Origin of the sequence: Weissella sp. LMG 11983, from assembly GCF_025908495.1 — a bacterium.
GTDB lineage: Bacteria > Bacillota > Bacilli > Lactobacillales > Lactobacillaceae > Weissella > Weissella fermenti.
This window is the reverse complement of sequence record NZ_JAOZFD010000001.1, coordinates 1,285,344-1,343,014: the sequence shown is the minus strand read 5'-3', so window position 1 is coordinate 1,343,014 and position 57,671 is coordinate 1,285,344. Positions and strand designations below refer to the sequence as shown.

Below are 57,671 nucleotides of genomic sequence, written 5' to 3'. Positions count from 1 at the left end.
TCGCCGAGAGCCATCGTCTCAGATTGATCAATACCCAACTTATCTGCCAACGTCAACAAGCCACTCCCCTTCGTCGCGTCTTTATGCATGAACTCCAAGTGTTGTGGCGTTGACTTCACAATATAGTATGCTTCCTTAACGTCGTTTGGCAAAGCATCTCGCCAAGCATCAATGTCAGCTTCATCCCCAATGAACATAAACTTGACGTAGTGATCATTTGGGTCCATTTCATCGACCGGCTTGATGAATAATGGCATCTTAATCAAAAAGTTCTCACGACTAGCCCAGTAGTTAATTTCCTTGGCTGACGTATAAGCGGCATCAATCGTTTCAACCTGCAGGTAAGCGCCCAACTCATCGGCAACCTCGCGCAAACGTAGGTAGTCTGAGTAAGCTAGTTCCTTACCACCAATTTCTTCCCCATTAGTCGTCTGCACAACACCACCATTGTACGTAATCGCATATTGATCATCTTGGTGATTTAAGCCCAACTCATCCAAATATTCTTGAACTCCTGGCAAAGGACGACCTGTCGTCAAAACAACCTTCACACCTTGCGCGGTTGCTTCTTGTAGCGCCGCCTTCACACGTGGTGTCACTTGCTTCGCTGTATTAACTAGCGTGTCATCAATATCAATCGTAATCAACTTAATTGCCATATTTTATTCCCCTTATTTTTCACTCGGCGTTACCAACGTCTCGTTGTGCACGTAACGTTGGAATTCAGCATACAACGGTGCCATTACATCATCAACCGCTTGCGTATTCATCATCTCACGCGGGAAGAAGAAGCGGGCGTTTCCGAAAATGCGACCAGTCATCGCTGCCACCAATGCACTTTGCGTTGATAGTTCAAACAGCTCCCCCGCCGGCTGCATCATTTCAATCTGTGTACGTGGTTTCTTATCACTTGGATTATACGCATCATATGGCAAGTCATAACTGTCGTTTTCAGCAGTGTAATAACGTTCGTCAAAACCAGCCGATGCAATTAATTTTGTAATCGCTGGTAGCAAGCCACGCGCTGAATCCTCAATCAAAATTGACTTCAACGGCTTACGGTCCAAGAAACGGGTTGCCAAATCTGCCAAAATCGCATCATCTGCTAAACGCCACTCACTAATGTTAGCCAACATGACTGAATCATCCAGCATCAAGTATTGGGCGAGTGTAAAGTCGCCAGCAAACAACGGCATCAGCGCTGGTGAGATGAAACTCGTTGAAATTCGTGAATCCGTCTTGCTCTCATCGTATAAAAACTTTGCGCGTTCTAGCAAGTGCTGCAACAGCACTTCAAACGAACGTGACACTGGGTGGAAATAAACCTGCACGTACATTTGATAACGTGACACCACGTAATCTTCCACGGCATACATTCCCTTTTGATCAAAAGCAATCCCACCCTTGTATGGACGCATCACGTGAATGATACGAGCCAAGTCAAACTCACCATACGTCGCACCAGAGTAATAGGCATCGCGCAACAAGTAATCCATACGGTCAGCGTCAATTTGACTAGAAATCAATTGCACCACTTGTGGATTTTCATAAGTCTTACCAATAACACTCGCTACCTTAGCCGGAAAATCAGGTGCCACTTGTCGCAAAACTTGATTAATCTCAGTCTCCGGCGACAAAATAATCTGTTGTGTGTACGACTCATGATCCGTATTGAAAATGTGTTCAAACGTGTGTGAGTATGGGCCGTGACCTAAATCGTGAAGCAAAGCTGACGTTAACAGCAACAAACGCTCACTTGGATCCCACAACCCATCACCCGGTTCCTGAGTTGGATAAAACTTTTCTAAATGGTCAGCAAACTGACGTGCAATTTCATACACACCTAGCGAGTGTGAAAAACGCGAGTGCTCAGCGCCGTGAAAAACGGCACTAGCTACGCCCAATTGCTTAATTCGTCGTAGTCGTTGAAATTCAGACGTTCCAATTAAATCAAGAATAACTTGATCTTGGACACGAATAAAATTATGTACCGGGTCACGAAAGACCTTTTCCTTTACTTCTGTCGTCATAAGTCGAACCTTGATTCCTTCCCTATTTCCGAACTACTGATTCGTTACTTACATTATAACCTAGAAATACCTGTATAATAGAAGCAATAGGCTTATTGAAGGAGGAAATTTGTATGGCAGATTCAGCCAATGGATATCCAGTAACATTGAAATTAACTACCGTCATCCGTCAAGAAGGTGACGAAGAGACATTTACGTTCGAAGAAGCTGGCACCATCACCCCCATGGGCGAAACGTTGTACCTACGTTACATCGAACACCAAGCAGGTTTAGAAACGCCGGTTACATTCAAGTTGACCCCAGCTGGTGAAGTATCATTAAAGCGTTCTGGTCAAAGCGACGTGCGCTTGCAGTTCGCAACGGACGCTACAATTCCAACGCGTTATGTCACGCCACAAGGCTCAATGTCAATTGATGTCCGCACAAATGATTTGAAAACCGTCCTTACTGATGATTTCGGTCACATTAACGTCGCCTACTCACTACTCGCTGGTGAAACGTTGCTAGGTGATTATTCACTTGAGCTTCACTTTGAAAAGTAGCACGAAAAAGCCTCGCCAATGCAATAACTCATTAGCGAGGCTTAATTTTTGGCATAAAAAAAGACCATCGTGCAAGAGGGGGAACGCAACGATGGTCCGCCGCCGGCTACTATCGCAACCAGCGAGGGGGGTGTTACATACTTTGGGGAAATATGTAACGCTTCATGTACTTTGGGGAGTAATGAAATCCACTAGGAACAGCGGATATGTATAATATATCTAATCCGTGTGAACAACGTGTAAAAAAAGTGTTTCAATTAGTTAACAGAACTAACAAATCATAAGCTAAGTGTTGCAAAAAAGGGACTACCTAGGTAGTCCCTTCCATTTTTCCCGACTAATTTGACTCAGATGATGATGTTAATGAGCTCGTTGTCTTCGTTAACTTAGCATCAACCGTCTTTGCCTTACCATCGCGGTAGTATGTAATCTTGATAGTATCGCCAACCTTGTGCTTATACAAGGCATCACGCAAATCACCAGACCCCGTAATGTCGGTATCATCAATCTTCGTAATGACATCATACTTCTTCAATCCAGCTTCAGCAGCTGCTGAACCATCAGTCGTGCCCATCACCACAACACCGCCAGAAACGCTAGTTGGCAAGTTCAAAACACTCGATTGATCAGACGTTGAGACATTGCTCAAGTCAACCATCGTCACACCAAGTGCAGGGCGCTCCACCTTACCATTCTTTTCCAATTCGTTAATGATGCTTACAACCGTATCTGATGGAATTGCAAATCCCATTCCTTCGACAGATGTTCCGTCAGATGATGATGCCAGCTTCATCGAGTTGATTCCTACTACTTGACCAGCTAGGTTAACCAACGGTCCACCCGAGTTACCTGGGTTAATGGCTGCGTCAGTTTGAATAACCGTCGCCTTACCAAGTGAGTTACCACTCTCATCCGTGGCATCAACTTCACGCTTGGTTGCTGAAATAATGCCTTCAGTTACTGACGTTGCATATTCAGACCCTAATGGTGACCCAATTGCCAACACTGATTGTCCTGGCTCAATCTTTGATGAGTCAGCAAAGTCCGCCACTTCAGACACCTTAGCTGAATCCACCTTCAAGACCGCCAAGTCGGTTTGCTCATCAGTTCCAACCAATGTCGCCGTCAGCTTTGTACCGTCACTCAACAAAACTTGCAATGCGTTTGAACCAGCTACCACGTGATTATTCGTCACGATGTAAGCCACACCACCTTGTTTCTTGTAAATGACACCAGATCCTTCAGACGCTGTTTGCAAATCCGAAGAGTCGCTATCCTTACTTGAGCTATTACCGTAATCGCTCGTCAAGCCGCCAAACATTGAATCCCCCAATGATTGTTGCTTCTGCAAGTTAATCACTGATACAACCGCACCTGAAACCGTGTTAAAGGCCTTTGTTGCGTCAGATGTTCCCTTCACATTTGAATTGCTAACTTTAACCGGCGTCGTCTTGCCGGTCGTCACCGTTGATGGTGCCAGCATGCCTGAGTTGTTCAAGTAGGCAACTCCCCCTGCTGCCGCACCACCACCAATCAAACCAGCTACCAAACCAACAATTGCGATTTTCATCGTTGATGACTTGCCACCACTACGTTTTTCATTTTCAATCATGGGTAACCCCCTCCATATTATCTCTGATTATTTACTCATATTGTAACGGCTATCCCTTTAAGACGTCTTAAGAAAGCTTTCTTAAATATCCAATAATTTCGTTGCCTGCGCCGGATCGGTATCAAACAGATTGAAATCATGTCCAACCCCAAAGTCATGTTCTTCCAGCACTGATTGAACCGTCAAATGAGCTAATGGCTTTTGATTATTCTCTTGACTCAAGTGCCCCAAGAAAACATTCTTCGTCCGGTTTCCCAAAATTTCGGTCAACGCCAATGCACCGTCTTCATTGGACAGGTGCCCTTGATCACTCAAAATGCGTTGCTTTAAATTCCAAGCATAACCACCCATACGCAGCATTTCATAATCGTGGTTCGCTTCCATCAACACAGCATCGGCATTCCGAATTGTGCCAACAATGCGGTCATTAACGTAACCTGTATCCGTCAACATCGCAAACGTCTTATTGTCGTGATGGAATGCATAAAACTGCGGGTCAGCCGCGTCGTGAGAAACACTAAAGCTCTCGACATCCAAGTCACCAAACAGCTTTGTCTGACCTGCTTCCAGAATATTCATCTGCTCTGGCTTAATTTTACCAATCTTACCCGCCATCGCATCCCACGTCTTCGCATTTGCATAGACGTCAAAGCCATACTTGCGTGCCAACACACCAACACCTGCAATGTGGTCACTGTGTTCGTGTGTCACAAACAAAGCATCAACATCCGTCAACGACCGACCGATTTGATTCATCAACCCATCAATCTTTTTACCCGATAAACCAGCATCAACCAGCACCTTATGTGTCGGCGTTTCAATGTACGTAACATTTCCCTTACTGCCAGAGGCCAACATTGACACATGAAAATCACTTGCCATTTCTGCCATCCCCATTCTTTTTTATTATCTACAAAGAAAAAACGCCACATGACAAAAGAGTCACGTGGCGTTTCGTCGTTATCTATTCTAACACGTCATTATTTCATTAAGGCGCCATTCAGCGCATTGATTCGTAATAACGTCGTGTTGCCAGTACCATCCGTCACCGAAAAAATCCACGCTGGTACAAAAATCGTATCATCACCAACTGTCGTCAGTGGTGCATATCCCATGTGACTCCAATTCAACTTACCATTATTTGGAATTTCATTATATTGATAAGCGCCAATTAACGCTTTTTCTTCCGAAATCAACGTGGTTGAATCACGCAACACTTGGGCATTCGAAACGTATGTTTGGGTATATCCCTTTAAATCGTGATTCTTATCCAACAAGAATCTGATTTGCGCACGTGACGTCATAAATTGGCGTCGGTTCGTCATTTTCTGCGTATAGACCACCATTGCCGAATTATCCGAATCATTATTCGCATACTCCGTCAATTTTGCATCATACACATACTGGGCACCCGCAATCACTTGCGTTTTGTCGTCAACCAACTTTTGTAGCGATTTGCGTACATCTGATCGGGACGTTCCCATAAACACCGGCTTATCTAACGTTGCCGTTAGTTGTTTACCCGTAAGCTTGGTTGACCAGCGCTTGTCTAAACTATCCATATTAGCCTTAAGAAATTCATCGCCATCTTGCCCACCAATATAGGCGCCAGTTTGAGAATCAGTGTCCAACTCACCAACCTGAATGCCATCGCTCTTCATTTCTGATAGGATACTTTCCGTTGCCGTTGGATTTGCGGCTGGTTGGTGAATTTGGAACCATTGGAAAGCCAAAAAGATATCGATAGCCACAAAAACCACTAAGAAAGTCGCTAAGATTTTTTTGAAATCCATCAGTTCGCTCCTCCTTGATTCTCAGCTAGCTTATCATTAACCGCTTGCCAGGTGTTGCCGACTTCAAAGTACCACTCGGGCTGCAACGTCACGATATTTTGATTGGTATCTGACACCCAGCGATAACCGTAAGCCATATTCGTAATCGACTTCTTTGGCACACCAGCGCCAGCCAATTTCTTAATCACCTCATCCGAGGTCGGCAGCGTCACGCGAACATTATTGTCCGCTGGCAACGGCACTTGCAATGAATACTGTGAAAAATCAATTTCTTGGTGGCGACTATCGTGTTGCTTCATTTGAACCGTACCGTAAGCGGTTTGGTTGAAAATTGGTAGTCCATTAACATAAAGACGATAAATCAAGTGACGTCCCATGTCATGACTTTCAAAAAAATAAATATTGTCAGGAATTTGGTGGATTCGAACCAACCAGTCATACCCCTTAGCCATACGTTGATTAAACGTCTTACCTAAATCAGATACATCATATGCGTCATACTTCGCTACACCAGAAACCGTATCCACCGTCATTTGCCGTGATACTCCGTCATTGTACGTCAACGTATTGCCGTTGCGATTTGCACTTGGCGTCGTCGTACCGGCAAAGAGCGCGGACAAATAATTATTCGTTGCATTCGTTTCCATCAGATAGCTATATGAACGTAATGAGACTGACTCGAGCGCATCAGTCAATACACGCTTACCGTTAAGTTCAAACTTAACCTTCACGCGTTCGTCACTCATCTTAAAACTGTCTAACGACTTAGCAGCATTTTTAACCGCATACCGATAAATCGTCCGATGTTTATCGTCCATAAACAATATTTCGTTCTTAGACTCTTGCGGCACCCGAATGCGATTGATTTCAGCATTGGCCGGCAAATCAACATCGTTCGTCATCAGTTGATTAACTACTCCACCTGCAACGGCATCAGGGAAACTCATCAATACAGTTCCCTTTTTAGACAATGTTTTGAGGTATTCAGCGTCCGTCAGCTTTTGCTTTGTATAATCGCCAACTTCCCAGGTCGTCAAACGCTTAATCATTTTCGTGGTCGTCGGGCGATAATCAATAACTGAATATTGCACATTATCTTCGTTGTACACCAGTTGATCAAACCCATATAGGTCCGTTAAAGACTTTGAGGCAACCACTTGCTGCGTCGCATCCGCATTACTTTTATCATGATTTAAGTCACGTCCCGGACTACGCCACAAACTAACTGACAATGCGATACTAATACCAATCGCCAGAATCAGCATCACTACTAAGCCAAAACGACGGAATAGTACTTTGAAACGATAATGTAGTCGATTAATCATCCCATTCACCATCATCCCACTCGTCTTCCGCTGGATCGTAAGCTTCATATGGCAATGAAATTGAGAACGTTGACCCCTTACCTTCAGAAGAGTCTACCCAGATTTTACCGCCAAAGCGTTCGATAATTTCCTTTGAAATGGCAAGGCCCAAACCAGTTCCACCTTGGGCACGTGAACGCGCCTTATCAACACGGAAGAAACGGTCAAAAATGTGACCCAAATCCTTCTTCGGAATTCCCAAACCTTGGTCAGTAATGCTTAGCACAACCTCAGTCTTACGATCAATCATGCGAGCTGTAATAACACCACCATCAGGTGAATACTTGATGGCATTGTTCATAATGTTATCCACAACTTGGGTGAACTTCGATGTATCCAACTCAACCCAAATTTGCGAATCCGTAATTTCGCGCTTGATTGTGTAATACTTTTCAGGCTTATCATCATTCGCAATAATCATATCGAATCGGTTCAAAATGTAGTTGAACAATTCGCCAACGTTGACGTATTCCGTCTCCAACTTCATCGTACCCGAGTCCATTCGTGATAGCTCAAGCAAGTCGTTAATCATGTGAATCATACGGGTTGTTTCGTCTTGGGCAACCGCCAAGAAACTCTTGGCAACTTCCGGATCCTCAATCGCGCCTTCTTGCAACGCGTCGACGTATGACTTTACAGAAGTCAACGGCGTGCGCAATTCGTGTGAAACGTTCGAAACGAATTGGCGACGCTCTTCTTCGATGCGCTGTTGCTCAGTAACGTCGTGTAGCACGATAACCAGGCCAGAAATGAACCCTGATGCGCGCTGAATCAAACTGAAGTAAGCACGGATAATCAATTGACGTTCATCGTTACTGAAATCGAGCAACAATTCATCTTGGTTATCAAGCAACTCACGCAAATTATAACGATCAGCAATTTGCAAAACTTCCAAAATTGATTGACCCAAGGCCACATTGCTGTCTTCCATACCCGTCATTTGCAACGCAGCCGTATTAATGATGTTAATGCTTCCACGACGGTCGGTGGCAATAACGCCATCAGTCATGTGTTCCAACACGGACTCCAAACGGCGGCGTTCAAACTCAGTTGAGTTCGTCGTTTCTTCGATTCGAACCGCTAACGCATTAACATTTTCAGCCAATTGCCCAATTTCGTCGTTTGAACGAACCAAAATACCACCGGAGTAATCTCCCTGCGCAATGCGCGTGGTGCGATCATTGATTTCGGCAATCGGCTTCGTCAAACTACGTGAAATAATCACGGCCATGACCACACCCAAGACCACCGCTAACAATGATGCTGAGAAGTAAATCAACGAGATGTGATTCAAGTTGTCATACGTCGTTTCAAGACTTGCGCGCACTTCAACAACACCAACAATGTTACTTTCTCCACCCGACGAACTTACCAACGGCTTTACAACCACCTGATAACGAACACCAGAACGTTCTTCAATCGGGTTCTTGGTGTACTTCCCACCAGCCAGTGCTGCCTTAACGTTAGCATCGGTTGTTTTTTGCCCAACTTCATCTTGAGCATTGATATCACTCGTACCGCGAATAATACCTGATGAATCAATTACCTCAATCTCTGAAATTGAGGCATTGTTAATTGACGTTAGAATAGTGTGGATATCACTATTCGCCTTCGTTTGGTCTGTGCTAATCAATTGCTGTGTTAGCGAATCATTCACATAAGCCGGCAACGCGATTTGCGTTCTAAACGTTGCCAAATTTTGTTGTTCCAAACGTTTAACGAAGAATGCCCCGACCAGTTCCAACGTTACTAACAGCGTCAGCGTAAATACCAACGCAATTTTAAAATGGATTGAAGAAAAAAACTTCCGCCACCTTTTTTGCTCTGTCAATTCTTCAAAATCTGCCATCGCGTTTTTAATACTCCCAAATTCAATTAAAAAAATAGCGCCATGCCAATCGGCACGGCACTAACCAGTCTGCTTTATTCTTCTGAAGCCTTCAAATAGTAACCGACACCACGACGTGTCATCAAAATTTGTGGGTGACTTGGCGTTTCTTCAATCTTTTCACGAATACGACGCACCGTCACATCGACCGTACGAACGTCCCCAAAGTAATCGTAACCCCAAACCGTTTGCAACAAATCGTCACGCGTCATAACTTGACCAATGTGCTTAGCCAAGTGGTGCAACAATTCAAACTCACGGTGTGTCAATTCAATATCTTGACCGTTCTTAGATACCATATATGCGTCAGGGTGAATCGTTAGGGCACCAATCTTGATATCCCCACTATCATCCATGACATTTTGACCAGCAACTGGCGCTTGGCGGCGCAAGTTAGCCTTGATACGTGCCAACAACTCTCGGTTTGAGAATGGCTTTGTAACATAATCATCAGCACCCATCTCAAGACCCAAAACCTTATCGATTTCTAAATCCTTGGCTGTTACCATGATAACGGGCGTTTGTGACTTCGTGCGAATTTGGCGTAGGACTTCGGTTCCTTCAAGCTCAGGCAACATTTGGTCTAGCAAAACTAGATCAGGTTCTTCGCTCTCAAAAAGATCCAACGCCTCTTGACCATCCATGGCCACGACAACGTCGTATCCTTCCTTTGTCAAATTAAACTTGATAATATCTGAAATTGGCTTTTCGTCATCGACGACTAAAATTTTACTCATCTGTTCTTTATCCTCCCAGTGGCGGGTATCTTGTAACTATTGTAGCATGTTACAATGTTTTCGTAATCTTTCAGAAACAGAAAACATTTATTTTACAAAAAAGGGTTGCAAAACATTCATATACTTGTTATTATATTATCTGTTGTTGAGGCAACGAAAAGAATTATGGGCAGATAGCTCAGTTGGTAGAGCAACGGACTCTTAATCCGTGGGTCCAGGGTTCGAGCCCCTGTCTGCCCATCCCATAACCACCAGGTCATTTGATCTGGTGGTTTTCTTTTTACATCAACGTTAATTTCAGGTTCGTCATGAAAAAAACGTTTTTTATTCAAAAAAGTGTTGCATTCATTTTCATATGGTGGTATATTTATATCTGTTGTTGAGAGACACAAAGAGAATTACATGGGCAGATAGCTCAGTTGGTAGAGCAACGGACTCTTAATCCGTGGGTCCAGGGTTCGAGCCCCTGTCTGCCCATCCCATAACCGCTAGGTCGTTTGATCTAGCGGTTTTCTTTTTGCATTCTAGCTTGTCCGCTGCACTAAAATACCTCCCACCACTCTTTTTAAAACTTTTTCAAATAAAACACTTGCACAGTGTCGAAAATTCTGGTATATTAATATCTGTTGTTGAGGCAACGAAGAAAATTATGGGCAGATAGCTCAGTTGGTAGAGCAACGGACTCTTAATCCGTGGGTCCAGGGTTCGAGCCCCTGTCTGCCCATCCCATAGCCGCTAGGTCATTGACCTGGCGGTTTTCTTTTTGCCATTTTATCAGAGCAGCCAGCAATCTCAACATGGCGAGATTTATTGTATCGCCCCCTAGGTTGTTTGATCACAGCAGTTATCACTCTGTCTAAAACCTCCGACATTCCCAGTCTACTCTATGATCACTTTTTTCAAACAAAACGCTTGCATGCTTACTAATTATCTGGTATTATTAATTCTGTTGTTGAGGCAACAAAGAAAATTATGGGCAGATAGCTCAGTTGGTAGAGCAACGGACTCTTAATCCGTGGGTCCAGGGTTCGAGCCCCTGTCTGCCCATCCCATAACCGCCAGGTCATTGACCTGGCGGTTTTCTTTTTGCCATCATGCACAAAAGCCGGTTCGCGTTCTGCGTAACCGGCTTTTTTCACAGTGGCTGTCGGTCTAAAGCCTCCGACATTCCCCAGTCTGCTTTATATTACTTCGCTGCAGCAATCTTCTCATCGAAGTTCAGTGTCAACAAACCTAAATCAATCAATGATTCGATTTGATCTTCGTTCGCTTCGCCCGGGAACTTTGCTTCTAATTCATTTTGGTACGTGTCTACATAAGTATCTTCAAACGCATCACGGATGTCTTCAGCTGAACCCGTTTGAATAATGCCACCCTTTTGATCAGCAATAAACTTGTCCAAGTCACTCTTCAAGCGATCAACAACTTCTTGTTCTGATGGCAAGGCCACTGACGTTGCCGTTCCAGAAGTAGTCGACGATGATACGCCAGAACTTGTTGATGAAGACTTTGCGATTGATTCTGAATACGAACGTGCAACACTCGACTCATATTGACGTTCAAACTTTCCCTCTTGATGCTCGTTGTACACATTCATACCAACCGCCCCCAAGATTAGCGCTACAATCGCCACTACACCACCGATAAGCCACTTCTTCATAAGTACGCTCCTTTCCCATGTTTGCCCGAGAATACCGCACAAACGTGTCAGAAAAGCCATGAAAGCATAAAAAAAGAGTGAACCAGCAATGCTGATTCACTCTTTTAAAGGTTGTTACTAAAAGCGTATGCTATTAGTCTTCTGCAACGAATGGCAAAAGACCCATAACACGTGCACGCTTGATAGCAGTCGTCACCTTACGTTGGTTCTTAGCAGACGTACCCGTCACACGACGAGGCAAGATCTTACCGCGTTCTGAGATGAAACGCTCCAACAATTCAGTGTCCTTGTAATCCACGTATTCAATGTGGTTGGCTGCGATAAAGTCAACCTTACGACGACGGCGAGGGCCGCCACCACGACGTTGTTGTGCCATGATTAATTCCTCCTGATAGACTTATGTCGTTAGACAATTAGATATATCAACTTAGAATGGTAGATCATCGTCAGAGATATCAACCTCTTGACCACCACCGAAAGGATCATTTGATGGTTGTGAAGGTTGGTTACCGCCAAACACGTTGCCATTTGATGATGATGAACCACCGAATGGGTTTTGTGCTGGTGCAGCATTGAAGCCGCCTTGGTTGCCACCTTGTTGACCACCGCCGAAGTTGTTGCTTGCACCACCGTTTTGTGAACGGCGTTGTTCGCTTTCAGCTCGACTCTCCAACAATGAGAAGTTATCAACGACAACTTCCGTTACATAAACACGTTGACCTTGTTGGTTCTCGTAGTTACGAGTTTGCAAGCGACCTTCAACCGCCACCAATGACCCCTTAGAGGTAAAGTTAGCAAAGTTTTCAGCCGACTTACGCCAGATAACGGCGTTAATAAAGTCGGTCTCACGCTCACCATTAGCGTTAGTAAACTGACGGTTAACAGCTAGTGAGAAAGTTCCGACAGCAGCACCTGAAGTCGTGTAACGCAATTCAACGTCACGCGTCAAGCGACCAACCAGAACAACACGATTAATCATATGGAAAGTCTCCTTTCAATCGGTCTTAATGACCTGCAACTAAGTCAATAAAAAATGTTAGACAATTAAGCTAACAATTACTCAGCTGATGCAAAGTCGCGCTTTACAACCATGTGACGCAAGATATCTTGTGAGATCTTTGCCAAACGATCAAATTCGTTGATGGCTGCGTCATCTTCTGCAGTAAAGTTAACGATGTGGTAAGTACCCTCACGGTAACCTGCAATTTCGTATGCAAAACGACGTGATGACCAGTCCTTAGACTCTGCCACCGTTGCACCGTTGTCCGCCAAGATCTTGTCGAAACGCTCAACCAATGCCTTCTTAGCATCAGCGTCCATGTCAGGGCGAATGATGTACGTCAATTCGTATGCCATAATAACTTCCTCCTTTTGGTCTATGGCCGACTTCCTGCCGGCAAGGAGAGCTGTTGAAATTTAATTCAACATAACTCACAAGAACTAAGTTTACACGCGATACAAACGTTTTGCAAGTGAAATATCCATTATAAATTCACGTCATACCGCGTGTCATACGCTTTCATGCTGATAAAACCAACAAACTAATTCGCTTGATAAATAGCAAAAAAGCACGACTTTCATCGTGCTTAGTTAGCTTACTTAAACAATGCAGTCGTGTAGTTCATGAAGCGCTCCAAGTAGAACGGCTCATCAACGGCAACAGCAGCAAAGTTATTCTTGTGTGGATCACGCAAACGAGATGGGTCACCAATCGTGCGACCATCTTCCGGCGTTACCATCATGTTTAGTGGCAACAACGTTACCAAATTTGGGTCAACCGCAACACCAACAGCTAGTGGATCGTGCAATGCAGCCCCAGCCTTGTTGATATCCAAGTTGTAGTAAGCGTCAATGTAGTAATCGAAAATATCGGCGAAAACGCGTCCCTTTTCTGTTCCCAAATCACGCCATACTTGCGTTTCCTTCTTCGTCAACAACGTTTGCAACGTGACATCCAAGCCAACCATCACAAGGTGCTTAGCGTGCTTAAAGACATAGTCAGCCGCTTCTGGGTCTTGGTTGATATTCGCCTCAGTATATGGCGTAACGTTTCCAGGCACAACAAGCGCCCCACCCATCAACGTTACATTACCAATCAAGTTTTCAATTTCAGGATCCTTTTGGTAAGCCTCAGCCAAGTTAGTCAAAGGACCAGTTGGCACAATCACCAAATCATCAGCATACTTGTGAGCAGCTTCAATGATGAAGTCAACTGCAGTTTGCTTTTCAACTGAGCGACTTGGCGTTGGCAATTCAACATCCCCGATACCATTCTTACCGTGGATATCCATTGAAACTTGCATTGTTTCAAAGTTATCAGTCGTTGATGAGTGTGCAGCCCCGATAAATACTGGCACATCTTCGCGTCCCAACAACTCAAGCAACTTCAACGTGTTCTCACCCGCCGTGTTAACTTGCGTGTTACCAAATGATGAAACAACCCCAATCAAATCTGAATCCGGCGTTGCCAAAGCGTATGCCAACGCCAAAGCGTCATCAACACCAGTGTCCAAATCCAAAATCATCTTCTTCTTTGCCATTAGAATATCCCTTCTTTATAGAAAAAGCACTGCCCTAAATTAGTATTAGAACAATGCTTTAAAAACTCAAATTCTGTTAGTCGACCGTGCGGTGGAAACGGTTCTTGAACAATGGAGATACCGCTTGGTTCTCATTGATACGCTTAATCGCTTCACCAATCAATTCTGCAGTCGTCACTTGCACCAACTTAGGGAACTTCTTCTCTTCAGGCAAGTTAATTGAGTCAGTTACGATAACCTTCTCAAAGACTGAGTTTTGCAAGTTGTCGACAGCTGGCCCTGAGAAGACCGCGTGTGTTGCCACAACGTAGACTTCAGCAGCCCCTTCATCCTTCAACTTTTGTGCACCTTGTGAAATAGTTCCACCAGTGTCAATCATGTCATCAATCATAATCGCGCGCTTACCCTTAACATCACCGATGATGTTCATGATTTGCGCCACGTTCGCCTTAGGACGACGCTTATCAATAATTGCGATAGGCTCTTGTGAACCCAACAATTCAGCCAATGCACGTGCACGTGTTACACCACCGTGATCAGGTGACACAACAACTGTGTTGTCATCAGCAATACCAGACGTGATTAGGTAGTCGGCCAACAAAGGCGCACCCATCATGTGGTCAACAGGAATGTCAAAAATCCTTGGATTTGCGCAGCGTGCAAGTCCAAAACCAAGACACGTGTTGCACCAACCATCTCAAGCATGTTGGCTACCAACTTAGCTGAGATAGGTTCGCGTGAACGAGCCTTACGATCTTGACGGGCATAGCCATAGTAAGGCATAACCACGTTGATTGACTTTGCACTTGCACGGCGCAAAGCGTCAATCATAATCATCAACTCCATCAAACTATCGTTAACGGGTGCTGACGTTGGTTGGATAACGTACACGTTATCACCACGTACTGACTCTTCGATGTTGATTTGGATTTCACCGTCACTAAATCGTGCAATGTTAATTTGTGACAATTCCACGCCAATTGAAGCGGCAATCTTTTCTGCCAAAGGCTGATTGCTGCTCAATGAAAAAATCTTCAAATGCGGATCCGCATAAGTCGCCATGTTGTCCTCCATAGACACATCACTGTGTTCCTCAAGTGTTCAATAGTTACATTGTACAGTTTTTTTACATATTCTTCAACGAATACGCCGTGCAGTTTTCCGAACACTTTCATATTCTCTTCAAAGTTCGTTAACGAAAAAAGCGACACCACAAACATGGTGCTATAGTCCCCTAGAGGTTGACGGAAGAAATAATATAAATTTCTTCCGTCAACTTCTAGGGGATTTTTCTATGTCTAGATCAAAATATTCACCTAAAGAGAAATTGAAGATGATTGAATCGTATCAAAAGTCTTCTTTATCTATGAGAGCCTTCGCTTTATCGAATAATGTCGGGCTGAATGCATTGCATAACTGGTTGCGGTTATACGCTAATTTCGGTATGGAGGGGCTTAGCGAATCACAAGATAATCAAAAATATTCTAAGGAATTTAAGCGTAAAGTTGTGCAAGCTTACTTGTCTGGTGAAGGAACATTACGAGAATTGACACGACGATTCAAACTACGTAGTGATAGTCAAATATCTGATTGGGTTTCAAAGTATAATGGGAATCAAGAACTGCGTTCTTCAGGCGCAGGTACAAGGAGAGTTACCATGGCATCACGCAAGACAACATTCGAAGAGCGAGTTGAAATCGCAACATACGCAATCGAACACGACCGCAACTTCACCCATAGTTCAGAGGAGTTTAAAGTAAGCTACCAACAAGTCCGCTCATGGGTATTGAAGGTTGAAGCTGGTGGATTCGAAGCGTTGCGTGATGGCCGTGGTCGAAAGAAGACAGCAGACGAGTTATCAGAAATGGATAAGCTCGTTCTTGAGAATAAGCGTCTAAAGGCTGAGTTAAAGGCCCAACAGATGAAGTTAGACCTAGCAAAAAAATTACAAGAGATTCTAAGCAAAGGCAGGTAACTGTAAACCGGGTCGCTAACGTGCTGTTGTACGAAGCAATGCATGCACTTCATGAGGAAAATCCAGCGGCATATCCTATTTATCAATTAGCCGAGGCCGCCGAAGTATCTAAGCAAGCGTATTATAAGTGGCTTAGGCGGTCTGAAACGGCGAATGATCAACTAAACCAACTCGTGATGGAGAAAATCAGAGGCCTTGATGAAGCTCATAAGCACAACCTCGGGGTAAAGCGAATGACGATGTACATCAATCTTGATGAAGAAATTTCTCAACGTATCAACCACAAACGCGTTCGTCGTTTGATGCATATCGCCGGTATCCGTGCGGATATCCGAGAGAAGAAGCACAACCATATTAAGACAAATGAAATGTACATCACTGATAACGTGATGAATCAGGACTTTACTGCCTTAGCGCCTAATCAGAAGTGGGCAACTGATATGACTGAATTGCGCTACGGCGCAAACCTAGAACACACACTTAAACTTTCAGCCGTGATTGATTTATACGGTACGTACGTTCTTTCATTTAACGTAAGCGAAACAGAAACTTCAGCTGCAGCTGTCCAAACTTTTCAGCGCGCATATCGAATTAGCGGGCATCCACGACATGTTTTAGTGCATTCAGATCGTGGCGCAGCGTATACTTCTGGTGCTTTCAAAAACTATCTAAGGCGACACAACGCTCATCGCAGTATGTCTCGCCCGGGAACACCATACGACAACGCCATCATGGAGAAGTTTTGGAATGACTTCAAAGTCGAATGGTGGGATAAGCAACACAGTTTCACATTCAAGGAAGCAGTTAAGGCAATCAAAGCAGGAATTGATTACTTCAACTTGATTCGACGTTCGGAAACTATAAATGGCCATACCCCGGAAGAATTCCGGAATATGGCCATTTACGGCGGTGCGAGCGCCTAGTTAAATTTTATATTATTTCCACCGTCAACTTGACGGGGCCTAGTACATGGTATCGCTTTCATTAATCATTACTTATTTTCAAAAAAGGCATCCCAAGCAGCCTTTGCATCGCGCTTTGCTGATTCAGTATCATCAAACTTTTCATGCAATGGTGTACGGTTCCAGAAATCATACTTCGTCACTTGACGCGTACGAGCGATTCCCATGGCGTGCGTTGGCACATCATCCGTAATCGTTGAACCGGCAGCGATAAAGGCTTCGCTACCAATATTAACTGGGCCAACAATCTTAGAGTTTGAACCGATAAAGGCACGGTCGCCAACGTTTGAGTGCCACTTGTGCAAACCATCGTAGTTAACGAAGATTGACCCGGCCCCGATGTTAACATCCTTACCAATCGTGGCGTCACCAAGGTATGACAAGTGGCCCATCTTTGAACCCTTACCCAAGTGGGCCTTCTTAACCTCAGTAAAGTTACCGGCGTGCGCTTCAACATCCAAGTATGCAGCTGGACGCAAGTGAGCAAACGGACCAACCGTTGCACGCTCGCGAATTTCAGCTTCTTCAAAGTGTGAAGCGTCCACTTGTGCACCGTCAGCCACAATTGAATCAACCAAACGTGAGCCCGTCGTAATCAAAACGTTAGAACCAATTTGCGTCTTACCCTTCAAGTAAACGTTAGGCTCAATAACAGTATCGTTACCAATCGTAACATCGACATCAATGTACGTATTTGCTGGGTCAATCAACGTCACACCATTGCGCATGTGCATTTCATTGACGCGGTCGCGCAAAACCTTGTTTGCGCGGGCCAAAGCAACACGGTCGTTAACGCCCATTGATTCATCAAAGTCATCCATCACAAACGCCCCAACCGTGTGGCCTTCGTTACGCAAAATCTCCAACGTATCTGGCAAATAGTATTCACCTTGTGCATTGTCATTCGTCACTTGCTTCAAGCTACTGAACAACAATTGGTTATCAAACACATAAACACCTGTGTTGATTTCATTTACTGCCGCTTCTTCTGGTGTTGCATCCTTTTGCTCAACGATGCGGACAACATTGCCGTTTTCATCACGAATAATGCGACCGTATCCAGTTGGATCAGGCGCAATTGCAGTCAAAACGGTCACTGCGTTCCCTGATTGCTCGTGGAAATCAAACAACTTGTTAAACGTATCAACCGTAAACAAAGGCGCATCCCCAGAACCAATCAACGTCATTCCCTCGGCATCACCAAGTTGTGGCTCAGCCATTTGAATAGCGTGGCCTGTTCCCAGTTGCTCTGCTTGCAAGGCAAATTCTGAACGACCAGCCAATGCAGCTTCAACGCGTTCAGCACCGTGGCCAACCACCGTAACAATCTTCTCAGCGTCCGCCGCTTGAGACGTTTCCAAAACCATCTCAACCATTGGCTTACCGCCGACTTCGTGTAGCACCTTAGGTAGGTCAGACTTCATACGAGTCCCCTTACCAGCCGCTAAAATAATGACAAAACGTTGCATCTATCTTTCTCCACAAATAAACTTTAATCAGCAGAAGTGGCGTCAGCAGGTGATCCACCACCGTAGATTTCTTCAGCGTAATTTCCAGGCTTCACCTTGATAATGCCATCATCCTTGTTCGTATCAACATGAACCAAAGACGTGTACTTATCAATAACGCGGTGTTCAACGCGGCCTTCAGCCACGACAGCAACACCAACAACTTGACCTTCGAATTCCTTAACCAAAGAAGCCATCCCTCGAATTGTACCACCAGCCTTCATGAAGTCGTCGACAATAAGGACACGAGATCCCATTGGCAACGAACGGCGTGACAACTCCATCTTCTCAAGACGTTGTGATTGACCAGTTACATAGTTAACTGACATCGTAGGCCCTTCAGTAACCTTGGTGTCGTTACGGACAATCACAAATGGCACGTTCAACTTTTCAGCAACGGCTTGTGCAACTGGTACACCCTTCGTCGCAGCCGTCATAACCGCGTCGATTGGCTCGCGCAAGTATTGCGTGGCAATCAAACGACCGATGCGTTGCAAGAACCAAGGCTGTCCCAACAAATCTGACAAATAAACATAACCACCAGGCAAGACACGCGTCTCGTCATCAATGGCGTTTACCAATGAAGCAACAAATTCTTCTGCTTCAGTTTCAAGCATGTATGGCGTAAAGCGCGCACCACCAGCGGCACCTGGAATCGTCTCCAAAAGACCAATTCCACGCTCCTGGAAAGTGCGCTTCAAAATCGTCAAGTCTTCAGAAATTGATGACTTGGCGCTTTCATATAATTCTGCAAATTGTGTCAAAGACACCAGCGTACGTGGGCGCTCCAACAAGTAGCGCGTCATATCGACCAAGCGATCACTGCGTCGTGTTTTCATATCTCATTAAACCTCGAACGTTCGGTAATTTTTATTATTGTGAGTTAATTATAACACGTTCGTTCATGTAAAAACCTGAAAATAGGTTTAAAACCGAAATTACAAAAAAATCACGTGGGTTTTCCACGTGATTTTCGGACGTTCGGGTTTTTAAGTTAATCGTTTAACTAATTATTGCCAAGAAATCGTTCGTTCCTCACCATTAACTCGGGCACCTAAAGCCAATTCATTAATCTCAGGTTGGTCAAACACCGGCAGCATCTCAGCAAACGTATTTGGTAACACATAGCGCCCATCGAGCAACTTTTCACGCGTTGTCCAGAAGATTTCACCTTCACGACCTGAGTGAATTGTCCCTGAATACTCAGTCGCCTTGTACAAAAAGACAATGTAGCGGGCCCCATTGTCTAGTGGCCATTCTTTAATTCCCATCAATTGTGGGTTCGCAATCTCCAAACCGGTTTCTTCACGCGCTTCACGAAAGACAGACTGCGTCACCGTCTCCCCGATTTCAACGTGACCACCAGGAAACGTCACGCCCGGCCACTTTGGATTTTTACGATCCTCAACTAGCACTTCATGTGTCTCTGGATTCTCAATCATAATCATGTTCGTTAACTCAATCGGTGTGTATCGATCTGCCATTACCACTCACTCCTTTTTGTGACAAAAACAGCCCAGCTGACAAACTGCCAACTGAGCTGTTAAAAAATCGTTTTCTAGCGAATTAACCCTTGAAGACCCATTCGTTGCCATCCTTAGCCAACAAATCGTTTGATGCTTCTGGTCCCATTGAACCTGAAACATAGTTAGGGAATTGCTCACGTGTTGCGTCCCAAGCTTCTTGGATTGCATCCACGAACTTCCAAGCAATCGCCACACCGTTCCAGTCAGCAAAGTTAGAACCGTTACCGTCCATAGCGTCGTGAATCATGCGCTCGTATGGCTCTGGCGTCAACTTCTTGTCTTCGTCTGAAACCGTCCAGTTCAAGTTAACGACACGCGTCAAGAATTCTGACGTCACGTCCTTAGCATTAATCTTGAACTCGATACCACCCTTTGGATCAATCAAAATCGTCAAAACAGGGTTTGCCAATTCAACGTCGCCGCCGAAGATGTTCAAGCCCTTCTTGAAGACAACATCGACACGCGTTGACTTAGCGGCCAAACGCTTTCCTGAACGGATGTAGAATGGCACGCCTTCCCAACGATCCATCTCGAATTGCAACTTACCAGCCACAAACGTGTTGTTTTGTGAATCCGCTGGCACGTCCATTTCGTCCAAGTACTTCTTTTGTGTACCATCGGCTGATTCACCGTATTGTCCACGCACGAAGTTCTCAGCAACCTCTTCACGGTTGTAAATCTTCAATGAGTTAAAGGCTGCGTTCTTAGCGGCACGGATATCAACGTCCTTAAATGACGCTGGCTTTTCCATGGCCAACCAACCAACAATTTGCATCGTGTGGTTTTGAATCATATCACGCAAAGCACCGGCCGTATCGTAGTAACCGGCACGTTCCTCAACACCCAAAACTTCTGACAAAGTAACTTGGATGTTTTCGATGTAGTCCTTGTTCCATGTAGCGTCAAACAATGGGTTACCAAAGCGGACGGCAGCAATGTTTTGAACCATTTCCTTACCTAGGTAGTGGTCAATACGGAAGATTTGGGCATCATCAAAGGCTTCTGACAATTCGTTTTGCAAGTCCTCGGCAGTTCCAAATGATGTTCCAAATGGCTTTTCAATCATCAAACGGTTGTACTCACCGTTTTCAGTAATCAAACCTTCTGACTTCAAGTACTTAGCAACCGTTCCGAAGAAACGTGGGGCAACTGACATGTAGAAAATGCGGTTACCCTTCAAGCTGTACTTGGCGTCCAATTCGTTGTTCAAGTCCAACATAGCGGCATAACCGTTTGCATCAGTAATGTCTTGTTGGATGTAGTAGAAGTGAGAAATGAATTCTTCAGCATTTGCTTGATCTTCAACGAAGTCAGCAATTGATTCGCGAACCATTTCGTGGAACTCTTCAGTCGTCAACTCTTGACGGGCCGTACCGATAACGGCAAAGTGCTCTTGCAAGAAGCCCTTCTTAAACAAGTTGTACGTTGATGGGTACAACTTACGCTTAGCCAAGTCTCCAGTTCCACCGAAGAATGTCAACAATGTTGTAATTTCTGCAGGCACGATGAATGCTCCTTTACTCTCAAAAAATCGAAATAATCACTAGTTGTATAAGTTCAAATCAGTAACAGTATCTCACACTCTTACTCAATAACCACATTATAAACTTTTTTACAGCGTTTTGCCACAAAAATGTAAAACGCTTACATTAAAAACTTATGACATACAATTTATATGCTTACGCCTCGGAAAAGTATCGTGTTGCGGCGATTGCATTATGCCATCCGTTCAAAAGTGCCTCACGACGTTCAACCGGTAAATCAACCCCGAAATGACGACCGTTCTGAATATATTGCGCGAGGTCCGACAAGTTTTGCCAGTACCCGACGGCTAATCCAGCCAAGAACGCCGCGCCAAGTGGGGTGGTATCCTCATCGATTGATCGCTCAATTTCAATGTTGGCAATGTCAGCTTGGAATTGCATCAAGTATGGATTACGTGATACCGTACCATCCGCCTTCATCTTTACAACATCGTACTTGGATTCGGCTTTCATAATCGTCAAAATATCAGCCGTTTGGTACGCAATTGATTGCAAAGTTGCCTTCACAAAATCCGCCTTATCAGTGCCACGCGTCATGCCAAACACCGCACCGCGAGCTTGTGGATCCCAGTACGGCGCACCCAATCCGTTAAACGCTGGCACGACATAAACCTCATCGTTGTTTTGCGACTGTTCAGCAAGTTGCCACGCATCCAACTGTGTTGCGATTAGACCCAAACGATCATGCAACCATTGTACTGCTGACCCAGCCGAGAAAATGGCACCTTCCAAAGCGTAGGTCGGTTCATCACCGACTTGGTAGGCAATGGTTGTCACCAGTTGATTTTGTGATTTTACAGGCTCTTTACCAGTATTCATCAACAAGAACGCCCCCGCACCATACGTGTTTTTGATAGTCCCAGGTTCAAGTGCAAGCTGGCCCACCAATGACGCGTTTTGGTCCCCAATGACGCTGGCAACCGGCACACGTCCCCCAAAGAATTGCATCGGATTCGTCGTCGCAATCACTTCGCTACTAGTGTGAACCGTTGGCAACATGCTTGCTGGAATATTAAACAGCTGCAATAGCTCTTCATCCCACGTCTGTGTGTGAATGTTATAAAGCATCGTTCGTGACGCATTGCTTGCATCCGTCGCATGTGTTTCGCCATCCGTCAATTGCCACAACAACCAGGTATCGACAGTTCCAAAAACAAGCTCCCCCGCTTCAGCTCGTTCTTGCGCTCCTTCAACGTGATCTAAAATCCAACAATCTTCGTAGCTGAAAAGTAGGCACTAATTGGCAACCCCGTTTTCTCACGAATCATCTCAGCGTGTCCAGCATTTGTTAGCGCATCGGCAATTGATTGTGATTGGGTCGATGACCAGCTAATCGCATTATAGATTGGTTGCCCAGTTTGGCGATCCCAAACAATCGTCGTTTCACGTTGGTTCGCAATCCCAATCGCCTTAACTTCATCACCACGAATTCCCGCGTTAATCAAGGCATCAGCAATGGCTGTTTGCGCCGTACGCCAAATATCCACCGGACGTTGTTCCAACCAGCCAGTATGTGGCACGATTGGTGTCATCTGCACTGCGGTTGATGTCACACGTCGTGCATTATGATTAAAAATAACCGCACGCGTCCCCGTTGTCCCCTGATCGATCGCTAAAATGTATTCAGGTCGTGTAATCGCCATAATGTTTCCCCAAGTTTTCGTTTAAAATAAATTCATCCTCTCTTAGTATATCAACTCGAGAGAATGTGCTACACTTTTTTGCATAAACTATACAATTTAGACATGATTTAATCATGTCGGATGGAGGATTTATGTCAGTGTCGTCAGCTGATGGCGAAGTGCTCAAACCGAAGCACGTTGAAATCAAAGCCCCAATTCTATATATAACAACCCTGTTCCAGTCAACTGGTGCATCGCTAATCTGGCCCATCGCCACGCTATACATGCACAACGTGTTGCACGAGACAATGACCATGGCCGGCCTAGTCGTCATGGGACTATCAATCATGATGATGATTGGTAGTTGGGTTGGTGGACATCTATTTGATAAATGGAGTCCTTTCAAATCAATCGCGAGTGCCGTCGCGCTTGCAACGGCGATGCTCGCCTTGCTAACCTTCTGGCACTCATGGCCGGTATTCGCCGTCTTTATGCTAATACTTGGTTTCGCCGACGGTATCATCTATACATTGTTAAACTCATACGCTGCCACAATTCAGTCATTAGATTCACGCCGCGTATTTAACATGCAATATCTATTTATGAACGTCGGTGTCGTGGTTGGAACCGCAATTGTCGGTTTCCTCTTCAACCACGGTGTACAATACGTCTTCGGTGGCGCAACCATTATGTACGCAATTTTCTTCGTACTAGTGCTACGTCACTTCAACGTGAAGGGCATGACCGCGCAAGCCTCAAAGGAAGCTGCTAAGGCTGCCAAGAGTAACTTCAAAACACCGGTTTTGATTTACGCCTTGCTTGGTTTGGCATTCTCGCTTTATATGGGATACATTTTGTGGGAGACCGTTGTGGCAACGCACATGACTGACCTCGGCATGACGACGCAAGATTATTCGTTCCTATGGACATTGAATGGTATCGTCATCATCGTTGGGCAAGGCTTGTTGGATCGCATCATTGAAAAGTTGCCATTCCGACTGACCGTTCTTGGTGGAACTGCCTTATTCGCGATTTCATTCATCTTCTTGATGGGGGCCAAGACATATCCAATGTTCATCTTCACCTTTATGATTTTGACCATCGGTGAAATGTTTGCGAGCCCCCAGATGCCAGCTTGGATTGACGATATCAGTGATCCAAATGCTAAGGGGCGTTCGCAAGGTATGATGACCATGGCGATTTCACTTGGCCGTGCCGTTGGACCGCTATACGGTGGTTTGATGATCGACGGCGGTTCATACAAGGCGTTATTCGGGTCAATGTTTGGTATCATGATGCTCTTCGTCATCTTTACCTTCATCCTCGACCGCGCTTTCCGCGCCCGCAAGCGTCGTTTAAATAATTAACCTTTGCAAGCACCTCAATTTCGGTTGAGGTGCTTTTTTACACTTGAATTTACAATTCAAGTGCAACACTAAGCTAAATAAAAACTGACTCATAATGAACCAGCGTAAAATGTAGTTTGTCTAGAACATACAGAACGCGAGGAAACATTATGAGTCATTATCATCAGCTTACCGCATTTGATCGCGGACGTATAGAAGTTTTACTCAGAGAAGGGTTGTCAATGCGTAGCATTGCAAAAGAAATTGGTAGAAGCGCTTCGACAATCTCTCGTGAGATTGCCCGCTGTGTTGGCTCAACTTATGAAGCTGAGGATGCCGATCAAAAGCACATGCTTGCTCGAACGAAGTCGCATAAACACCGAAAGTTAGATAACACTGAACTGCGAGAACTAGTTATATATGGAATCAATCAAAAACATTGGTCGCCTGAACAGATAGCTGGTCGACTAAAGATATCAAAAGGTCATACGATTATTAGCGCAAATACAATCTACCGAGCGATTTATAGAGATAACTTGGGCCAGCCGGTGAAAAGTCACAAAGCTCGGGGCATTGCTCGTGCGCTTCGGCATAGAGGAAAAACTCGACATACTAAAGGTCATGTCGAGCGTCGAGGTAAGATTAGAATTCCAAATACGATTGACGAGCGACCTGCAGAAGCAGGTTGTCGCTCTCGAATTGGAGATTGGGAACTGGACACTGTTATTGGCCGTAAAGGCGGTCAAGTATTGGTCACAATGGTTGATAGGAAGACCAGAATATTACTTTCAAAACGAGCGGCATCAAAGAAAACCGTCGATGTTATGAGAATCATAGGTTCAATGCTAGATTCCCTTCCAACTAGTCAGATACAGACTTTAACTCCAGACCGCGGAAATGAATTCAGTGCGCAAGATGAGATAACAAAGAAATTCGATGTCCAGTTTTACTTTCCTGATCCCCACGCTCCATGGCAACGTGGGACCAACGAAAATACAAATGGGCTAATCCGTGAGTACGTCCCTAAAGGGACTGCAATCGAAGATTATTCAGACGAATACATTGAACAAATGGTTGAGCAAATTAATAGCCGACCTCGAAAGCTTTTCGGCTGGAGATCGGCTAAAGAATATTATTTATCTCAAGTGTTCCGGTTGAATTGACAATTCACCCACAAAAAATAACCGCCACATAAATTTGTGACGGTTATTTTTAGCTCTGGCTTTTGTTAGCTTTTAGGAGCATCGTTGTTAATTTGATTCACAGCCAGAATGTCCCCTCTCACGTGGGACGTTATTCTGCTGTGACTATCTTACAAACTCTTGAAATCGAAGACCATACGTCCCGTGATTTGGTTGTTGTGCATTGCTTCGATAACATCGTTAATGTCACGTACATCTGCACGCGTCACGATTGGCTTAACCTTGCCTTCAGCACCGAATTGGAAGGCTTCCTTCAAGTCTTCACGCGTTCCAACCAATGAACCCTTCACTTCGATACCATCCAACACAGTCTTCACAACGTTCAATTGCATGTCACCCTTTGGCAAAGCAACAGCAACCAACTTACCCATCGGACGTAGTGAGGCGATTGATTGGTCAAAGGCTTGCGTGTTAACGGCCGTAACTTGGGCATTGTGCACACCACCAACCTTTTCTTGGATGATAGCTGGGACGTCTTCCGTCTTACGGTTGATCAACAACTCAGCACCCATCTTTTCAGCAGCGGCCAACTTATCTGGGTTTCCATCAACGGCAACAACGTGAGCGCCGAAGACGTTGTGGGCGTATTGAATGGCCAAGTTTCCAAGACCACCAGCACCAACAACTGAAACCCATTGACCAGGCTTCGTCTCACCAACCTTCAATGACTTGTACATCGTGACACCGGCACAAGTGATTGATGACGCTTCCATTGGGTCCAAACCTTCTGGCACCTTCACAGCATACTTAGCGTTTACGACAACTTGTTGGGCCATGGCACCGTCAACTGAGAAACCAGCGTTACGAACTTTGCGGCAGAACGTTTCGTTTCCAGTGTTGCAGTACTCACAGTTTCCACATGCATCGTAGAACCAAGCAATTGAAACACGGTCACCGAGCTTCAAGTAGTCTGAAGCCCCCTCACCAAGCTTCGTGACAATTCCAACTCCTTCGTGTCCGATTACACGGCGGAATGGACGGGGATTAATTCGTTTGGGTTACCAAAGTCACCCGCGGCAACGTGCAAATCCGTGTGGCAAAGACCACTGTATTCAACGTCAACCAAGGCTTCCCCAAATCCCAAAGCGCGTGGCTCCCAATCATCAATCAAGTCTACAAATCCGTCTAGGTTCTCACGTACGACAGCTGCTTTCATTTCAATAATCTCCTCAAAATCGCAAATTGTTACTTACTTCACAAGTTTTATTGTAAAATACTTCACAATGTTATGCAAGCGCTTTCTTAGATAAAAATACGAAACGGGACAACAAAAAACGCGTCCTCCCAAATGGTGGACGCGTTTCTAATTTTTAATCCAATGTAATAATCTTTTCGGCACTAAATGCGTAGATAAAACGACGTGGCATTGGCTTGCCCATCGCAACCAGTGCTTGCGCATAGATATTTAATTGACCAGAGTAACGACTCGTTAGCGTTTCCGCAGCGTCTTCTGGTGTGACGCGATCGGTCTTGTAATCAAATAACCAGACCTCGCCATCAACTTCAAAGTAACCGTCAATAATTCCGTGGACCAGTACCTTCTCATCCCCCTGGAAGCCCTTATACAAACGACTTGCATCCAATAGCAATGAGAATTGCACTTCACGCTCCAATGAATCAGCATGCATCACCATTTGCTTACCAAGTGGCATGTCCGCAAAGAAACGTTCAATCTTGGCTAACGAAATAAGCGGTGCGACACGTTCTTCGATTAATCCTTGCGCAGTCAAATCCGCGACCAAATCGCGTAGCGTCTCACGGGTTGGCGCACCATGTTGCAAATCAACACGTTGCAAAACCAAGTGAGTCGCTGTACCGATAGCAGCTGATGAAATGCGCGTTTCGGCTTCCTGCATAAACTCAGGTTCCGGCAATGTTTCGTCAGTCAAACGCAATCCACTCATATCAGCCACATCTAAACGGGCATCAACCAGACCACGGCCCGCTTGCAAATCAGGATCTTCAAACAAACGCTTGATTTCAGAAACCGATTGATAAGCTGTCGCACGCGTTGCTTCTTCAAAGCCATAATCAAAGTTAAGGACTCGGTGCCAATCAGTATTAGCGACCACGGGGGTATTCACCTCCGTCGCCACAGCAACTTGCGGTGTGGCAACCGCTTGATAAGCATCCAACGCTGAACGCAAATCGGCGCTATCCACAATTTCAAGGCCAAAATTAAATGGCTTCTTGGGTGCCTTGGCCCGGATTTCGCTGAAATCAACGACATCATCTTCATCGTAACGTTGCAACACATTTTGTAACGCCGGGGCTTGTGGGTGACGCATTAACGCCATCCCCATCAAGTCCATAAACGACTTTCCTGAGAGACGTACCCATTCCGGCAACATCCAATCTGACCCGTTTTCAGCTAACGACCACTTTGACCATAGTGCTTTCACGCTACTGTACGAACCCACCATAAAGAGATGTTGCTCGGCACGTGTTAAGGCCACGTATAGCACACGTAATTGCTCAGCAAAAGCCCCGCGGATACGGGCATCCTTCACGAATTCACGTTGTGGCGTTGGCAACTTCAAGTGGTGCTCCAAGTCCACGTAATCCATACCAGCCCCTGCTTGGGCGTCCAACAGGACATCTCCCATCGTTTCACGCTGGCTAATCATCTTACGCGTACTGTTCAACACAAAGACAATCGGGAATTCCAACCCCTTTGAACGGTGAATCGTCATCAATGAGACACTATCACTCGCCACGTTGGCATCAGCTTCTCCCAAGTCTTTGTCCTGGGTTTGCAACTGCGTCACGTAGTTAATGAACTGGTACAAGCCAACGAAACTACTCTTTTGGTACATCGCAGCACGTTCATATAGGGCATGTAAGTTTGCTTGACGTTGTGGCCCTGATGGCAAGCCACCAACATAATCCAACCACCCTGTTGTGTTGTAAATCTGCCATAGCAAATCAACGATTTGATTCTGAACGGCCAGCGTGCGGAATGTCTCCAAATCAGCTAAGAAACGTTGCACCGCAGCAATCGTTTCGTTAACCATTTCAACCGAGACCCCTTCGACTGAAATCGTGAGCGGGTTATTCGCCAACGCTTTCACAGCCGTAAAGAAATCATCGTCCATCGCTTGGGTGCGGATTAGCGCCAGCCCATTTTCATCAATACCATACAAAGGTGAACGAAGGACCGCTGCCAATGGAATATCTTGGTGCGGATTATCAATCACTTGTAGCAAACTCATCATGACTGAGATTTCAGTCGTTTGGAAATAGTTTTCCGCACCATTTACGACAATCGGAATATCCATCTCACGGAAGATGTCCAACACATCCAAGTTCTGATTCTTGGTTGGCACTAGAACCGTCATGTCACTATATCGGACCGGACGCTTCTCACCCGCTTTACGATCAAAGATTTCGAACTTCGTATCCATCAATTCTTTAATCTTCAATGCCATCATGCGAATTTGGCCCGTCGCTTTCGTGAAGCCGTACTCGTTCTTCACGTCCGGCTCATCTTCTTCAGCGTCGTCGGCATCATCTTGGTCCAAGTACACCATCATTTGGGCTTCCTTGGGCAAGTCAGCTGGGTAGTAATCCGCCCCGGCGACCAATTCGGCCTCGCCAGCATATTCCACATCACCCAGTTGTTCACTCATAATCTGCGCAAAGATGTAATTGATATAGTCAGTCACATTCGGCTGTGAACGGAAATTTTCCTGCAACGTAATCACAGTGTTGCCGTCAGTCTTGGGATACGTTGTCAGTTTGTGACCGAACAACGTTGGATCAGCTTGACGGAACTTATAGATTGATTGCTTAATGTCACCCACTTGGAAAGTGTTATCACCAGTCGCAATTTGTGACAAAATCGCTTCTTGCAGTTGGTTCGTATCTTGGTACTCGTCGACCATGACTTCGTTGTAACGCGCTTGGAGTTCTGCAGCTACCGCGGGTTGGCTCACGATTTGCAACGCAAAGTGTTCCAAGTCGTTAAAATCCAGTACCTTGCGACGAAGCTTCTCGTTCAGAAACGCCTCACGGAAGGCTTGCGTGAAATCAACCAATTGCGTAATCACCTCACCGGCCCCACCGATTGCGAGTTGCATCCCGGCAGCATCCAAAGCGAAGTAGTTTTCTTGTAGCTTCTCAAAACGCTCTTTGATTTGCTCACGTTGGGCATTAACCGGTTCCCAAGCGGCCTTTAGTTCTGGGTCATGCTTTGACGTAAAGTTCTTTCCCTTGCCGTCTTCACCTTTACCCCAGCCCATCAAAGTCACTGATGCAAACGCCTGACGTAAATCATCCCAACTAGTTGGCACATTTTGCAAGAGCATCATCAAGCGGCCGTATGCATCGGCATCACTTTGAATATTCAACAGGCGATTAACAGCCGGTGGTTCATCCATCGTATCCGGCGCTTGATTAACTAACTGTGTGATTTGGTCATTAATCGCCAACATCTCACTTTGCAACGTTGGTAAAAGTTGCGTCTTAAAGAAATGAGATGACGCAAAATCATCTCCGATCTCATAATCATCGGCCAAACTTTCCAACCAGGACGTTGTATCTGGTCGTGCCATCGCAAAGTTAAACAAGGTAAAGACTGATTCTTGCAGTGTGCGGTCGTCAGTTGACCCTGATGCGAATTGGGCCGCAAACTTCGCAAACGTTTGATCTGGGTCCTCGGCATAACGTTGCTCAAGCAAATCGCCATACACTTCCATCATCAACAACGTCCGCTCGGCGTCATCAGACAAACGGAATTGTGGATCTAAATCAATTGTGTAGTGGTACTGCTCAATCAAACGCAACGCAAACGCGTGCAGCGTTGAAATGTTGGCAACATTCAATAGACGTAGTTGCTTCAACAAGTGCTGACGTTGTTCACCTTCAGACTCGGCTAATGCACCACGAATCGCGCCTTCAAGACGCTCCTTCATTTCAGCCGCAGCTGCTTCAGTAAACGTTACAATCAAAAACGTATTCACGTTCTCGCCTGCCAGCAAGCGTCGAATCACACGTTCAACCAGGACACGCGTTTTTCCTGAACCAGCGGAAGCAGATACCAAGATATTTTGGCCAGTTGTCGTAATGGCCGCTTCTTGTGACGTTGTAAAATTCATTAGTCTGCCTCCTCTTCTTCATCTTCGTCGCCCTTAATCAGATTTTGCATCGCCTTTAAGGCATCGTCTGCCTTGAGCTTTTTAATATTACGGTATTCATTACCCATCATGGCATCAAACATCATGACTGGCTTGTAAGCCGTGTACATCATTCCGGTCTTATTTGGCCCATCACGGAATGGCAATAGTGGGAATTGTCCGGCCAAAATGTTTGTCGCAATTTGGCGGATTTTTGCTTCGTTAAATTGAAGCAACGTATTCAAGTTGTCTTCTGTCACAACATCCGCCGTCTTGGCAAAGCCACCACTCTTCAAACGCTTCAAGGCAAATGGTGTCTTCACACCCTCAACACCTTCAAGTCGTTCAATATAAGCTTCATTGTCACGCAAGACACCACGGTAAGCACCTTGGCTTGCGGCTGCTTTATCAGCTTCTTCCTGCAATTCAGCCAATGACGCCCCTGAAATATCAGTGGCCTTAATCCATGGATTTTGAAGTGACCAGAACACTGCCCCTCCCATTTCACTAGTTGGTAGCACATCTGCATTAGTCAGCATTGCCGTCCAGTACGTCATCAACTGCAATTCCAACCCAGCATAAGCTTGCGTGTAGTCAAAGACACGCTTACCAGACTTGTAATCGACAATCGTCAAGAAATTACCCGCTGGTGTTTCCACCAGGTCATAACGGTCCACTTTTCCTCGGACCGTCACGCGACCAATAGGCAACTCGTATTGCACCGGCTTCAACTTACTCTGTGGCAACCCGAACCCAGCTTCAACGCCAAGGGTGTGCACCCCACCGTCAATTAATTGACCGCGCTTCATGTTTTGAACTGTATCGTGCACTTGTTCCGCCAAACGTTGCGTCAAGAATTGCATACGGGCTGAACTCGTGAAGATATCAAATGTGGCATCCCCGCTTTGAAGCAAACCATGCAGAATATTTTGCTCCAACAGGCGCAATTCTAAATCCGTGAATTCACTCAATGTCTTGTTCTCACGAATCAATTCAGTGAACAAACGCTCCAGAATCGTGTGCATCAACGTTCCCTTTTCAGCCGGCGTTAGTTGTAACACCTGACGCTCTTGCAAACGCAAACCATATTGCAAGAAGAACTCAAACGGATTCTTCGCATAGTTCTCAAGACGTGAAATTGAGGCTTTCAGGTCATTACCGAATAGTTGGCTCATCAACGGTGCCATGATTTGACTTGGCCGGTTTTCATACGTCAAACCACCCATCACACGGGCGGCCTGCGCCGGTGCCAGTTGCTTAATTTGGGCCTGCAAACCTTGCCAAGCACCACTCAGTTCAGCCGACTGACGGTCTTGCTTTTGGTTCTCCGCTTGACGGTTCACAACCACCAAGTGTGCGAGCGTACTTGCAACCGTTCCAACGTATTCATGGACATCCATCGCATGTGGATCAGGCAATGCCTTAAACTCATGCACTGGTTGATGGAATTGACGCACCAAACGGGTCACGTACGTCGACGCTTGTTGACTGCCTTCCCCATCACTGGTTGCATACAACCAAATCATGCGGGTCGCCGCCGTCATCATCGCACTGTACATCAACAATGATTCTTGGGCCATTTGTTGCTCAGATGTTTCACGCAAGAAGACATGTTCAGGTAACTTATCTTGCAATAATTCACGATCACCATCATGTAGCAACGCCTTTGTACGGGTTGTTGCCGGCAAATTAACACTAGTTGCCCCAAACACAATCACCGTGTGATACCCCTGACGTTGCACGATTCCACTTTCAGACACGCGTACTTGGTCCATCGTCGCTGGAATACCGGTGTACTTAGCACTTTCAAACGCTGCCTGAAGCAATTCTTGCAGCGTTTCAACCGTCATTTCAGCATGATCAAACACTGCCACGAAGTCATCCAGCACCCCAATAAACGTGCGCCAAACTTGTTCCGGCTGTTGGGCAGCCCACAAATCACCTGCTTCAATTGCAGCATCACGCCAGGCAATCAAACGTTGTTGAATGCCAATTTGTGTCAAAAAGCCATATAACTCACGCGCCATCTCACGAGCATCTTTGGCTTCCGCAAGGCGTGACAAAAACGGCGCCACCACCTGACTAATTTGATTATGAATTAACGCCAATTGGGCATCCTTAGCCGCTACGTGTTCACGGACCACTTCATCATCTGAGTCGGCCACATTGCGGTCAAACTGCCATGGCGTGTCATCCGTCCAACGCCACCCTGGCAAATTCTTAGCCAACGCATAGTTTTCCGTTTTCGCCAATGCCTCACGATAGTCAGCCAAAGTGACATCTTCAGGCAACAGCAATTCCGTCTTCAACAACCCCATTACATCTGAAATTGTGTAGGCCGGTGCCAAACGGAACAACTTGTCCAAAAAGGCCACAAGTGGGTGGGCTCCCATTGGTCGATCCAAGTCCATAAAGACTGGAATTTCATAACGAGCGAATACCGCTGGCAAGATATTCTCATATTGCCCCAAGTCACGCGTCATCAACATGAAATCACGATAACGACGCTTGCCACTGGCCACTTCTTGGCGAATCATACGGGCCATTTGTTCGATTTCTTGATAACGCGTCGTGGCTTGCCACACATCAAAATCAGGCAATGGTGCCGCCTGCGTTTGTTGTTGAATACCATGTTGTTCGTAATCAATCCAGAATGACTCAATCGCAGCAATCGTATCGCTAATTGGCCGTTGTGCCGTCACGGTATTCGCCGTCACTGTGACATCATGAGCCACTGCGAAATCACGCAATTGGCGTGCTAAACGCTTTGGCCGGTAAAACAAATCATTTTCTGACAACGTCACATCCGAGACACTCGCTGCACCGTCGTCAGCTGGCAGCGCAATCGTCACACCACCTGCGCGTTCAATCAACGCCTCAACAACTCCACGTTCCGGTGTCGTCATTTGTGAATACCCATTAATAAAGTAGTAATGGTGTGATGTATCGGTCTTTTCCGTCGCCAAATAAACGCGTAAGGCGGTCAACAATTCACTGTTCAAGTATTGCCCACGATTGGCCAACTCTTGATCCAACGCTTCACCAATCAAGGCCAGGTCCTGCAACTTCATTTGCAACGTGCCTTGCCCTGATAAGTTATCCGCCATTTCGCGCACTTCTGACCAAGTTAAGCCAGCTTGTTTCAACTCAAGAATTTGACTCGCAAATTGACTAATAAATCCTTGCTTGGTCAACAAACTGCCGTACAATACCAACTCATCTTGATGTTCACGTAGCAAGGCTTGCACCAACATTGTCATACCAGTCGCTGACAAATTGGCTTGGCGATAAATCGGATCATCTTGCATGTAGTACCAAGCTAAACGGCTCAATGAAAAGACTTGCACGTTTGGCACAGCCACTGCGGCTCCGTGACGATTTTCCAACTCAGCCAATCGACTCAGCACTTGGATTTCTGTTTCAAACTTAATGTGGTTTGGTACCACATAAAAAATCTCAGCTTGCTCATCAGCCACCAAGACCTTCTGCACACGCTCCAATAGCGCTAATTCATGGTCGGCACTTGCGCGACCAAACAACAATTCTAAAGCCATGTGCGCCCCCTTTTTCGTAACGTGTTATATCTTCTAATTTTACCAGTTATAACCGAAAAAAGACCCCAGGCTTTTTGCCTAGAGTCTGTCTAATTTCTAGCTATTGCGCCAACTTCAACAACGCTTCCGCAAAAATTGCCATTGAGCGTGTTAAGTTAGCGACTGGTGTTGATTCATTTGCTTGGTGACTTGTGACCGGCACGTCCGGGAACTGCCCCCCAAAGGCCACACCACGCTTCAACAAGCGGGCATACGACCCACCATTTGAGGTACGCGGATTCATAAACATCCCTGTCTGCTTCGCATAAACCATTGATAGGATACCAACCAGTTCATCCGTTTCCGGCACCAAATGCGGCTCCATCCCACCAGGCCACACTTCGACCGTCGCCTTGAAGTCACCGAGGTGTCGTTGGACTTGTGTCATCACTGCTTGCACGTTGACCCCTTGTGGATAACGGAAGTTCAGCAAAATCGTTCCCTGTCCATTCAAACTAAAACGCATGACACCCACGTTCAACGTTAGGTCGCCCATCGTTTCATCATGATAGCGAAGGCCTAGATTATCTGCCCCAATATCGTCATGGACCGTTTCACCAACAAACTGCAAGAAAGTCTTAGCATCATCCGTAAACGCATAGCGATTTAGGAAATGGGCCAAATATGTGCCGGCATTCTCACCATCTTGTGGATAGGCACCGTGGGCCTGAACCCCGTTCAACAAGAGACGTAATTCTTGTCCCTTGATTTCAGTCTTACCACTTAAGAATGGGTATTGCGCTAGATACTGTTCAAAATCATGCACCATGCCGTCTGGATCAGGAACAACCACACGCGCACGTGCATCACCCGGCACAACATTCGGACGCGTTCCAGCAATGAAACGACGCAAAATATAATCACCAGTCGACACACTTGGGAAGCGGAGTTGCACCGTTTGGAAAGCCTTCTCACCATTCACAACCGGGAATGCCCCGTCTGGTGAGAAGCCCATCGTTGGCTCGCCTTCCTGTTCGAAATAACGTGGCAAATCACGCCAACCGTTCTCTTCATCAGTCCCAATAATCAACCGAATCTTGCGGGTTAATTTAATCTCGTGGTCAGCCAAATACTTCATGGCGTAATACGCACTCATCAAGTCAGCCTTCATGTCCGCGGCCCCGCGACCAAAGTATAACCCATCCAAAATTTCTGGCTTAAATGGGTCACGTAACCACCCGTCGCCAGCCGGCACAATATCAATGTGCGTTAGAATTGCCACGGTCTCATCAGCGTCGGCTGGACCATATTCAATCCAGGTCACCATGTTATCGACACGACCGTAACGGAAACCGTCACGCGCAGCCAATTCTTCCATCTTCGCTAACGCACGCACCATATCGTTTCCGAATGGTGTTAACTCGGTTTGCGTATTTGGATCTAAAATCGATGGTATTTTAACAATCTGATTCAGGTCTTGAATCAAATCGGCCTCATAAGGCTTTGTTCGGTCAGCCCATTCCATGACGGCCCTCTTTTCTCATTTGTTTTTAATACTTTGATTTTAACGATATCTGTTAACCCTGTAAAGTAAAAAAGCTACCAGGCAACTGCCTGATAGCTTTGCAAAATTCATTAAGAACGCTTCTTGTTGTAGTAGTAGAATACTGGCAATCCAATCAAAACCAATACGATTGAAATGGCAGCACCTGTAAAGTCGTTGATAACCGTTGAACCGATAACGAACAACGCCCCGAAAATCGCAACCAATGGTGTAATTGGGAACAATGGTGTCTTGAACAACGTGTCCATCTCTTCCAACTTACCTTGCTTAACTTGGCGACGCAACATGAAGACACCAAAGAACGCAGCCGTGTAGAAAATCCAGATTGTGAAGATGGCAATGTCTGACAAACGATCAACACCTGACGTGTAGAAGATTGCCAATACCAACGTCATAATCGTTACCGTCGCAATGGCGTTCGTTGGCTCTTGCGTCTTGCGCGTCAACTTTGACAAGTACTTAGGAAACAAGCCGTCCAATGACATTGCGTACGCCATACGTGGGAATGACAACATCTTACCGTTCAACGTTCCCAACATTGAAATGATGATTGCCAAACTCAAGGCACGTCCACCGAAGTCACCGAACGCAGCCTTAGCAACCGCGAATGTGGCGTTGTTTTGCAATGCCACAACCTTTTCAGCAGGCAAAGCGTGGTAAACACCAAATGTTACACCAACATAGGCAATGACGATTAAAATCAAACCACCCACGATTGAACGTGGCACGTCACGACGGGGGTTCTTCAACTCACCGGCGATGTTTGACAACAAAATCCAACCATCATAAGCAAACAACGTTGCCAAGATAGCCATTCCGAAGCCACCACCTGATTGAGAGACTTGGTGAACCGTTTGTCCCAACGCATCAACCTTACCGAAGAACAAACCGTAAATAATCAACACAGCGATTGGAATCAACTTAATTGATGTTGTAATCACTTGGAAGCTAGCTGCCACACGGTTTTCCAACATGTTCAATCCAGCGATGAACAATAGGAAGACAACTGAAATCCAAGTTGCAGCTGACGTTGGCAAGCCCAAGAAGTTAGCCGTCAAGAAAGCCGCGTAACCAGCAATTGAGGCAATAACGGCTGGCGCATAGATGACAACTTGCATCCATCCCGTCAAGAATCCAGCAGCTGGACCGTACAACTCTTCAATGTAGCTGTACAACCCACCAGTCTTTGGCAAGCGTGCCCCAATTTCAGCAATCGTCAAACCTGCGGCCAACGTGATAACACCACCGGCAACCCATGCCAATAGTCCAAGCGTTGATGACCCTGCCGTTTGCAAAACTCCAGCTTGCTTAAAGAAGATTCCAGAACCGATAACCGTTCCAATAACGAGTGATAACCCTGACCAAATTCCCATTGATCGTTTTAATTCAACTTTGTTTTCCATGACCTACTCCTAGAATATTCCGTTCTTGCATAAAAAAACAGCCACCCAATCCTAGTGATTGGGTGACTGCTAATCGTTCTCACAGTTCAAGCGTTACACGAAAACGCCCAATCACTTTTTGTGTTGAGTTGAAACGATCATTATTATTATTGTTGTTAACAAAACTGAACATAATCATTTCTCCTTCCAAAAAGTGTACGTTTTTCATAACGATTAAAATCTTATCATATTCTAAGAATTCTGACAATGAAGAGTTTAATTTGAATCTTGTTTATTGATGAATCTGTTTAGTTCTTGATTTTGGTTTGGATGCGATTTACGTAGAAGTAAATACAAAATGTTACCCGATTGATATTTAGTAATCAACGAACTTAATTCGCCCGTCTGGCATCTTAATTCCTTCAGTAGATTCTTTAAAAGCATTCATATATTGCTCAAATTCTTTCTTGGCCCAATCAGGCGCATCAGAATCGATTTCATTCTTCCCGGTGACTGAGTTTTTCTTCCAAAATTCGTATCCTTTAGGTTGTACTAACATTGTCTCCCCCAACTGATCGTCGTTTGAGCTACCTCAATTTGAGTGGCATTCTATTCAACACGGCACTAAAACCCTAGAACGGCAAATCATCATCGCTGATGTGTTTGAGTAGCATTCTATTCAACACGGCACTAAAACTCAAGCGAAGTCACACGTGATTCCAACGCCGTTTGAGTAGCATTCTATTCAACACGGCACTAAAACAGCGGACCGTGCTATCTGATGCTAGACGCTGTTTGAGTAGCATTCTATTCAACACGGCACTAAAACGAGAATTTGAAAACGAGAATATTACAGTGGGTTTGAGTAGCATTCTATTCAACACGGCACTAAAACATACTCTTATTAAGAGCTATGCCTTTCGTGGTTTGAGTAGCATTCTATTCAACACGGCACTAAAACCTCGGAATGTATTTTCATTCAAAGGATATTCATTTCATTTTAAGCGGTGAAAATCACTATTATCCGTTAAACTTGGCGAGTTTTCAGAACGAATGCTACGTTTTATTCAGTTGTCAAAGAACTAAACAGATTCAATATTTATACGTTAATTATACCATGTTTTCATACATCAAAACATAATCCGAGTCCAAGATCCACCTGCTATTTAGACCAACTACCCTAGTGGCATCAAGCATCAATAAATCCATCTGCTGCAAAGAAACGTACTCTTCTAATGCCGACATTTCTTCGGCCGATAAGTACACTCCCGTATTCACCAGCACCATTAATTTCTTAGATTTGAGGTATTTAAATACCTGTATAATTTCGAACAATCGTTCAAAAATCGTGTCTGCTTCAACCTCAATTTTGACGCCTAAAATCTTCAATGCTTCGGCGATTTCTATTTCATCACTCACCAAATCAATATCAAATTCCAGTAGCTCATTTTGAATAACTAACGTTGTCGCGTTCAACAAACGCTCTATCTCTGACTTCACTGCCGGATCCTGACTAATTTGATTTTCGATATCTTGATATATCAATCGAAGCGTCGCTGGCGAATTAATATCAAATCCCAAAATATCATTTACAATCATCAATTCACTGGTCTTGAGTGACTTAAAATTATGATCATAAATCTTTAAATAGTCATGCTCCTCGCCCGCATATTGATATAGCGCCTGAATTACTTTTGTAAACACATCACGATCTTCAATCGTAAAACTGACAAGACCTTCTAATTTAATTGTTTCATCCAAAAAATCAAAATTAAAACTATGCATCCCCATCCCCCAGAAATACAACTCTTGCATCCGAGTTCGCGACACTAGTTGATTTCTCACCGTGTAAATATGTCATTCGGGCAAATTGCTTCTCAGTGACTGTTAGCAACGTTACGCTACCGCAGTTTGGATTATGCTTCTCCAAACGCTTAATCAACGCCTTGTTAGCGGTATCATTCAATAGCAATTTGCTGTAGACACTGAATTGGTGCATCAAGAAACCTTCGCTCAGCAAAAACTTTCGAAACTGTCGGTATGTGCGCCGATCATCGGGCGTCAACATCGGTAAATCAAACATCAGAATCATTCTCATAAATCGATAACTCATTCCGTCACCTGAAATACAGGGACTTCTTCCCTTTCCTCATGCAAACAATCAATAACTTTCTTCACGTAGTCTGCAATGATATTCGTTAGGTACATGTCACTGCCGTTATACCTGTACGTTTCACTAAATAAACCAAACAGCTGTCGTTTAACGAACGGAAAGGCTTCCGACTTATTCTCAAAAACAATTTCATCAACTAATGACCTAAAGGGTTCCATTAAATCACTCGCCAGGTTGAACTGATTAAATTGATTCGTATGTTTAATACCAAGTTGCGTTATGCAGCCACATTTCACAATTTCTCGTGCAAACATACTGAGGATCAACGTATAGCCATAATCCAATCCTTTGTTAATTTCATTTGGTGAATCCCGCACAAAATCATTACCAAACAACGTATTAAAACAAGTACGCGCTGCATGCCCCTCAATATTGGCAGGATCATTTTCTACTAGCTGATTAACCGTTGTCAGCATGTCATTCGCTTTGTCTTCGAAGCCAAACTTTTTAAGCACCGCCGCTTGATTAGTTATCTTTTGAGAAATAACATCTACCCAGATCCGCTCTTTAACGTCTTGCTTCCATTCAATCTGCTTTTGAATTTGCAAACTCGTATCATGACGGCCATAGTATGGTGTTACAACTGAATTCGGCAATCGCTTCGCATCACAGAAAATGACCAATACACCCGCTTCAACAAGCTGATTAATTAGCATTGTTGTAATAACGATATCCGTCGTTTCACAAATCAGCACGTCGATTTCCGATATGTGAATCATCTCTGTCTGATCAACCGACTTGTACACCAGATGATTATTTTTATAACTCAATTTACTGTGCGAATTAATCGCAATGGTCCTAAAACCCATCAATACCACCTCCATAATCAGAATGATACAGAGAGAATATGTTCAAGCTTTATTTGAATAATTATCATTTAGCGCATGCTATAATAATTGTGTTGAGAAGCATTCTATTCAACACGGCGAGTTAAAATAAGCTATATGCGTATTCAAACTTCGGTTAAGGCGACATCGCCTTTTTATTTTGCCTAAATCAATAGGGCGTGCGAACTTTAAAATTCGCACGCCCTATTTCATTTATCTGTAACAATTTAATCACTCAATATTTCGCCGAGTCTGAGAAAGACCAGTTACCGATTCGTAAATCACAGTCGTACCGTTAACGATGGTGTTTCGAGACTGCAAACGTTGATCAAGTGCTCCCAGTCCAATTTGGTTTAGCATTTTCAAGTTTCGGTTTGATCCCCTCGTAACTCTACCCAACTCATCAATCACTTTCATCCAATCATCAGCATTGTGTAACTCAGCAAACGCGTCCCGCATTTTCCCTTTTAGCAAAGGGATTCTTTTATCAGCAACGAGTTTATTGTTAATTATAAACTCACTCAATTGATCATATATAACTAATCTATTTTCGATATCACTAGTTTTCTCTAGGTCTATCATCGGCATTTCTAACCCACTTTGTGCCTCCTGATAGCTAGCTAACAATCTAACGCCACCACCTGGAAGCACATATTTAGCGTACTTAGGTAAGCTCTCAATCAAAACCGACTCAATTGAAGGATTCTTACTCTTTAACCACGCCAACTTATCATCCGCAGAAATATATGAATCGTATTCCATAACAGTCACGCTGATTGGCAAAACTTTTCCTTTGTTATCTTTCACAACAACAGTGGCAGCAGAATTCGGTGACTTTCTGCCACCATACTTCTCAGCAGGATAATCTTCCTTCATATTTCTGTATTTTTGCGCGGATTCTGTAGCTTTATAAACAGTTTCATCCCCAAACTCACCCGTCAGAAGCTCTGTCTTCTTCACGATATTAATATTCCGATACGTCAAAGTCTTAGCCATCAAATCAAACGTCTCATCACGCTTCAATACCGTAAATTCGCCCGTCTCTTTATCCTCTAGTTGCCATTCATCATTCACCATGTCTGAAAGTAACTGCAAAGACTTTTCCCTTCGTTGAGTTGCCCACTTCGCAACACCCTCCTCTTTTTTGCTTGTGTACTGTCCGTATACCAGCGATTTTTTCAAATCAGAATACATCATATATAGATACTGTCCAACAAACGCATTCAAGTACGCATCGTGTGCGTGATGATAGTCATTTAACTCACGGTTCTTTACAAACGGCGCATGGATTTGCTTCTCGATAAACTTCTGAACCTTGTAATCACGTCCGAGCTCCTCGGCAATCGCAAAATCATACTCCGGATTAATCAAGTAAACCTTTCCGCTCCGAAGTTGCGTTGTTAGCCCTGCCTTTGGTGTGAGAATCAGTGTATCCGTCCCTTCGAAATAGTTCGTCAGCAAATTGGCCACATTCTTTGTGATTTGACGATTTTCAACCAGCTGGCGATTAACAAATCCAACGCGTTGCTTATCCCCAATTTCGCCTTTTCGCAGATTAGCCATCTTGCGCATTGAAACCTGACCATTTTTGGCAAGCTGCTCCCAGTACCCAATCATATGATTGATGACACGCTGACTCGGCGTATCGCCACCCTTATTTTGATTATCACGCACCGTAACAAGTACCTTGTTATCAATCGAATCGTCCTTAACATACGTTTGCGGCACAATGTGGTCAACCTGATACTCCGACAATCGTGACAAATCCAACGATTTATCACTGTACATCGACTTACCGTTCTGCAAGAAGTACAAGAACACCTTCTCATCATCCAATGATTTTTCGGACGCATTTTCTAATGCCATATGCAACTCATGTTCGATTTCATCGCCTGTTGTTTCGCGGAACTTGGCATAAAACTCTTCTATTTGTCGTTTGCGCGTCTTGGTACGACGACTTGTCTGGTCATCACGACTCATTTCAATCACGATTTTGCCAATTGCATCGCGTCCCAAGAAATGTTCAAGTTCCTTGATAACTCGCAAACTTTGCCAGATACCCTTTTTGATAGCTGGTGATCCACCCAATTGTTCGACCATTTCGTATGACAACGTATCTGGCTTCAAATTACCCGTCTGTGCCTCAGCAATTTGCTGGGCAACAGCAGAATCTTCCAACAAGCGCATGAAGTTTTTGTATTCGCCATCTTTCAAACTATCAATAACAGTCATACCTTCAGATGTTTTAATACCCTCCAACATCTTGCGTGATAGACGACCCCAACCCGTGTAATGCTTCTTAGACAACGCTGTGATTTGATCCTTGGTTAACCAATTTTCCCAACGTGTCTCATTTGCCGCCCGAATTGTCTTCTTAAGAATCTTCTTGTCTTCGAAAATCGTCTGCCACTTAACAATGGCACCGATACGGTCAGGATGTAGTTTAATCTCTTTATCAGCCAACCCAGCCTTTATCAAATCCAAATATGTTCCATATGACGCATTATAACTAGGCGCAGACACGTAAGTATCAATACCAAACAGCTGCTTAACACTCACATCGATTAGTTGTTTGTTTCGTAGATACTCCACCATCTTCTTGGCGGTCACTTTGCGATTTGTCTTAAATAGGTCTTCAACAATATCCTTACGCTCAGTTGCTGAAAAATAGTGGCGCTTGCCATTCTCATAGTAACCACTTGAAATCAACTCATTGTAAATTGCAAACTCTTGGTACAACAATGAATTCTTTGGCAACACCTTCTCATTTGGCAAGTAGGTATCGTAATTCGTCATACGCTCAATGAAATTAACGGCTGATTGTTCCTTATCAACAACCTTACTGAAATTCCAAGGGGTTATCTTCTCATCAGATGTTCGTGCTACCCAAGCATTTTTCGCAAAGCTGTCCTTTTTAACCAGCGTGCCATCTTGAACTTGCCACCCTGGTTGCATTGCCAGCGTCCCAACATAATATGGAATCCTAAACTTGAATAACGCCTGGATTTTATACTCCGTTTGCGTCTTGAAATCACCGGCTTCGTTTTCATATTCGACTTGTGTTTGCTCGCCCAAAAACGGATAGTATGTCTTTTGATTTTCGATTACTTTAAGCAATTCATATTCATGAACTTGATATGGAATAGCACCATTATCAGATTGTCGTTGCTTTGGCAGATAGTTTTCAAGCTTAATTTCATGATACATATCCGCGATAAACGCAGCTTGCTTATCAGAAATTACCGTCTGACTAAAATCAATTTCCTTATCGCCAGTCGGAAACTTCAAACCGACAAATTGTTTTTCAAATGCTTTACGCAACTCGTCATAGAAAGCATCACGAGATGTTGTCTTAACGGGATTCTTTTCAATATCGCCTTCAATGTACTTCGTGTAGACACCGGCTTTCTCCGTGCCTTTTTCGTCGTTATAGGTTCTGAACAATTCATTATAAAAATCATCAGAGACTGACCTTGCAAAGCGCTTTAAGTTGCGTAGTTGCTTCTGATGCTTGTCGTATTTCTCAACCATCGATGCAGCCAATGTCGGCTTCGTCAAAATCCCTGACAAAACCAATGCTTCATAAACACGCTTACCCGCCTAAATCACCGCAATTTCCGCATCCGTCAGATAAACTTCCAACTCAGCTAACTGATCTTCAAAGTTTTCATTACCGTACTTAATCTTTTCCGGAAAATCTTCCTGCACCTTCTTGTCATACTCAGGATTTGCAAAGATATCCTTCATCGACATCGTATTCCCCACGATACCCGTGAAAAAACTCTTAATTTGCTTCTGCTTTTCTGCCAACCATTGTTGCTTTTGCTTCTCCGTATTTAGCGAGTCGTATTGGCCCGCAAAACCAGTATCAACATTCTCTTCTTGGTGGACAATCGCCTCATTAACAACATAGAGCTGGTTCAACTCGTATGCTTTCTTTGACGCAGACCAATCCTTATTCTTTAAAATCGCATTTGCCGCTTGTTGATCAGTGCCCGAAAGATAAAATGTGAACGCGGTACTTTCGTCAAACAGATCCAAGGCATCCGCCAAATTTTGTGCCACATTAATATTTTCAAGATCAAAATGCTGGCCTTGATTAACAAAATGCCCACGATACTTAAGCATATGATGCATTGCCAAATAAACTAGACGCAAATCCGCCTGTGCAGGATTCTCAATCAAGCGCTTCCGCAAGTGATAAATTGTTGGATACTCGTCATAGTAGGCAGCATCATCTGCATACGTTTCACCCTCACCTAACTTGCCGTTAAACAATGGATATTTCACTTCCGCCAGATTTTGAACAGTTCGCGTTTGCAACTTACCATCCCCATCTCGGTAGTTAAACGAATCCGCCCCCTTGTCAGATTGCTTCAAGAAGCTCTCATCCATGCGAATAAAGAAACTGTCATCAAACTTCAGAATTTCCGACTCAAATAAGCCACGGAGATAATTCAAGCGTTCCTTACGTCGCGCAATTCGGCGACGCATACCACGTTTCATGCGTCGTTCTGCCGCCGTATTTGCCTCTGAAAACAGCCGAACACCCCAAAGGTTCGTTCGTGAACGCTTACTAACGCCATTATCATTAATACGCTTCTTGCCAGATGCCAGCTTAAACTGCTCATCAATCACAGCCCACCCAACGGAGCTCGTTCCAATATCTAATCCAATCGTATAGCGTTTCTTTGCCATAGTTATTACCCCAAAAATTAATCAGACACTTGTTCTTGCCAAGATTATAGCGCTGATATTTACCGTCTTTCGGGCTTATTCTGTTACCTAGAAACAACCATACTTTTATTTAAATGTGAATGGCACAAAAAAATGGTGAACCCAATCGGATTCACCATTTCTATTAGTTACTTATTAAGCTTCTTCGTACCATGAGTAGTGGTACATTTCACCAGCTGGCTTGTCCGTACGCTCGTAAGTGTGAGCACCGAAGTAGTCACGTTGTGCTTGGATCAAGTTTGCAGGCAAAACTTCTGAACGGTATAAATCGAAGTATGCAACCGCAGCTGACAATGATGGCACTGGTACACCAGCAGCCGTTGCCAAAGCGATTACGCGACGAGCAGCTGCTTGGTACTTCTCAGCGATATCCTTGAAGTATGGATCCAACAACAAGTTGTGCAAACCTGCTTCGTTGTTGTAAGCATCCGTAATACGTTGCAAGAAGCGGGCACGAATAATCGCACCAGCACGCCACAATTGTGCCAACTCACCGTATTGCAAGTCCCAATCGTAGTGATCTGAAGCCATGCGCAATTGGTCGAAACCTTGTGCGTATGACATGATCTTACCAAAGTACAAAGCCTCACGGATGTCTTCAACAGTTGCGTCGACATCACCTTCGAAGCTGAATTCTGGACCAGCCAAAACCTTAGAAGCAGCCACACGGTCTTCCTTCATTGCTGAAATGTAACGTGCGTAAACTGATTCCGTAATCAATGATTGTGGGGCACCAACTTCAAGAGCTGATTGTGATGACCACTTTCCAGTTCCCTTGTTTCCGGCACGATCCAAAATCATATCTACCATTGGCTTACCTGAACCCAAATCGTCATCACGCGTCAAAATATCAGCCGTGATTTCGATCAAGTATGAGTCCAACTCACCCTTGTTCCACTCAGCAAACGTTCCTGCCAAAGCGTCCTTGTCCAACTTCAACAAGCGCTTCAACAAGTCGTATGACTCAGCGATCAATTGCATATCACCGTACTCGATACCGTTGTGCACCATCTTAACGTAGTGACCAGCACCATTAGGTCCGATGTAGGCAACCGTTGGCTTACCATCTTCAGGTGCCTTAGCAGCAATTTCCTTCAAGATTGGCTCAACCAAATCATAAGCTTCGCGTTGTCCACCAGGCATCATTGAAGGGCCTTGCAAGGCTCCCAACTCACCACCTGATACACCCATTCCGATGAAGTTGATGCCTGATTCAGCAAGCTTCTCTGAACGGCGCATTGTGTCCTCAAAGAACGTGTTTCCACCGTCAATCAAAATGTCACCCTTCTCCAAGAATGGTAGCAATTCTTCAATAACAGCGTCAGTTCCTGCACCGGCCTTGACCATCAACAAAATACGACGTGGGGCCTTAATTGACTTCACGAATTCCTCGACAGTGTAACCAGGTACAAACTTCTTATCTGAGTGCGTTTGTACCAAATCTTCAGTACGAGCGCTTGAACGGTTGTATACCGCAACCGTGTAGCCACGTGATTCCACGTTCAAGGCCAAGTTACGACCCATTACGGCCAAACCAACAACACCAAAATCTGCAGTTGCCATGTTTTATTATCCTCCAAAGTGTGTCCTTAATCCCTCGATTGACTATAAGTCTAGTCTTCTTTATTTTAATGTCAAAACAAAAAGTGTCTGTGAATTAAATGTGAATTTGTTTACGACATATACAAATGTCAGATAATCCTATGACAAAAGGCTGTATCACTAATTTTTGCAAAGAAAAACCCACGCAGATGCATGGGTTAATTTTCTTATTTATATTGTGCCAAAACGGCAGCGACCACGTCATCGCTCGCCGAAGTCGTCATAAAGCGCCCCATCGGCGTAATGTCGTGACGATCTTTAAAGGCCAGCTTCTTCGTTTCAACTAGCATGACCGTCAAATTATTTTCCGTCAAAAAGAGTTGGCCAGGCTTACCTAGCTTCCCCTTCGTGTGCTTACCAATACGCCAGCTGTGAAAATCGGCTGCTGTTAGCGGATTTTCCTTTGGCTCGTAAGCACCACTATTACTTTGCGTCATCACAACGCCAATCAATTCTGCTGTTGGATATTTATCTGCCATGATTAACCTCGGTAGTATGCCCACGGTACTTCTGGATCAAATTGCTCATCAGTTGAGACAACGAGCCCCTTCTTAAAGCGCGTCAACAACCAGAAACGGAGCGGCTCAGGGATACCAAGCATCTCAAAATCACTCGTTGAGATAGCATAGCGAATCCCTTTTCATCATTATTCATGACTTTTTGCACCCAGTTTGGGTCAACAATCAGTTCACGCGCAATCGCAGCGCCATCAACGCCTGCTTGCACAAGCGCTTCAACTTGTTCCGGTGTACGCAACAAACCGGCGACAATCAACGGAATGTCACCCAAAATCGCCTTGTACTTGGCATAAAGTGGTTCCTTATCTTCCTTGTTCATAAATGGCGTTTGGAATGCATCCTTTAATGAGATGTGGAAGTATGAAATTGGACGCTTGATAATTTCTTGGGCCATTGCCAATGAATCCGTGAAGCGAATCCCAGGCGTCGTTGGCTCTTCAGGTGATTGACGGTAACCAATAATGAATCGGTCATCCGCATACTCATCACGCGCTGCGACGACGGCATCCAAAACCGCCAATCCATAACGCATGCGGTCGTTCAAATCACCACCCCATTCATCAGTTCGTTGGTTGGCGTGCTCTGAGAAGAATTGTTGCATCGCATACATGTTGGCACCGTGTAGTTCAACACCAGCAAAACCAGCTGCAATTGCACGACGGGTTGCTTCACCGAAGTCGGTAATACTTTGACGGATTTCCTCATCGGTCATCGGACGTGGTGTCGCCATACCTGGTTGGTGACCCGGTACATCAGAAGGGCCGACGACATCATCGTGCAATACTGCTGCCGTTTGTGCGATACGACCACCAAATGACAATTGTAGAACCGGCACTGAGCCACGATTCTTAATCACGTCTGCAATCTTCTTCAACCCTGAAATCTTTTCATCGGAATCAATACCGATTTGACCAACGTATGTCTTACCGGCCATTGAAACATATGCCATTTCAACGATGACCAAACCAGGACCACCAGCCCGCATTTTGTAGTAGTTCACCTCATCATCAGTCACAACACCCGTTGCAAAAGATGAACGCAAAGTCGTTGGTGGGAATACAACGCGATTCTTTATTTCAACACCATTCGCCAACTTGAATGGCTCGAGGAATTTATAACTCATTGTCATTAACTCTTTCTTATTATTAGTGACACCATTATAGCATTATGTACAACTATTAAATTTTTACACCTCTTTTTCTTGCGGAAATATCACCATGTACTTACAATAAGTCTATTCATTTCATTGTTAACATTTTCAAGCAAAGAAGGGGACACAAACATGAAGTTTGAAACGAAGGTTATTCACGGTGGTACACAAGGGGATCCAGTTACTGGTGCTGTTACCACGCCCATTTACCAAACATCAACCTATCACCAAAAGGAGCTAGGTGGTGGCGCTAAGTACGAGTACACGCGTGGTGAGAACCCTACCCGCTTCGCTTTGGAGTCAGTTATGGCTGACATTGAAAACGGAACGGATGGATTTGCCTTTTCATCAGGAATGGCTGCTATCCACGCAACAATGAGCTTGTTGAAGGCCGGCGACCACATCGTGATGGCCAACGACGTTTACGGTGGAACTTTCCGCTTGGTTAACCGCATCATGGCTGAACTGGGCATTAAGTTTACGGCGGTCGATACGGCTGATAGCGATGCTTTGAAGGCCGCAATGACGCCAGAAACAAAGATGGTTTACTTGGAATCACCTTCTAACCCATTGATGCACGTAACGGATATTGCTGAAGCATCAAAGATTGCCCACGAAGGTGGCGCAATCGCCGTTGTTGATAACACGTTTGCTTCACCATACAACCAAAACCCATTGGACTTGGGCGCTGACGTGGTTGTTCACTCAGGAACGAAGTACTTGGGCGGTCACGCTGACCTATTGTCAGGGTTCGTCGTTGTGAAGGACGCTAAGTTGGCTGAGCGTATTAAGTTCATCCAAATGTCTATTGGTGCTGTTTTGTCACCACAAGATTCATACATGGTCCAACGTTCAATTAAGACATTGGCTTTGCGTGTGCAACGCCACAACGAAAACGCGATGGCATTGGCTGAGTTCTTGAACAACCACCCAAAGGTTGCTAAGGTTTACTTCCCTGGTTTGCCAGGTACGCCTGATCACGAGATTGCTAAGAAGCAAATGCGTGGTTTCGGAGGCATGATGTCAATCGAGCTACAACCTGGTTTGGACGTTAAGAAGTTTGTTGAGAACTTGGATGTCTTCTTGTTGGCTGAGTCACTTGGTGGTGTTGAATCATTGATTGAAGTGCCAGCAGTGATGACCCACGCTTCTATCCCACGCGAGATTCGTATTGCTAACGGCATCAAGGATGAGTTGGTTCGTATCTCAGTAGGTATTGAAGATATCGACGATTTGATTGCCGACATGTCAAAGGGCTTGGATGCCTTGTAATATTAAAAAAGGAACTCCCCAAACAATTTTGTTTGGGGAGCTTTTGTTTTGTGTATGTTAGTTTGTGGTGTGTATCCGTCCTTACGGCCGGAGTGGCCGAGATATTCTAATTTGTTTGAGATAATCATCCGCCACAATAAAAAGGATTAGTTTTCCCCTTCAACGTTGAAAAACTAATCCTTTTTAGATTACTTCAAATTAATCAATTCTGACTTCAAACCAAACAATGACGCAGCTTCAAACTTTGCATTTGGATCGTCCACAACAGTTTGTGGTACGTCAAATACAATGTTTGTCGTTTGCGTTGTTCCAGGGTTCAAATCGCTAAATGAAGCTGAATTTCCAGCATCATTAGCGTAAATACCAGCTGAACTATCCGCTTTATACTCGGCACCATTTGACTTAATCTTCAATGAACTATCAGAAATGCTTGCGGCCTTATTGTCGTTGTTTATGATTGAAATATTAACAATCATGAACACACCCTTAGCATTAATTCCGTATTCGCCACCAACATTTGTGTTAGTCGTTACTGAGTTGACCTTGTAAGTCAACTTACCCACAGCAACATCTTGTCCAATTCCGTATGATTGCTTCTCTGATGAAGCCTTTGAGGATGACTTAGCTTCAGATGAAGATGACTTAGTCGACTCTACCTTACTAACTTCACTTGAAGACGACTTTGAGTCCTTTGAGGAATCATCACTACCTGATCCCCCAATAGCACCAACTAAAATAACTACTACTACTACTGCCCAGAACCAAACCTTCTTATAAAAAGGCTTCTTAACTTTTTCCTTGCCCATTAATCTAGGTCTCCTTTCATTTTATAGGACAACCATAACAAACAAAAAATGACTATCAATGAAATTTTTAAAAAGGAATTACACCTTTATCGTGTCAAAGTTATCTTGACATCAAGATACACACGGAAAATGCAAAATAAAAACCGCGTGAACGTATATCTACGTTTCACGCGGTTTTTCAGTAAGCTACTGATAAAGTCAAATTACTTTGACTCCAATTCAGCCTTACCCTTGGCCCATTGTTGGATGTTAACAACTTCAGCCACACGAGCCTTCTTTGCAGAATCGTGTGATGTTGGTCGCTTACGAGCCCATGAGTTGTATGGTGATTGAACAGCCATGATCATTTCCTCCATTTATGTTATCGATAACTTTACTAGTATACCGATAAAAACAAAGTGCGTCAAACTTTTATCCCAAATCCGTCAATTTTTCATCGCGTATAAGTTGTGAACACCAAGTCTGCGCCGTATACTAAGGTTACTATGATTACACAAAAAACAACTTTCCCAGATTTCGTCTGGTTCCAAGTACATGATATGACTCCTGAGGAACGAGAATGGTTGACCAAAGACCAGCTCATCCCCAACGAACTCCTAAGTTATGCCGTCGACCCATACGAAAGTGCCCGTATGGAGTATGACGAAGAAGCTGATTTGACGTTGATGATTTTTGACGTCGTCACACCAACATCACCTCGTGCCACAACTGAACCTGTTGGCATGCTCTTTAGTAATGACCAACAACGTCTCTACACCTTCACTCGCGAGGAAACGGATTACGTGGACAGCTACTTGAGCGGCACTGAAGTTAGTCGTCGCCCCTTGCCTGACCATGCCACGCCGCTGGATGTCATTTTGAATGGTACGGAGCTACTTTCTTCAAAGTTTATGTCGGCAATTCTTGAAATCAATCGCCGTCGCACACCAATTCAAAGTGAAATTCGCAAGACGAAGCAAACGCAAAAGACGATTGATCAATTGATGGATTTACAGACGGATTTGATCTACCTATTGAATTCTTTGCACACTGACCGCGACTTGCTACGCAGCTACAAGGCGCGCCACAACATCCAACTAACTGATCACCAATCAGAACGTATTGATGACGTCACGGTCGAGTTGCAACAAGCCATCGACACCGGTGAGTTGTCACAACTGGTTACCAACCGTGTTTCAGATGCCTTTGTTAACCTAGCCAATTCAAACCTAAACTGGACGATGAAACTTTTGACGGTGTCATCAATCGTCCTAACGGTGCCTAACATCGTGTCGGGGTTCTTCGGTCAAAACGTCGACCTCCCCTTTATGCACACCCACATGGGCTGGATTGTGACCCTTATCATCACTTTCATTCTGATGATTATCACGACGATTGTCCTTTGGCGTTCGGGATTTTTCCGCAAATAGTCATCCACAGCAGAACCTTTTCAGGTTCTGCTTTTTTGTTTTTTCCTGTGTATAACCTGTTGAAAACCAGACAACCTTCCCACAAGAAATCGATACTTATCCACAAACATACAGACTTTTACACACCCAACTGTGGATAAACCAGGTAAAAACCGGTGCAAAAAAGCCGATTGCAACTGAATGCAATCGGCTAATTTCGTTTACTTCAAATGTAATTTGTGTGCGATAGTTGCTGCGCGTTGACCAAGAACACTTTCACCAACGTGTGTCTTAAGCATTGCGACACCGTAGATACCAGCACCAACTAGACCAACGACAATCGTAACAACCAATTGTGCCATCTTTGTATCAGGCACGAATAGCGTCAACGTGTTCGTCAAGATCGCTACCACAGCGTACATGACCAAGCCCCAGAACAAGATAACCATCAATGAGAAATTGAATGGCGCCCAATCAATAGCGTATAGCACGCTGAGGCGTCGAATTGAAATAATCAATCCAACCGCAAAGGCTAGTACCGTCGCCATCAAAGGTCCAGCACCTTGCAACCAAATCGTCAAAGGCACCTGCAAGACCAACTTCAAAATCAAAATCAAGCCTAGCACCTTCACCGTGAATGACAACTCATTCAAACCTTGGTAAATGGCCAAGACAACCATGTACAAGCCCAAGGCGATAGCTGTGAAGCTGGCAAATTGCAAAATCAACGTTCCGTTTGTTGCATCATTCGTGTTGTAGAACAGAATGTATAGCGGATGTGCCACAGCGGCCATCCCCAATGAGGCTGGTACCATCACAAATGCTAGCAACTTAAAGGCGAATTGAATTTGATCACCAATGTTCTCGCGGTCCCCAATCTCTTTAGCGCGTGCCAACATTGGCAAGGCCGTTTCCGCCATACCAACGGCAAGTGACACAACCAACATGACCAACTTGTTTGAGTTAAAGGCAAATTGGGCAAACATCGCTTGCATCGCATCGTGCGTAGCTGACGTGAACGCCTTCATGATGTGGAAGAACGTATATTGGTCAATCACTTGCACAATCGCAATTGCAGAACCAGCAAAGATAACTGGCAATGACTGGCGTGCCATACGAATCATGATTTCGCGTGGGTTGAAATCTGGCGCCGGAATATTCATCGCCATCTTTTCAGCAAAGAACTTTCGACGCTTCCAGATACCAAATACCAAGACGATGATTCCAGCTAGCGCACCCCAGAAGGCAGCCAACGTTGATTCAACCGTGGCATCGACCCATGTCCCGTGATGACCAACCATAATCCAGTACGTCATACCCAACATGTAGGCCACACGAATCAATTGTTCAACGAACTGAGACAAAGCTGACAGTCCCATGAACTCGAATCCTTGCACGTATCCACGCAACATTGATAGCGTTGGAATCAAAACTAATGCAGCTGATAGCGAACGGATAACTGGCACCACGTTCGGATCTCCTTGCGAGAGGACCCCGGCTAGCAAGTACAAGATCGCACCAGCCGCGATTCCTAGCACACCACCAAATTGTAAGGCTTGGCGGAAGATGCGACGAACGGCATCATAGTGACGTGAAACGCCATACTCCGCAACCAAACGTGCCAAGACGTTTGGCAACCCAGCCGTCGCAATCAACAAGGCCACACTATAAATTTGGTAACCTTGTGCATACAATGAGTTGGCAGAATTGAAATATACATTTCCAATCATGGCCACCCATGGAATAACATATAAGGCCCCTAGCACACGTGATGCCAAACTACCGATTGTCATCCAGGCTGATCCACGCAACATACGTGATTCAGCGTTACTATCATCAACTAAATCAGTTTCAATTTCTGGAACGGTCGTTAGTTCATCGGCCACCATAATCGGCGTCTCGGCCAATGTATCGTCTTCTTCTGCGAAAGCTTCTGGCAGAACACTTGGCTCAGATACCGTCGCCGTCTCGCTAGTTTGGCTAGCAACTGGCGCAACGTCAATTTCACTAGCTGGTTCATCGAATTGACTTGGCAATTCAGAACTTGCTGGCAATTGCACGTCAGCTGCCGCCTCATCAATCGCTTCACTTGCGACCGACTTAGGCGTATCCTCACGAACAAATGTATCTGCAACTTGGTGTACCTTAATCGTTGATACGCCTTCAGGTCGCGTTACCACTTCTGCCACTGAGTGCGACTGCGTAGGTGTCGTTGTCGCTTCTGATGTTACCTTTTCTTCATCACGTGCTTCAAAGATGTCATCAATCGTGGCCCCATTAAGGAGAGCAGCCAATTCTTCAAACGTTATATCACGTCGGAATGGCGACTCTTCATACTGGGGTGATTTTTCATCAGCCATGTTGACCGTTCCCCTTTCTTTCATAAAAAAAATGACGCTACACAGACTCGAACTGTGATCTAAGACTTAGGAGGTCCTTGTTCTATCCTGTTGAACTATAGCGCCAAAGTATTCCAAGTAACTATTATACACAAGAAAACCCGTTGTTTGTAGTTGATATGTAATATCAACCCATCCAACGGGTATTTCATTTAGGCGACAATGTCTCGCCACTTTGCCAGAATAGCTGACAATTCAAAATCTTTGGCGCGTTCTAATGACTTCGTGGCCAATAAGCAACGCATTTCATAGCTTTGCAACATCGGTTCAAGACGGTACCACAGGGCATCAGCGTTTTTAGCAGCCAACTCTCCGTAGATACCACCCTCCAAAATTTCAACCGCGCCGGTATTGTCCGTCGACAGAATCGGCAAGCCAAAACTCATCGCCTCAACTAATACCAAGGGCAAGCCTTCCCAACGTGATGTGGCAAGGAAAATAGATGCCTGGCGATAATGCTCCGCCAACGCTTCATCATGCAAGCCACCGCGATAAATAATTTTATCCGCGACTTCATTGGCTTTAATTAAGCGTTCAAACGACGCCATGTCTTCCGGCAAACCTTCACCCGCAATCGCAATCTGCCAGTCATCCGGTAGTTTCTTGGCCAAGTTCAGCATAATATCAATTCCTTTATGCTGAATGGCAATGCGACCCGTGAACGCAATCGTATGCTTAGTTAGGTCAGCTCGTCCGCTCACCGGCATCGTCAGTGGATTCCAAATTTTAATCGCGCGGTTAGTCACGGTTTGGAACCCTTCTAAATCCGTTTCAGTTAACGCAACCACCACATCGGCCGCTTTGACGCCCGCTACAAATTCAGCCCGCATGTCACGGTAATACTGATTAAAGTAGGTATCGATATTATTATGCATCCAAGCAATCGTTTTTAATTCAGGGAGTCGTGACTTCAGGTATGGAATAAAACTCGTTAAGATACCTGCATTTAAGATCACGACATCAATTTTCTCTTCTATCAAAATATCAGCCAAATCTGTCATTTGTTGCTGATACGTCTGCAATGGGTCAGGGCCATTCGCTGGCATGACCGGATGAGGCGCTGGAATTAAGCGCCCTTTCAACTCGTAGTATGACGGCACATCAGCCATCTGGTAAAAAGCAACCGTGGCGAATTCAGTCATGGCGTTACCAACAACAGTTGCAGCTCGCTTCATGCCACCCATTCCCAGGTTCTCAACAGCCATCAAAATTCTCTTTGCCATGCCCTGCACCCCCTTGCTTTGCATACTAAAAGAGGAACCCCCACAAACGCGAGAGTTCCTCTTCAGTATAGTCACTATTGTTTAAAAAGTGGGTCTAGATGTCTTAAAACCTGACATGCAGATTACAAAACAACGTTCACCAACTTACCTGGCACAGCGATAACCCTCTTTGGTTGTCCACCATCCAGTTGCTTTTGAACGGCCTCGTCAGCGATTGCCAACTCAGTCATCTTCTCACGGTCAGCATCCGCAGGAATCGTCAAACGACCGCGAACCTTACCATTAACTTGCAAAACGATTTCAATTTCGTCTTCAACCAAAGCAGCCTCGTCAAACGTTGGCCATGGTTGGTACGTCACTGATTCGTCCTTGTGCAAGAAGCTCCACAATTCTTCCGTCATGTGAGGCGCAATTGGGTTCAACAACTTGATGAATCCTTCAACGTATTCAACAGGCAAGTTTTCTGCCTTGTAAGCTTCGTTGATGAAAATCATCATTTGTGAGATGGCCGTGTTGAAACGTAGACCTTCGTAGTCTTCCGTAACCTTCTTAACCGTCTCGTTGTAGATCTTGTCCAACTTGTGGTCGTTAACCGTCGTGATGTGGTCGCGTAGCTTGTCTTCATCATCGATGAACAAACGCCATACACGATCCAACCAACGACGTGAACCAGCCAAACCGTCTTCTGACCAAGCGATTGATTGCTCCAAAGGTCCCATGAACATTTCGTACAAACGCAATGTGTCGGCACCGTATTCTTCAACCACGTCATCAGGGTTAACAACGTTACCCTTAGACTTAGACATCTTCTCGTGGTTTTCACCCAAGATCATCCCTTGGTTAGCCAACTTTTGGAATGGCTCCTTGGTGTGGACAACACCCAAGTCGTACAAAACCTTGTGCCAGAAACGTGCGTACAACAAGTGCAACACAGCGTGCTCGGCACCACCAATGTACAAGTCAACGTTCTTCCAGTATGCCTCAGCCTCTGGTGAAACAATTTCCTTATCGTTGTGTGGATCCATGTAGCGCAAGTAGTACCATGATGAACCAGCCCATTGTGGCATCGTGTTCGTCTCGCGCTTACCCTTGCGACCGTTTTCGTCAACAACGTTTACCCAGTCGTCAACGTTAACCAATGGTGACTCACCAGTACCTGAAGGCATGATGTTATCAACTTCTGGCAAACGCAATGGCAATTGGTCTTCTGGTACAAGCGTCTTTTCACCGTCTTCCCAGTGGATGACAGGAATTGGCTCACCCCAGTAACGTTGACGTGAGAAAATCCAGTCACGCAAGCGGTAATTAACTTGCTTGTGACCAACACCTTGCTCTTCCAACCAAGCGATTGCCTTTTCGATAGCTTCTTGCTTACCCATGCCATCCAAGAAGCCTGAGTTGATGTGCTCACCGTCGCCAGTGTAAGCTTCTTCAGCGATATCACCACCGGCCAAAACTTGGCGCATTGGCAAATCGTACTTCTTAGCAAATTCGTAGTCACGCGTATCGTGAGCAGGAACGGCCATGATGGCACCCGTTCCGTATGAAGCCAAAACATAGTCACCAATCCAGATTGGCAATTCTTCGCCGTTCATTGGGTTGATAGCATATGCACCAGTGAAGACACCGGCCTTGTCCTTGTTCAAGTCCGTACGCTCCAAATCTGACTTTGAAGCAATTGACTTCTTGAAGGCTTCGATAGCTTCCTTTTGGTCGTCAGAAACAATTTCTGATACCAAAGCGTGTTCTGGTGACAAAACAAGGTAAGTGGCACCGAACAACGTATCAGCACGCGTCGTGAAGACTTCAACTTCAGCATCTGAATCCTTCACCTTGAAGTTTACAGAAGCACCGATTGAGCGACCAATCCAGTTACGTTGTTGTTCCTTGATAGCATCTGGCCAATCAACATCGTCCAAATCTTCCAACAAACGGTCAGCGTAAGCCGTAATCTTCAATGCCCATTGACGCATTGGGACACGGTAAACTGGGAAGCCACCACGCTCCGTCTTACCGTCGATGATTTCTTCGTTGGCAACAACCGTTCCACCATTGTAATCAGGGGCCCAGTTAACCATGATTTCATCTTCGTATGCCAAGCCCTTCTTGTACAATTGCTCGAAGATCCATTG

General features: G+C 44.9%; 40 protein-coding genes, 5 tRNA genes, 4 pseudogenes and 1 CRISPR repeat array (2 of these 50 cut by a window edge). Of the genes and pseudogenes, 11 read left to right on the top strand and 38 right to left on the bottom strand.

Features of this window, described 5'->3' with window-relative positions; all coding sequences use genetic code 11:
- Nucleotides 1-659, bottom strand: the 5' portion of a protein-coding gene (yidA, locus tag OIT45_RS06775) for a sugar-phosphatase (RefSeq protein WP_199404744.1). The gene continues 175 nt to the left of window position 1, outside the view; 659 of the gene's 834 nt are visible here — the first part of the coding sequence; the start codon lies at nucleotides 657-659; its stop codon lies off the left edge, out of view.
- 12 nt (nucleotides 660-671) lie between these two features.
- Nucleotides 672-2,030 carry an HD domain-containing protein gene (locus OIT45_RS06770; protein ID WP_135798475.1) on the bottom strand — a complete coding sequence of 453 codons (1,359 nt, stop codon included), beginning with the start codon at nucleotides 2,028-2,030 and terminating at the stop codon, nucleotides 672-674.
- A 113-nt stretch (nucleotides 2,031-2,143) separates the two neighbouring features.
- Between OIT45_RS06770 and OIT45_RS06765 the strand changes: the two genes are divergently transcribed.
- Nucleotides 2,144-2,572 carry a DUF1934 domain-containing protein gene (locus OIT45_RS06765; RefSeq protein ID WP_135798476.1) on the top strand — a complete coding sequence of 143 codons (429 nt, stop codon included), beginning with the start codon at nucleotides 2,144-2,146 and terminating at the stop codon, nucleotides 2,570-2,572.
- Between the two features lie 337 nt (nucleotides 2,573-2,909).
- On the opposite strand, the gene OIT45_RS06760 is transcribed toward OIT45_RS06765, so the two are convergent.
- The 6 genes from OIT45_RS06760 to yycF all read right to left on the bottom strand — a co-directional run bounded on the left by OIT45_RS06760 (nucleotide 2,910) and on the right by yycF (nucleotide 9,966).
- Nucleotides 2,910-4,184 carry a S1C family serine protease gene (locus OIT45_RS06760; RefSeq protein ID WP_135798477.1) on the bottom strand — a complete coding sequence of 425 codons (1,275 nt, stop codon included), beginning with the start codon at nucleotides 4,182-4,184 and terminating at the stop codon, nucleotides 2,910-2,912.
- Nucleotides 4,185-4,265: 81 nt separating this feature from the next.
- A complete protein-coding gene (locus OIT45_RS06755) occupies nucleotides 4,266-5,066 on the bottom strand; it encodes an MBL fold metallo-hydrolase (protein WP_135798676.1) in 801 nt (266 codons plus the stop codon).
- 98 nt (nucleotides 5,067-5,164) lie between these two features.
- On the bottom strand, nucleotides 5,165-5,977 hold the full coding sequence (locus OIT45_RS06750; RefSeq protein ID WP_199404745.1) for a two-component system regulatory protein YycI: 813 nt from the start codon (nucleotides 5,975-5,977) through the stop codon (nucleotides 5,165-5,167).
- Nucleotides 5,977-7,317, bottom strand: coding sequence for a YycH family regulatory protein (gene yycH, locus OIT45_RS06745; protein WP_264339944.1), 1,341 nt, complete (start codon nucleotides 7,315-7,317; stop codon nucleotides 5,977-5,979). The genes OIT45_RS06750 and yycH overlap by 1 nt, the downstream gene beginning before the upstream one ends.
- On the bottom strand, nucleotides 7,295-9,190 hold the full coding sequence (gene walK, locus OIT45_RS06740) for a cell wall metabolism sensor histidine kinase WalK (protein ID WP_199404747.1): 1,896 nt from the start codon (nucleotides 9,188-9,190) through the stop codon (nucleotides 7,295-7,297). The genes yycH and walK overlap by 23 nt, the downstream gene beginning before the upstream one ends.
- Before the next feature lie 74 nt (nucleotides 9,191-9,264).
- Entirely contained in the window at nucleotides 9,265-9,966 is a 702-nt protein-coding gene (yycF, locus tag OIT45_RS06735) for a response regulator YycF (protein ID WP_264339943.1), read from the bottom strand.
- Between the two features lie 167 nt (nucleotides 9,967-10,133).
- Between yycF and OIT45_RS06730 the strand changes: the two genes are divergently transcribed.
- The 4 genes from OIT45_RS06730 (at nucleotide 10,134) to OIT45_RS06715 (ending at nucleotide 11,013) form a co-directional block, all read left to right on the top strand.
- A tRNA-Lys gene (locus OIT45_RS06730) sits at nucleotides 10,134-10,206 on the top strand.
- A 164-nt stretch (nucleotides 10,207-10,370) separates the two neighbouring features.
- Nucleotides 10,371-10,443 (top strand) — tRNA-Lys (locus tag OIT45_RS06725).
- A 174-nt stretch (nucleotides 10,444-10,617) separates the two neighbouring features.
- Nucleotides 10,618-10,690, top strand: a tRNA-Lys gene (locus OIT45_RS06720).
- A 250-nt stretch (nucleotides 10,691-10,940) separates the two neighbouring features.
- Nucleotides 10,941-11,013 (top strand) — tRNA-Lys (locus OIT45_RS06715).
- 139 nt (nucleotides 11,014-11,152) lie between these two features.
- On the opposite strand, the gene OIT45_RS06710 is transcribed toward OIT45_RS06715, so the two are convergent.
- From OIT45_RS06710 to OIT45_RS06685, 6 genes and pseudogenes are all read right to left on the bottom strand, one after another.
- Entirely contained in the window at nucleotides 11,153-11,626 is a 474-nt protein-coding gene (locus OIT45_RS06710; RefSeq protein ID WP_199404748.1) for a hypothetical protein, read from the bottom strand.
- A gap of 133 nt (nucleotides 11,627-11,759) precedes the next feature.
- Nucleotides 11,760-12,002 carry a 30S ribosomal protein S18 gene (rpsR, locus tag OIT45_RS06705; RefSeq protein ID WP_003608765.1) on the bottom strand — a complete coding sequence of 81 codons (243 nt, stop codon included), beginning with the start codon at nucleotides 12,000-12,002 and terminating at the stop codon, nucleotides 11,760-11,762.
- Nucleotides 12,003-12,053: 51 nt separating this feature from the next.
- Nucleotides 12,054-12,605, bottom strand: coding sequence for a single-stranded DNA-binding protein (gene ssb, locus OIT45_RS06700; RefSeq protein ID WP_199404749.1), 552 nt, complete (start codon nucleotides 12,603-12,605; stop codon nucleotides 12,054-12,056).
- Between the two features lie 77 nt (nucleotides 12,606-12,682).
- The gene (rpsF, locus tag OIT45_RS06695; RefSeq protein ID WP_003608769.1) at nucleotides 12,683-12,982 is read right to left on the bottom strand and encodes a 30S ribosomal protein S6; all 300 of its coding nucleotides are present in this window, start codon (nucleotides 12,980-12,982) and stop codon (nucleotides 12,683-12,685) included.
- Between the two features lie 239 nt (nucleotides 12,983-13,221).
- Nucleotides 13,222-14,166, bottom strand: coding sequence for a nucleoside hydrolase (locus OIT45_RS06690; RefSeq protein WP_199404750.1), 945 nt, complete (start codon nucleotides 14,164-14,166; stop codon nucleotides 13,222-13,224).
- 76 nt (nucleotides 14,167-14,242) lie between these two features.
- Nucleotides 14,243-15,228: pseudogene (locus OIT45_RS06685) on the bottom strand (ribose-phosphate diphosphokinase).
- A 232-nt stretch (nucleotides 15,229-15,460) separates the two neighbouring features.
- Between OIT45_RS06685 and OIT45_RS06680 the strand changes: the two are divergent.
- Together OIT45_RS06680 and OIT45_RS06675 are read left to right on the top strand one after the other, a co-directional pair.
- Nucleotides 15,461-16,141 carry a transposase gene (locus OIT45_RS06680; RefSeq protein WP_264330024.1) on the top strand — a complete coding sequence of 227 codons (681 nt, stop codon included), beginning with the start codon at nucleotides 15,461-15,463 and terminating at the stop codon, nucleotides 16,139-16,141.
- A gap of 20 nt (nucleotides 16,142-16,161) precedes the next feature.
- Nucleotides 16,162-17,064: an IS3 family transposase gene (locus OIT45_RS06675; RefSeq protein ID WP_264330023.1), complete on the top strand. Its 903-nt coding sequence runs from the start codon at nucleotides 16,162-16,164 to the stop codon at nucleotides 17,062-17,064.
- Nucleotides 17,065-17,132: 68 nt separating this feature from the next.
- Here OIT45_RS06675 and glmU read toward each other — a convergent pair whose 3' ends face one another.
- The 5 genes and pseudogenes from glmU to glpK all read right to left on the bottom strand — a co-directional run bounded on the left by glmU (nucleotide 17,133) and on the right by glpK (nucleotide 23,324).
- Nucleotides 17,133-18,572: a bifunctional UDP-N-acetylglucosamine diphosphorylase/glucosamine-1-phosphate N-acetyltransferase GlmU gene (gene glmU / locus OIT45_RS06670; protein WP_199404965.1), complete on the bottom strand. Its 1,440-nt coding sequence runs from the start codon at nucleotides 18,570-18,572 to the stop codon at nucleotides 17,133-17,135.
- 23 nt (nucleotides 18,573-18,595) lie between these two features.
- Nucleotides 18,596-19,450: a pur operon repressor gene (gene purR / locus OIT45_RS06665; RefSeq protein ID WP_003608776.1), complete on the bottom strand. Its 855-nt coding sequence runs from the start codon at nucleotides 19,448-19,450 to the stop codon at nucleotides 18,596-18,598.
- A 171-nt stretch (nucleotides 19,451-19,621) separates the two neighbouring features.
- The gene (locus tag OIT45_RS06660) at nucleotides 19,622-20,095 is read right to left on the bottom strand and encodes an 8-oxo-dGTP diphosphatase (protein ID WP_199404966.1); all 474 of its coding nucleotides are present in this window, start codon (nucleotides 20,093-20,095) and stop codon (nucleotides 19,622-19,624) included.
- 82 nt (nucleotides 20,096-20,177) lie between these two features.
- Complete coding sequence (gene zwf / locus OIT45_RS06655; protein ID WP_199404967.1) at nucleotides 20,178-21,641, bottom strand: glucose-6-phosphate dehydrogenase; 1,464 nt, start codon at nucleotides 21,639-21,641, stop codon at nucleotides 20,178-20,180.
- A gap of 175 nt (nucleotides 21,642-21,816) precedes the next feature.
- Nucleotides 21,817-23,324 (bottom strand): annotated as a pseudogene (gene glpK, locus OIT45_RS06650) (glycerol kinase GlpK).
- Between the two features lie 131 nt (nucleotides 23,325-23,455).
- Between glpK and OIT45_RS06645 the strand changes: the two are divergent.
- Nucleotides 23,456-24,670 (top strand): MFS transporter, encoded by a 1,215-nt coding sequence (locus OIT45_RS06645; protein WP_135798486.1) that lies wholly within the window; start codon nucleotides 23,456-23,458, stop codon nucleotides 24,668-24,670.
- A 149-nt stretch (nucleotides 24,671-24,819) separates the two neighbouring features.
- Nucleotides 24,820-25,812, top strand: a complete 993-nt coding sequence (locus OIT45_RS06640) for an IS30 family transposase (protein ID WP_264329956.1) — start codon at nucleotides 24,820-24,822, stop codon at nucleotides 25,810-25,812.
- Between the two features lie 149 nt (nucleotides 25,813-25,961).
- Here OIT45_RS06640 and adhP read toward each other — a convergent pair.
- The 13 genes and pseudogenes from adhP to OIT45_RS06570 form a co-directional block, all read right to left on the bottom strand.
- A pseudogene (gene adhP / locus OIT45_RS06635) lies at nucleotides 25,962-27,007 on the bottom strand (alcohol dehydrogenase AdhP).
- Between the two features lie 154 nt (nucleotides 27,008-27,161).
- Entirely contained in the window at nucleotides 27,162-30,947 is a 3,786-nt protein-coding gene (addA, locus tag OIT45_RS06630) for a helicase-exonuclease AddAB subunit AddA (protein ID WP_199403877.1), read from the bottom strand.
- The gene (locus tag OIT45_RS06625; protein ID WP_264339942.1) at nucleotides 30,947-34,519 is read right to left on the bottom strand and encodes a PD-(D/E)XK nuclease family protein; all 3,573 of its coding nucleotides are present in this window, start codon (nucleotides 34,517-34,519) and stop codon (nucleotides 30,947-30,949) included. The genes addA and OIT45_RS06625 overlap by 1 nt, the downstream gene beginning before the upstream one ends.
- Nucleotides 34,520-34,619: 100 nt before the next feature.
- Complete coding sequence (gene pepV, locus OIT45_RS06620; protein ID WP_199403879.1) at nucleotides 34,620-36,023, bottom strand: dipeptidase PepV; 1,404 nt, start codon at nucleotides 36,021-36,023, stop codon at nucleotides 34,620-34,622.
- A gap of 110 nt (nucleotides 36,024-36,133) precedes the next feature.
- On the bottom strand, nucleotides 36,134-37,465 hold the full coding sequence (locus OIT45_RS06615; protein ID WP_003608794.1) for an APC family permease: 1,332 nt from the start codon (nucleotides 37,463-37,465) through the stop codon (nucleotides 36,134-36,136).
- A 355-nt stretch (nucleotides 37,466-37,820) separates the two neighbouring features.
- A complete protein-coding gene (locus OIT45_RS06610; protein WP_199403880.1) occupies nucleotides 37,821-38,003 on the bottom strand; it encodes a hypothetical protein in 183 nt (60 codons plus the stop codon).
- Nucleotides 38,004-38,039: 36 nt separating this feature from the next.
- Nucleotides 38,040-38,405: direct repeats of the CRISPR family, unit length 36 nt; unit sequence GTTTGAGTAGCATTCTATTCAACACGGCACTAAAAC.
- Nucleotides 38,406-38,554: 149 nt separating this feature from the next.
- Nucleotides 38,555-39,229, bottom strand: a complete 675-nt coding sequence (csn2, locus tag OIT45_RS06605; protein ID WP_199403881.1) for a type II-A CRISPR-associated protein Csn2 — start codon at nucleotides 39,227-39,229, stop codon at nucleotides 38,555-38,557.
- Nucleotides 39,222-39,557 carry a CRISPR-associated endonuclease Cas2 gene (cas2, locus tag OIT45_RS06600; RefSeq protein WP_199403882.1) on the bottom strand — a complete coding sequence of 112 codons (336 nt, stop codon included), beginning with the start codon at nucleotides 39,555-39,557 and terminating at the stop codon, nucleotides 39,222-39,224. The genes csn2 and cas2 overlap by 8 nt, the downstream gene beginning before the upstream one ends.
- Nucleotides 39,554-40,426, bottom strand: coding sequence for a type II CRISPR-associated endonuclease Cas1 (gene cas1 / locus OIT45_RS06595; RefSeq protein ID WP_199403883.1), 873 nt, complete (start codon nucleotides 40,424-40,426; stop codon nucleotides 39,554-39,556). The genes cas2 and cas1 overlap by 4 nt, the downstream gene beginning before the upstream one ends.
- Before the next feature lie 249 nt (nucleotides 40,427-40,675).
- Nucleotides 40,676-45,142 (bottom strand): annotated as a pseudogene (gene cas9 / locus OIT45_RS06590) (type II CRISPR RNA-guided endonuclease Cas9).
- Between the two features lie 174 nt (nucleotides 45,143-45,316).
- The gene (gene gndA / locus OIT45_RS06580; protein ID WP_264339940.1) at nucleotides 45,317-46,744 is read right to left on the bottom strand and encodes an NADP-dependent phosphogluconate dehydrogenase; all 1,428 of its coding nucleotides are present in this window, start codon (nucleotides 46,742-46,744) and stop codon (nucleotides 45,317-45,319) included.
- Between the two features lie 206 nt (nucleotides 46,745-46,950).
- Complete coding sequence (locus OIT45_RS06575) at nucleotides 46,951-47,262, bottom strand: hypothetical protein (protein WP_199403886.1); 312 nt, start codon at nucleotides 47,260-47,262, stop codon at nucleotides 46,951-46,953.
- 82 nt (nucleotides 47,263-47,344) lie between these two features.
- Nucleotides 47,345-48,424, bottom strand: coding sequence for an NADH-dependent flavin oxidoreductase (locus tag OIT45_RS06570; protein WP_264339939.1), 1,080 nt, complete (start codon nucleotides 48,422-48,424; stop codon nucleotides 47,345-47,347).
- Between the two features lie 159 nt (nucleotides 48,425-48,583).
- Between OIT45_RS06570 and OIT45_RS06565 the strand changes: the two genes are divergently transcribed.
- Nucleotides 48,584-49,723, top strand: coding sequence for a trans-sulfuration enzyme family protein (locus OIT45_RS06565; RefSeq protein WP_056972334.1), 1,140 nt, complete (start codon nucleotides 48,584-48,586; stop codon nucleotides 49,721-49,723).
- Nucleotides 49,724-49,911: 188 nt separating this feature from the next.
- Here the strand turns inward: OIT45_RS06565 and OIT45_RS06560 are convergent, their stop codons facing one another.
- Both OIT45_RS06560 and OIT45_RS06555 read right to left on the bottom strand, forming a co-directional pair.
- Entirely contained in the window at nucleotides 49,912-50,529 is a 618-nt protein-coding gene (locus OIT45_RS06560) for a DUF4352 domain-containing protein (RefSeq protein WP_199403888.1), read from the bottom strand.
- A 203-nt stretch (nucleotides 50,530-50,732) separates the two neighbouring features.
- Nucleotides 50,733-50,870, bottom strand: a complete 138-nt coding sequence (locus tag OIT45_RS06555; protein WP_003608805.1) for a hypothetical protein — start codon at nucleotides 50,868-50,870, stop codon at nucleotides 50,733-50,735.
- 144 nt (nucleotides 50,871-51,014) lie between these two features.
- Here OIT45_RS06555 and OIT45_RS06550 point away from each other — a divergent pair, with 144 nt between their 5' ends.
- Nucleotides 51,015-51,938, top strand: coding sequence for a magnesium transporter CorA family protein (locus OIT45_RS06550; protein ID WP_199403889.1), 924 nt, complete (start codon nucleotides 51,015-51,017; stop codon nucleotides 51,936-51,938).
- A gap of 200 nt (nucleotides 51,939-52,138) precedes the next feature.
- Here OIT45_RS06550 and OIT45_RS06545 read toward each other — a convergent pair whose 3' ends face one another.
- From OIT45_RS06545 to leuS, 4 genes are all read right to left on the bottom strand, one after another.
- The gene (locus tag OIT45_RS06545) at nucleotides 52,139-54,277 is read right to left on the bottom strand and encodes a polysaccharide biosynthesis protein (protein WP_199403890.1); all 2,139 of its coding nucleotides are present in this window, start codon (nucleotides 54,275-54,277) and stop codon (nucleotides 52,139-52,141) included.
- Between the two features lie 32 nt (nucleotides 54,278-54,309).
- A tRNA-Arg gene (locus OIT45_RS06540) sits at nucleotides 54,310-54,382 on the bottom strand.
- 86 nt (nucleotides 54,383-54,468) lie between these two features.
- Nucleotides 54,469-55,539, bottom strand: coding sequence for a glycosyltransferase (locus OIT45_RS06535; RefSeq protein ID WP_199403891.1), 1,071 nt, complete (start codon nucleotides 55,537-55,539; stop codon nucleotides 54,469-54,471).
- 122 nt (nucleotides 55,540-55,661) lie between these two features.
- On the bottom strand, nucleotides 55,662-57,671 hold the 3' portion of the coding sequence (gene leuS, locus OIT45_RS06530) for a leucine--tRNA ligase (protein ID WP_199403892.1). 405 nt of this gene lie beyond the right edge of the window; 2,010 of the gene's 2,415 nt are visible here — the last part of the coding sequence; its start codon lies beyond the right edge, outside the window; the stop codon is at nucleotides 55,662-55,664.

What these genes read in the sequence shown, in the direction of transcription:
- OIT45_RS06770 (WP_135798475.1), bottom strand. Translation starts at nt 2,030, where the DNA reads ATGACGACAGAAGTAAAGGAAAAGGTCTTTCGTGACCCGGTACATAAT.
- OIT45_RS06765 (WP_135798476.1), top strand. Translation starts at nt 2,144, where the DNA reads ATGGCAGATTCAGCCAATGGATATCCAGTAACATTGAAATTAACTACC.
- OIT45_RS06760 (WP_135798477.1), bottom strand. Translation starts at nt 4,184, where the DNA reads ATGATTGAAAATGAAAAACGTAGTGGTGGCAAGTCATCAACGATGAAA.
- OIT45_RS06755 (WP_135798676.1), bottom strand. Translation starts at nt 5,066, where the DNA reads ATGGCAAGTGATTTTCATGTGTCAATGTTGGCCTCTGGCAGTAAGGGA.
- OIT45_RS06750 (WP_199404745.1), bottom strand. Translation starts at nt 5,977, where the DNA reads ATGGATTTCAAAAAAATCTTAGCGACTTTCTTAGTGGTTTTTGTGGCT.
- yycH (WP_264339944.1), bottom strand. Translation starts at nt 7,317, where the DNA reads ATGATGGTGAATGGGATGATTAATCGACTACATTATCGTTTCAAAGTA.
- walK (WP_199404747.1), bottom strand. Translation starts at nt 9,190, where the DNA reads ATGGCAGATTTTGAAGAATTGACAGAGCAAAAAAGGTGGCGGAAGTTT.
- yycF (WP_264339943.1), bottom strand. Translation starts at nt 9,966, where the DNA reads ATGAGTAAAATTTTAGTCGTCGATGACGAAAAGCCAATTTCAGATATT.
- OIT45_RS06710 (WP_199404748.1), bottom strand. Translation starts at nt 11,626, where the DNA reads ATGAAGAAGTGGCTTATCGGTGGTGTAGTGGCGATTGTAGCGCTAATC.
- rpsR (WP_003608765.1), bottom strand. Translation starts at nt 12,002, where the DNA reads ATGGCACAACAACGTCGTGGTGGCGGCCCTCGCCGTCGTCGTAAGGTT.
- ssb (WP_199404749.1), bottom strand. Translation starts at nt 12,605, where the DNA reads ATGATTAATCGTGTTGTTCTGGTTGGTCGCTTGACGCGTGACGTTGAA.
- rpsF (WP_003608769.1), bottom strand. Translation starts at nt 12,982, where the DNA reads ATGGCATACGAATTGACGTACATCATTCGCCCTGACATGGACGCTGAT.
- OIT45_RS06690 (WP_199404750.1), bottom strand. Translation starts at nt 14,166, where the DNA reads ATGGCAAAGAAGAAGATGATTTTGGATTTGGACACTGGTGTTGATGAC.
- OIT45_RS06680 (WP_264330024.1), top strand. Translation starts at nt 15,461, where the DNA reads ATGTCTAGATCAAAATATTCACCTAAAGAGAAATTGAAGATGATTGAA.
- glmU (WP_199404965.1), bottom strand. Translation starts at nt 18,572, where the DNA reads ATGCAACGTTTTGTCATTATTTTAGCGGCTGGTAAGGGGACTCGTATG.
- purR (WP_003608776.1), bottom strand. Translation starts at nt 19,450, where the DNA reads ATGAAAACACGACGCAGTGATCGCTTGGTCGATATGACGCGCTACTTG.
- OIT45_RS06660 (WP_199404966.1), bottom strand. Translation starts at nt 20,095, where the DNA reads ATGGCAGATCGATACACACCGATTGAGTTAACGAACATGATTATGATT.
- OIT45_RS06645 (WP_135798486.1), top strand. Translation starts at nt 23,456, where the DNA reads ATGTCAGTGTCGTCAGCTGATGGCGAAGTGCTCAAACCGAAGCACGTT.
- OIT45_RS06640 (WP_264329956.1), top strand. Translation starts at nt 24,820, where the DNA reads ATGAGTCATTATCATCAGCTTACCGCATTTGATCGCGGACGTATAGAA.
- addA (WP_199403877.1), bottom strand. Translation starts at nt 30,947, where the DNA reads ATGAATTTTACAACGTCACAAGAAGCGGCCATTACGACAACTGGCCAA.
- OIT45_RS06625 (WP_264339942.1), bottom strand. Translation starts at nt 34,519, where the DNA reads ATGGCTTTAGAATTGTTGTTTGGTCGCGCAAGTGCCGACCATGAATTA.
- pepV (WP_199403879.1), bottom strand. Translation starts at nt 36,023, where the DNA reads ATGGAATGGGCTGACCGAACAAAGCCTTATGAGGCCGATTTGATTCAA.
- OIT45_RS06615 (WP_003608794.1), bottom strand. Translation starts at nt 37,465, where the DNA reads ATGGAAAACAAAGTTGAATTAAAACGATCAATGGGAATTTGGTCAGGG.
- OIT45_RS06610 (WP_199403880.1), bottom strand. Translation starts at nt 38,003, where the DNA reads ATGTTAGTACAACCTAAAGGATACGAATTTTGGAAGAAAAACTCAGTC.
- csn2 (WP_199403881.1), bottom strand. Translation starts at nt 39,229, where the DNA reads ATGCATAGTTTTAATTTTGATTTTTTGGATGAAACAATTAAATTAGAA.
- cas2 (WP_199403882.1), bottom strand. Translation starts at nt 39,557, where the DNA reads ATGAGTTATCGATTTATGAGAATGATTCTGATGTTTGATTTACCGATG.
- cas1 (WP_199403883.1), bottom strand. Translation starts at nt 40,426, where the DNA reads ATGGGTTTTAGGACCATTGCGATTAATTCGCACAGTAAATTGAGTTAT.
- gndA (WP_264339940.1), bottom strand. Translation starts at nt 46,744, where the DNA reads ATGGCAACTGCAGATTTTGGTGTTGTTGGTTTGGCCGTAATGGGTCGT.
- OIT45_RS06575 (WP_199403886.1), bottom strand. Translation starts at nt 47,262, where the DNA reads ATGGCAGATAAATATCCAACAGCAGAATTGATTGGCGTTGTGATGACG.
- OIT45_RS06570 (WP_264339939.1), bottom strand. Translation starts at nt 48,424, where the DNA reads ATGAGTTATAAATTCCTCGAGCCATTCAAGTTGGCGAATGGTGTTGAA.
- OIT45_RS06565 (WP_056972334.1), top strand. Translation starts at nt 48,584, where the DNA reads ATGAAGTTTGAAACGAAGGTTATTCACGGTGGTACACAAGGGGATCCA.
- OIT45_RS06560 (WP_199403888.1), bottom strand. Translation starts at nt 50,529, where the DNA reads ATGGGCAAGGAAAAAGTTAAGAAGCCTTTTTATAAGAAGGTTTGGTTC.
- OIT45_RS06555 (WP_003608805.1), bottom strand. Translation starts at nt 50,870, where the DNA reads ATGGCTGTTCAATCACCATACAACTCATGGGCTCGTAAGCGACCAACA.
- OIT45_RS06550 (WP_199403889.1), top strand. Translation starts at nt 51,015, where the DNA reads ATGATTACACAAAAAACAACTTTCCCAGATTTCGTCTGGTTCCAAGTA.
- OIT45_RS06545 (WP_199403890.1), bottom strand. Translation starts at nt 54,277, where the DNA reads ATGGCTGATGAAAAATCACCCCAGTATGAAGAGTCGCCATTCCGACGT.
- OIT45_RS06535 (WP_199403891.1), bottom strand. Translation starts at nt 55,539, where the DNA reads ATGGCAAAGAGAATTTTGATGGCTGTTGAGAACCTGGGAATGGGTGGC.